Consider the following 57,671-nt stretch of genomic DNA (forward strand, 5'->3'; position numbering starts at 1 on the left):
GCCAACGTGGTCGGGTTCAAGCCCTCGACCAGTTTCACGCCGCCGTCGAGATTGTCGAGCAAACCACTGGTGACCCGCGCCGGATCGACCAGCAAGCTCGCGCCACCCGGCACGGCCCGCAGCGCATCAGCCACTTCAGTGTAATCGCGCAGCGCCACGCCATCCTGTTCCAGCACGGCACGCAGATCAGCGTCAACCTTGCTCAGTGCGACGAACAGCGTGGCTTGTTGTTGATTGATCAAGGCAAACGAAACAAACACCGGGTTGAACGACACGTCGCCGCCACGCAGGTTGAACAACCAGGCGATGTCGTCGAGGGTGGCGATGAAGTGCCAGTCGGCGCCGCGTTCCTGCAGGGTTTCGCGCAGCTTGGCGAGTTTCTCGCCACGGCTCACGGTCGCTTGCGGCGGCAGATGTTGATAGATCGCGGCGTTCGGCAGGCCCGGGCGATCGCTCCAGACTTCCTGCAACAGATCGATGTCGGTCCGCAGACGTGCACCGCGCGCCTCAAGCTTGCTGCTCAGTGTGCGTGCCGAAGCCACCGCCATCACGGCGCCATCGACGGCAACGACGCCACCTTGCGGGGTCTGTTCGGCCAGCCAGTCGAGCGGACTCGGTTGACCCGGTTGTAATTTGACCAGTTCGATGCCGCTGCCCTTGAGTTCCTTGCTGGCCTGTTCCCAGTAACGACTGTCGGCCCAGACACCGGCGAAATCAGCGGTGACAATCAAAGTACCGACCGAACCATGGAACCCCGACAGCCACTGCCGACCTTGCCAGTAACCCGGCAGATATTCCGACAAGTGCGGGTCGGCGGAGGGCACCAGCAAGGCATGGATGCCTTCGCGGCGCATCAGTTCTCGGGTGTGCGCCAGGCGCTGGGGCACCGATCCTTCGGTCGAGGTCTGGGTACTCATCATGTCTCCTGCTAATCACTTCTTCGTTATTGTTCGTAGCCGTGGATTCGGCTCGTTTAAAGCCCGGTCGCCCAGAATGCCGGAGCACTGGCGCAGGCGGTCTTGATCAGTTCAACAGCCTTGTCGACGTCTTCGGCGGTGGTAAAACGCCCGAGACTCAAACGGATGGTGCGGCTGGCCAGATGCGCATCGTGCCCGAGGGCCAGCAGCACATGGGACGGCGCGTTGCTGGCGGAATTGCAGGCCGACGTCGCGGAAAACGCAATCGAGTGACTGAGTGCGGCACTGTTGAATTCGCCTTCGCTGAACGTCAGGCTCAGGGTGTGCGCAATGCGCTGTACAGGGCTGCCATTCAGGCGCACGCCCGGCAGGCTCAGCAGTTGCTCAAGCAAGCGCTCGCGCAGGGCCGCGATGGACTTTTTCTCCTCGTCGAACGTAGCCGCCGCCAAGGCAAACGCTGCGCCCATGCCGGCAATCTGGTGCGTCGCCAAGGTCCCGGAACGCAAGCCACCTTCGTGACCGCCACCGTGAATCTGCGCCTGCAAACGCTGTTGCGCGCGCGGGCCGACGTACAACGCGCCGATCCCTTTGGGGCCGTAGAGTTTGTGTGCCGAGAACGACATCAGATCAACCGGCAACTGCGCCAGATCGATCGCCACCTTGCCGGCGCCTTGAGCGGCATCGACATGGAACAGCGCTTCGCGGCTGCGCACGACCTCGCCAATCGCCTGAATGTCGTTGAGCGTACCGAGTTCGTTGTTAACCAGCATCAGTGACACCAGAAAGGTGTCCTCGCGCATCGCTTCGCTGACCGCCTGCGGCGTGATCAGCCCGTCGGCGTCCGGCACCAGATAGGTCACGGCAATACCCGCGTCCTGCAACTGGCGGGCGGTATCGAGGATGGCTTTGTGTTCGATCTGACTGGTGATGATGTGGCCGCCAGGCACACCGCGCGCCTGTGCCACGCCCTTGAGGGCGAGGTTGTTGGACTCGGTCGCACCGGACGTCCAGACAATCTGCTCGGCACTGGCACCGACCAGCTCGGCGACTTGCCGCCGGGCCAGTTCGACTGTCTGCCGGGCCTGCTGGCCGAAGGCGTGGGAGCTCGAGGCCGGATTACCGAAGTTACCGTGAAACCCCAGACATTCGATCATCACCTGGATGACCCGCTCGTCCACCGGGGTGGTGGCGGCGTAATCGAAATACAACGGACGTGTGTTCATAAAAGACTCGCAGAGCGTGTTCCGGGATCAGGAGGCTCGTGTCTGCAAACGGCTTGGCGCTGCCTTGTGAGCGGCGCGTCGGTTCGAGACCGTCATCAATACCTGATCGGATGCCGTTAAAGAAGAACAACTTCATTTAAAAGTGCGTAGGAACGCTCCTGAAGTCGAGCTTAACAGGCATCGGGCCGGCGATTGAAGCAATGCGTCAGCTAAAGCTTTCGACAAGCAGCGGGTACAGCGAAATCACCAGCAGTGCGGCCATGCCCCAGTTGAATACGCGCAACCAGCGCGGCTCCTTCAAGACATTGCGCAACAACGTGCCGCAAGCGGCCCAGACGCCGACGCTCGGCAGGTTGATGATGGCGAACACCGCAGCAATCACCACGACATTGGTGAAATAGCCCTGCATCGGCGTGTACGTGCTGATGGCACCGATGGCCATGATCCACGCCTTCGGATTGACCCACTGAAACGCCGCCGCGCCGAGGTAACTGATCGGCTTGGCTTCACCTTCAACGCTGTCACCGACAGGTCCCGAGTGGGCGATTTTCCACGCCAGATACAAAAGATAAGCGGCACCGACGTAGCGCAGAACCGTATAGAGCAGCGGATATGTCTGAAACACCGCGCCCAGACCGAAGCCCACCGCCACCACCAGCACAAAGAACCCGCAGGTGATGCCGAGCATGTGCGGGATGGTCCGGTTAAAACCGAAGTTGACACCCGATGCGAGCAACATGGTGTTGTTCGGCCCCGGGGTGATCGAGGTGACAAGGGCAAACAGGGCAAAGCCCAGCAGCAGATCGAGCGAGAGGTTCATGGTGCGGCAATCCATCAGGGTCATTCAGGTGTTGACCCTATCCCACGCAGCCCGGCAAACCCACGGACAGTTAGGCAAAACTTCAAGCGGTACAGTTGGTTTTCAGCTGGAGCGACCGTGCAGCTGTACGGCACGTTCGGCGCTCATCTCACCCTGTTTGTCGAAACCGTAAGTCTGCTGTGGCTGACCGAGCAACTGAGCTTTTTTCGAGTGGTATTCGTCGAAGGACAACCCACTGCGATTCAGCGCCTCCATCGCCAGTTCACGTGATTCTTCGGCGCTGTAAGGGCGCAATTCCGGAGCAACGTGGCTGGCGCATCCGGCCAGCACAGAGACAGCGAGCAGCAGCGAAACAGTCAATAAATGATTCATGGGAGCGTCCTGGCGAGCAATGTGGGAGTCGATGAAGAAAGGCTACGCCCGCCCACGCTCATGCAGAAATCAACGCTCTCAATAGTGGCTATCAGGAATTCAACAGCGACTTCTCATATATCTAAAAATTCTATAAATATCTAATAACGTTCTTTTACGGAATAACAATCAGCCTTTATAAATCCCTTCATGCGCTCATCACTGTTGCTCCAGCAACTGTTGCTCAGCCAACAGCGATTCAACAAACCGCATCGGTACTCACACAGCCAATCGCTAGCGGAACGCTCAACGCCCCGTAAACCGGGTTCTCCAGGAATTGGTACAGCACTTGCTCCAGTGCAGTGACTTACTCACTGCTCGTTGAGCAACTGTTGAAAAAGGAACTGATCATGTCGCGTCCCCTGAAAGTCGTCGCCCTGTCCGGCGGCACCTGGCGTCCATCGCGCACCTTGGTACTGACTCAAGCCTTGCTGGCTGAGCTGGCCGCGCATCTGCCGATCGAGAGCCACTTGATCGAACTCGGCGACATTGCCCGGCCACTCGGCGGCGCGCTTTCGCGCCAGGAACTCAGCGCGGAAGTCGAAGCCGAGTTGCAAGCCATCGAGCAGGCCGACCTGCTGATCGTCGCCGCGCCGGTGTATCGCGGCTCCTACCCGGGGTTGCTCAAGCATCTGTTCGACCTGATCGATCTCAACGCGCTGATCGATACGCCGGTATTGCTCGCCGCCACCGGTGGCAGCGAACGCCATGCGCTGGTGCTCGATCATCAATTGCGGCCGCTGTTCAGCTTCTTCCAGGCCGTTACGTTGCCGATCGGCGTGTACGCCACCGAAGCGGATTTCGCCGACTACCAGATCACCAGCGAAACCCTGAAAGCACGCATCCGTCTGGCGGCCGAACGCGCTGCGCCGCTGTTCGCGACACAAATCAAACCGTTGCTGAAAATCGCCTGAGGAGCTGTTCATGGATGTTTTCTGGTTTCTCCCGACCCACGGCGACGGCCACTATCTGGGCACCACCCAAGGCGCGCGCCCGGTCACGCTCAACTATCTGAAACAAGTCGCGCAGGCGGCCGACAGCCTCGGTTATCACGGCGTGCTGATTCCCACCGGGCGATCTTGCGAGGATTCGTGGGTGATCGCGTCGGCACTGGTGCCGTTGACCGAACGCCTGCGCTATCTGGTGGCGATCCGTCCGGGGATCATTTCACCGACCGTTTCGGCGCGCATGGCGGCGACCCTCGACCGCTTGTCCAATGGCCGCTTGCTGATCAACGTGGTGACCGGCGGCGATCCAGATGAAAACCGTGGCGACGGCAGCTTCCTCAGCCATAGCGAACGCTACGAAGTCACCGATGAATTCCTGAAAATCTGGCGCCGGGTGCTGCAAGGCGAGGCCGTGGATTTCGACGGCAAACACCTGAAGGTGCAGAACGCCAAAGCGCTTTACCCACCCGTGCAGAAACCTTATCCACCGTTGTACTTCGGCGGTTCCTCCGACGCTGCGCATGATCTCGCTGCCGAACAGGTTGACGTCTACCTGACCTGGGGCGAACCACCGGCCGCCGTCGCCGAAAAACTCGCCGATGTACGTGAACGCGCGGCGCGGCATGGGCGCAAAGTGAAGTTCGGTATCCGTCTGCATGTGATCGTCCGCGAAACCGCCGAAGAGGCATGGAAAGCTGCAGACAAGCTGATCGAACACATCAGCGACGAGACCATCGAGGCGGCGCAGAAATCCTTTTCACGCTTCGACTCTGAAGGGCAGCGGCGCATGGCCGCGCTGCACGATGGTCGGCGCGATAACCTGGAAATCGCCCCCAACCTGTGGGCCGGCGTCGGCCTGGTGCGCGGCGGTGCCGGCACGGCATTGGTCGGCGATCCGCAGCAAGTGGCGGCGCGGATCAAGGAATACGCCGATCTGGGGATCGAGAGTTTCATCTTCTCCGGCTATCCGCATCTGGAAGAGGCTTATCGCTTTGCCGAGCTGGTGTTCCCGCTGCTGCCCGAGCCTTACGCGAGTCTGGCCGGGCGCGGCGTGACCAACCTCACCGGACCGTTTGGCGAAATGATCGCCAATGATGTGCTGCCAACAAAAGCCTCGGCATAACCAAATCCCCTGTAGGAGCTGCCGCAGGCTGCGATCTTTTGATCTGGTGTTTAAAAATCAACGTCAAAAGATCGCAGCCTGCGGCAGCTCCTACAGGGGCAGTTTGAATTCAGGAGTGTTGGTGTGACTGCCAAACCGCAAAGTAGCCTTTTATCGCCGTTGCAGACTGCCCGCCAGCTGGCTGCCGAATTTGCTTTGACCGCCGTCGAGCGCGACGAACGTGGCGGCACGCCCAAGGCCGAACGCGATGCCCTGCGCGACAGCGGCCTGCTCGCCCTGAGCATTCCCGGCCGTTACGGCGGCCTCGGCGCGAGCTGGAGCGAAACCCTGCAAGTGGTCCGCGAGTTCGCCAAGGTCGACAGTTCGATCGCCCACGTTTTCGGTTTTCACCACCTGATGCTGGCCACCGTGCGCCTGTTCGCGCGCGCGGAACAATGGCAGCCGTGGTTCGAACAGACCGCACGGCAAAACTGGTTCTGGGGCAACGCGCTAAACCCGCTCGACACCCGCACCGTGGTCAAGAACCTCGGTGGCTGGCGCGAGTTTTCCGGCAAGAAAAGCTTCTGCTCCGGCGCCAGCGACTCGCAAATGCTGATCGCCTCGGCGGTGGACGAAAGCGCCGGCGGCAAGCTGTTGATCGCGGCGATTCCCAGCGGCCGCAGCGGCATCACCCTGCACAACGACTGGAACAACATCGGCCAGCGCCAGACCGACAGCGGTAGCGCGACGTTCGAACGAGTCCGCGTCGAAGAATCGGAACTGCTGCTCGATCCCGGCCCGCTGAGCACGCCGTTCGCCTGCCTGCGGCCGCTGATCGCGCAACTGACCTTCACGCATATGTTTCTCGGGATTGCCGAAGGCGCATTCGCCGAGGCGCGGCAATACACCCTCAACGAAACCCGGCCGTGGCACAAATCCTCGGCGCGCGATGTCCGTGAAGATCCGTACGTGCTCGCGCATTACGGCGAGTTCTGGGTGGCCCTCGAAGGTATTCGTCTGCTGGTCGAACGGGCGGCGGCATTGCTCGACGCTGCCTGGGCCAAAGGCCCGACTCTCAGCGCCGAAGAACGCGGCCATGTCGCCACAGCCATTGCCACGGCGAAAGTCGCCGCCAGCCGTCAGGGCCTGAATATCTGCAGTCGTCTGTTCGAAGTCACCGGTGCGCGCTCGACCCACGCCTCGCTGCGCCTTGATCGGCATTGGCGCAACCTGCGCACGCAAACCCTGCACGACCCGCTGGATTACAAACTTCATGAGCTGGGCGACTGGGCGCTGAATCAGGCGCTGCCGGTGCCGACGTTCTATTCCTGATCTGCCTATATTTGAACTGAAGAAAAGGACGCGCCCATGCAACTGCTGACCCTACCGCCCTCACCCGCACTGGCGACGTCGATCCGCGCCACCGCACAGGTGTTCGAAGACCCGAAGTCCCAAGCGCTGCTCGCACATTTGCAACAGGTCGCACCGAGCGAAGCCAGCGTGCTGATCATCGGCGAGACCGGCACCGGCAAGGAGCTGGTCGCGCGACATATTCACAACCTGAGCAATCGCCGCCATCGGCCGTTTGTCGCGGTGAACTGCGGCGCCTTCTCCGAATCGCTGGTGGAAGCGGAATTGTTCGGCCATGAAAAAGGCGCGTTTACCGGTGCGCTGAGCGCCAAAGCCGGCTGGTTCGAGGAGGCGGATGGCGGCACGCTGTTTCTCGATGAGATCGGTGATCTGCCGATTGCGATTCAGGTGAAGCTGTTGCGGGTCTTGCAGGAGCGCGAAGTGGTGCGGCTCGGTTCGCGCAAAAGCATCCCCATCGATGTGCGAGTGCTGGCGGCGACCAACGTACAACTGGAAAAAGCCATCAATGCCGGGAATTTTCGCGAGGATCTGTATTACCGCCTCAACGTGGTCAATCTGGAACTCAGCCCGCTGCGCGAGCGTCCCGGCGACATCCTGCCGCTGACCCGCCACTTCATCGAGGCTTATAGCCAGCGCCTCGGTTATGGCCGCGTCAGCATCAGCCCTGGCGCCGAGCACAAACTGCGCGCCTACAGCTGGCCGGGGAATATTCGCGAGCTGGAAAACGTCATCCATCACACGCTGTTGATCTGCCGCAATGGCGTGATCGAACGTGATGATCTGCGCTTGTCGAACCTGCGCATCGAACGCCCGGACGATCATCACGCCAGCGCCGACGACTCACCGGAAGCGTTGCTCGAACAGGCTTTCCAAAAGCTCTTCGCGCAACAGGCCGGCGCTCTGCACGAGAAGGTCGAAGACGCTTTGCTGCGCGCCGCTTATCGCTTCTGCCATTACAACCAGGTGCACACCGCTGCGTTGCTTGGCCTGAGCCGCAACGTCACCCGTACGCGGTTGATCAAGATCGGCGAACTGGCGGTGAACAAGCGGCGGATGACCGAGAACCTGCGAGGCGAGCGCCTGATCCAGTTGTCGATCTAGCCCACCAGATTGCAGTGCAAGGCATCGTCGTGACTGCGGGCGATGCTGCTCAGCACCTGGAAGGAATTGAAAGTGACGGTTTTCGCCTGATGCGTGCGGATCAGTTGCCAGAAATCCTGTTCGCCACGCTCAAAACCGGAAAACGCCGCCTCCCCCGCCTCGCGGGTCTGCCATTGCAGAAAACTCAACACCCGGCGTCCATCGTCGCTGACCTGCACGCTGGCGCTGAGGAAACCGTCATAGCGCTGGGCCAGGCGTTCGCTTTGCACCGAAAGCGCGGTGACCAAGTCCGGTTGCTGACGCGGCTCGATTTCGAATTCGATCAATTGGGTAAAGCTGCGGTTGTTCATGAAATGCCCCCACTCATCGTAAGACGAGTCTTGCGACTCGAAGGCCTGCAGGGTAAAACCTCTAGTTAAGTCAAGGTCAAGAGTCTTTTTCCAATGATCACCCGGGAAAACCTGCACAAGCAGCTTACGGTCGGTGAAGTCGCGGCGCGCAGTGGTGTCGCGGTGACAGCGCTGCATTTCTACGAAGCCAAAGGCTTGCTCAAGAGCCAGCGCAATGCCGGCAACCAACGGCGTTATCCGCGCGAAGTGCTGCGCCGGGTGGCGTTGATCAAGGTTGCGCAGCGATTGGGGATTCCACTGGCGGAGATTGGCGAGGCGCTGAAAATCCTCCCGGAGGATCGCGCGCCGACGGCAGCGGACTGGAAGGTTTTGTCCGAGCAATGGCGACGCGAGCTGGATGAACGGATCGAGCAACTGACGCTGTTGCGCGACCGGCTCAATGGCTGTATCGGCTGTGGCTGTCTGTCGATGGAAGCCTGCCCCCTACGCAACCAGGGCGACGTACTCGGCGAACAGGGCCCAGGGCCACACTTCCCCAAAGACTAATGGAAACCCCTGTGGCGAGGGGATTTATCCCCGTTGGGCTGCGAAGCAGACCCTAAGCCAGTCAATGAGGTTTGTCTGAAGGAATGAGGATTGAGGTTTTGGGGCTGCTCCGCAGCCCAACGGGGATAAATCCCCTCGCCACAGGTCAGTGTGTACCCCTGCTGCTCGTCGGGTGAAAATCTGGACTGCGTGGACAGTTCTATAGTGATTCTTCATCTCGCAAAACAACAATCAGGGAGAACGTCATGAGCGTCAAACCCATTCCCGAGGGGTATCACAGCATTACCCCGTATCTCGGCATCCACAAGGCCGCCGAGGCCATCGACTTCTACAAAAAAGCCTTCGGCGCCACCGAAGTCATGCGCCTGGCCATGCCCGACGGCGGTATTGGCCACGCCGAACTGCGCATCGGCGACAGCGCCATCATGCTCGGCTCGCCGTGCGATCAGGGGCCGTTGAGCAACCCGGACAATGCGGTGTCGGTCGGTTTGCATCTGTACGTGACCGATGTCGACAAATCCTTCCAGCGGGCACTGGATGCCGGCGCGACCACGGTGTCCGAGGTCAAGGATCAGTTTTACGGTGATCGCAGCGGGACGTTGAAGGATCCCTATGGACACCTGTGGTTTCTGGCCTCGCGCAAGGAGGATCTGACCGAAGAGCAGATCAGGCAGAGGGCGATGGAGATGTTTCAGCAGGGTTGAGTATTTCGGTGTCTGGATTGGCCTCTTCGCGAGCAGGCTCGCTCCCACAGGGTTTTGTGGTTTGACACAGGTAATGGTCACACCGGAAATTCATGTGGGAGCGAGCCTGCTCGCGAAGGGGCCGGGACTGACAACACACATCACACTTCATGAACCGGCCCATCACGCTTTGCGCCTTGCCCCGAACGCCAGACAATTTCAGGATGCATGCAACAAGAACCCTGAGAAAGGATCAGTCTGATGTTTGCCGGATTCCTCAAAGACCAGCGTCACGTCAACGGCGTTGACATTGCCTACCGCCTCGGCGGCAGCGGGCCGGGCCTGCTGTTGCTGCATGGCCACCCGCAGACCCACGTGATCTGGCACAAGATTGCCGAACAACTGGCCGAGCATTTCACCGTGGTCGCCGCCGACCTGCGCGGCTACGGTGACAGCGGCCGCCCGGCTGCCGATGACCAGCACCGCAACTACTCGAAACGCGAAATGGCCCGCGATGGCGCCGAACTGATGCAGGCGCTGGGTTTCGAGCAATTCTCGATCCTCGCCCACGATCGCGGCGCACGGGTCGCACATCGCCTGGCGCTCGATCACCCCGCCGCCGTGCAGCGCATGATGCTGCTCGACATCGCCCCGACCCTGTCGATGTACGCGCAAACCAACGAAGCTTTCGCCCGCGCCTACTGGCACTGGTTTTTCCTGATTCGTCCGGCGCCGCTGCCGGAAACCCTGATCGAGGCCAATCCCGACGCCTATCTGCGCAGTGTGATGGGCAGCCGCAGCGCCGGCCTCAAACCCTTCACCGACGAAGCCTTCGGCGAGTACTTGCGCTGCCTGCAACAGCCGGGCAGCGCCCGTGGCATCTGCGAAGACTATCGGGCCAGCGCCGGCATCGATCTGGAGCATGATCGCGCCGACATCGCCGCCCAACATCATTTGAATCTGCCGCTGCGCGTGCTGTGGGGCGCCGAAGGTACGGTCGGGCGCTGTTTCGATCCACTGAGGGAATGGCAGCAAGTGGCGACGAACGTCTCCGGCCAGGCCCTGCCCGCCGGCCATTACCTTGCCGAAGAAGTCCCCGAACTGTTGCTCGCCGAAGCGCTGGCGTTCCTGCGCTGACCGCCGTTTCGCACTGACCTGAACCGTTTCCTGCCACGGGCCGTGACTGGCCCGTGCGGGATCGTCATGCCCGAAAACCGTCTCGAGATAATAACAATGACTATTCGAAAACTGCTGGGAACCCTCTATGTGCAGGTGCTCATCGCCATCGCCCTCGGCGTGCTGATCGGCCATTACTGGCCGCAGGTCGGCGTCGATCTCAAGCCGTTGGGCGACGGTTTTATCAAGCTGATCAAGATGATCATCGGCCCGATCATCTTCTGCACGGTGGTCAGCGGGATCACCAGCATGCACGACGTCAAGCAGGTCGGCCGGGTCGGCGGCAAAGCGCTGCTGTATTTCGAAGTGGTGTCGAGCATCGCTTTGGTGATCGGCATTCTCGCCGCGCACCTGCTGCACCCCGGCGCCGGTTTCAACATTGATGTGAAGACCCTCGACTCCTCGGCGATTGCCGGGTTTGTCGGTCAGGCCGAACACGGCGAAGGCGTCACCGGGTTTCTCCTGCACGTGATCCCGACGACGTTTTTCGACGCGTTTTCCAAAGGTGAAATTCTCCCGGTGCTGTTCGTTTCGGTGCTGTTTGGCGTGGCACTGGTGATGGTCGGAGAAAAGGGCCGGCCACTGGTGGGTATCATCAATCAGGCCAGCGAAGTGTTTTTCCGCATCGTCGGCATGATCGCTCGGGTGGCGCCGATTGGCGCGTTCGGCGCGATTGCTTTCACCATCGGCAAATACGGGGTCGGCTCGCTGCTGCCGCTGTTGAAGTTGATCGGCACGTTTTACCTGACGGCATTTATCTTCGTCGCTTGCGTGCTCGGCGGGATCGCGCGGTACGCCGGTTTCAGCATTTTCAAATTGCTCGGCTATATAAAAGCCGAACTGTTGATCGTGCTTGGCACCAGCTCTTCGGAATCAGCACTGCCGCAACTCATCCAGAAACTCGAAAGCCTCGGCGCCTCGAAAGGTGTGGTCGGCATCGTTGTGCCGACTGGCTACACCTTCAATCTCGACGGCACCAACATCTATATGACCCTGGCGGTGCTGTTTCTCGCGCAGGCGACCAACATCGACCTGACGCTGGAACAGCAGCTGACTTTGCTCGCGGTGGCGATGCTCACCTCAAAAGGTGCCGGCGCCGTGGTCGGTGCCGGGTTTGTCGCGCTGGCCGCGAGCCTCGCCGTAGTGCCGACCGTGCCGGTAGCGGCGATGGTGCTGATCCTCGGCGTCGACCGTTTCATGGCGGAATGCCGTTCGCTGACCAACATCATCGGCAATGCTGTCGCCGCCTTGGTGATAGCCGCATGGGAGGGCGAACTGGATCGCGACAAACTCGCCCCGATCGCCCTCAAGACCGGTCGTCATGCCCGCGCGGCAGCGGCCAGGCTCAGCGCCGAGTAATCGCCCCCGACGGCAATGCTATGCTGGCGGCTTCTGCCGCCAGTGTTCGTTTTAGACATGTCCCAGAAGAAAGACACCGTGCCCCTGCCCGAAGACCTGCGTGTGCTGCTCACCGTGATCCGCAAGAACGGCTTTGCTGCCGCAGCGGATGAACTGGGCCTGTCCCCGGCCTACGTCAGCAAACGCATCCAGATTCTCGAAAGCACCCTCGGCACGCGCCTGCTGCACCGTACCAGTCGGCGCGTCTCGCTGACCGAGGATGGCGAACGCGTGCAGCGTTGGGCGTTGCGCATTCTCGATGACTTCCAGCAACTGCACGACGAACTTTCCGACGCCCACGACAGCCCGCGTGGGCGTTTGCACATCTGCAGCAGTTTCGGTTTCGGCCGCAATCATGTGGCGCCAGCGGTGTCGCTGTTGGCCGAACGTTATCCCGAGCTGGAAATCCGCCTCGACCTGTTTGACCGCGTGGTCGACATCATCAATGAAGGTTTCGATCTGGAGATCCGCGTCGGCGATGACATTCCCGGCCAGCACATCGGCCGCCGCCTGGTGAGCAACCGGCGAGTGTTGTGTGCCGCGCCAGCCTATCTGCAACGCCGTGGCACCCCGCGAACCCTGGAAGAACTGCAACAGCACGATTGCCTGGTGATCAAGGAGCGCGACAACGCCTTCGGCATCTGGAGTCTGGATCGCGATGGCGCACAGGAAAGCGTGCGGGTCAGCGGGCCGTTGTCGTCGAACAATGGCGAGATCGTCCTGCAATGGGCGCTGGATGGGCGGGGAATGTTGCTGCGTTCATTGTGGGACGTGAAGCCGTTGCTGGAGCAAGGGCGGCTGGTGCAGGTGCTGGAGGATTACAGCCAGAGCGCGAATGTCTGGGCGGTGTACCCGACACGGCTGGCGCATTCGGGGAAGTTGCGTGCGTGTGTGGAGTTTTTGCAGGAACATTTCAAAAGCCTGTCCGTTTAGCAGATCAAAAGATCGCAGCCTGCGGCAGCTCCTACCTGTATCCCTGCAGGAGCTGCCGCAGGCTGCGATCTTTTCGTCAAGACAGCCAGGGATTGTCCACCAGATGTTGGCGTTCGAAAGCTTTGATCTGCTCGCGCCGTTGCAAGGTGCTGCCGATCGCATCCAGACCGAGCAGCAAGGCAGTTTTACGCAGCGTATCGATCTCGAACTCGATGATCGAACCGTCCGCCAGAGCAATCTGCTGCGCCTCCAGATCAAGGCTGATCCGCGCTGTTTCTGCCTGACCAACCCACTGCCCGAGCCGTTGCACCTGCGCTTCTTCCAGGGTGATCAACAACACGCCGTTGCGCTGGCAGTTGTCGAAAAAGATCCCGGCGAAGCTGCTGCCGATCAGCGCGCGAATGCCCATCTGTTGCAAGCCCCATACGGCGTGTTCACGGCTGGAACCACAACCGAAGTTAGGGCCGACGACGAGAAAACTTGCGCCCTGCCACGCAGGCTGATTGAGCACGAACTCAGGATTGGGCGTGCCGTCGGGCAAAAACCGCAGATCGAAAAACAGGCCGCGATCCAGGCCCTGGCGATCGATGCCTTTGAGAAACTGCTTGGGCATGATCACGTCGGTGTCGACGTTGGCCGCGAGCAACGGCGCGGCCTGGCCGCTGACCTGAGTGAAGGGTTGCAGGCTCATGGGCGTTCTCCAAAATGGCGGATGTCGGTGAGTCGGCCACTGATCGCAGCGGCGGCAACCATCGCCGGACTCATCAGATGGGTGCGCGCGCCGGCGCCCTGCCGACCTTCGAAATTGCGGTTGGTGCTGGACGCGCAGCGGTCGCCGGGGGCCAGCACGTCGTCGTTCATCGCCAGGCACATCGAGCAACCGGACTGCCGCCATTCAAAACCGGCGTCGATAAAGATCTGCGCCAGCCCTTCAGCCTCGGCCTGCGCGCGCACTTCGCTCGAACCCGGGACGATCATCGCTCGCACATGCGCAGCCACCTGCTGGCCGCGCACGACGCTGGCGGCGTCGCGCAAGTCTTCGATTCGCGCATTGGTGCAGGAGCCGATAAACGCATGGCTGATGACGATATCGCTGAGTGCCATGCCCGCTTCGAGGCCCATGTAATTGAGCGCGCGGCGCATGTCCTGACGCAGGATCGGGTCGCTGACCGCTTGCGGGTCGGGCACTCGCGCGCCAATCGGTGCGGCCTGATCCGGGCTGGTGCCCCAGGTCACCATCGGCTCCAGCAGGCTGGCGTCGAGATGAACCTCGCGGTCGAACAGTGCGCCGGGATCGCTGCGCAAATCGCGCCATTTTTGCAATCCGCGCTCCCACAACTCACCGGTGGGCGCACGCGGTTTGCCCTTGAGATAGGCGAACACTTTTTCGTCTGGCGCCATGAACGCGCCGCGCGCACCGGCCTCGACCGCCATGTTGCAAATGGTCATGCGCGCCTCGACGCTCAGCGCATCGATGGTCGAACCGCAGAACTCGATGGCATAACCGGTGGCGCCGGACGCGCCAATCTGGCCGATCAGCGCCATGATCACGTCTTTCGAAGTCAGGCCCGGCGACAGCTCGCCGGCAACGGTCACGCGCATGCTTTTCAGGCGTTTGTAGACCAGCGTCTGCGAGGCCAGCAAGTGCTCGATTTCGGAGGTGCCGATACCAAAACCGAAGGCGCCGAGTGCGCCGTAAGTGGTGGTGTGGCTGTCACCGGCGGCAATGACCATGCCCGGCAGGATGAAGCCCTGTTCCGGGGCAATCACGTGTTCGATGCCCTGGCGTTTGTCGAGGATGTCGAGTAACTCGATGCCGAAGTCGCGGCAGTTTTCCGCCAGATACGACACTTGCCGGGCACCGCCGGCATCCGGCATCGCCGCCACACGCAGCGGTGTGGTCGGGTTGACGTGATCGACTACCGCCAGCGCCGTGCCCGGGCGCCAGACCTCGCGCCCGGCCGCGCGCAGGCCGCTGAACGCCTGCGGGCTGGTGTATTCGTTGATCACCTGACGATCGATATACAACAGGACATGGCCCTGATCGTCGAGGCGGCACACCGTGTGCGAATCGATGTGTTTGTCGTAAAGGGTTCTGGGGCTCATCAAGCACTACTCAGGCAATCACTGGTGATTTCCATCATAGGCAGCGGCCCGCCGCCATCAATTGGCAGAGAGTGATGGCATCCTCCATGAATCGTGTTCGATCCGAAGACCTGTAGGAGCTGACAAGTGAAACGAGGCTGCGATCTTTTGATCCAGGATTGTTAAACACCAGATCAAAAGATCGCAGCGTGCCGCAGCTCCTACATGGGGGAGAGTTGGCGTGAGGGAAGTGCGAAACATTTACTTTCATATCCCTTATCGGGATTCGTCACGCTCATCCGTCTTATAGAGATGCGGGCTGGTCGCGTAGGCAACAGCCACGACCAGACCTTCCAGGGATACATGGACTGCGAAGCCCGTAGTCACGCTCCCTTCCATCGAAATCAAGACGCGCAATCATGTCGAAGAAGTCCCGCTCCAAACTGTGGTTCCTGGTACATAGCTGGCTCGCGTTACCGATCTGGTTTTTTGTCCTGATCGTCTGTGTCACCGGCACTCTGGCAGTGGTCAGCCAGGAAATCGTCTGGCTGGCCAACCCGCAGATGCGCGCCAGCCAGCCTACCGATGACGCGCCCCTGCTCAGCTATGACGAGATTCTCGCCGCGATCAAAAAGGCCGAGCCGCAGACGCTGGTCGAAAGCATCAGCCGGCCGGATGAAGCGCATTTTGCCCTTGATGTCGAAGTGAGCTACCCGGACGGGCGTTCGCTGACCGTCTACGTCAACCCCTACACCGGCACAATCCAGGGCACCGCTCCCGAATTCAATTTCAAGGCCTTCACCCGCGCCTTGCATGGCTGGTGGCTGGTGCCGTTTACCAATGGCTACAGCTGGGGCTGGTATCTGGTGTCGTTCCTCGGCCTGCCGATGCTCGTCTCGCTGGTCACCGGCCTGGTGGTTTACAAGCGCTTCTGGAAAGGCTTTCTGCGTCCGACCCTGCGCATCCGCCACGGCGCACGGATTTTCTGGGGCGACTTCCATCGCCTAAGCGGCATCTGGTCGATCTGGTTTATCGCGGTGATTTCCATCACCGGCACCTGGTTCCTGATTCAGGCACTGCTCTCGGACAACCATATTTCCTGGTCGAGCGAGCCGATCATTCCGGCGCTCGCCCGTGAAAGCGTGCCGATGTCGAGCGATGCCGCGCCACCGGCGAAGATCAGCCTGGCGCGCGCCATCGAAATCACCGAACAGAAGATCCCCGGCCTCGAAGTCAGTTTCGTCAGCATGCCGGGCAACGCCTACAGCCATCTGAGCCTTGGCGGACGTGGCTGGTATCCGCTGATGTTCCAGACCGCGACGCTCAATCCGTATAACGGTGACCTGGCGGCGACTCGCCTGCTGTCCGATCGCAACTCGCTGGAGTTCGTCACCGAATCCATGCGCCCGTTGCACACCGGTGACTTTGGCGGGCTGTGGATCAAGCTGATCTGGTTCTTCTTCGGCCTGCTGCTGAGCATGATGGTGCTCAGCGGTCTGTTGATCTGGACCAAGCGCACCGCGCTGGCCACCGCCAACGCCCTCAAACGCGAAAGCAAGAAAGCCCGCAGCGCCGCCGTGCAGCCCGCGACCACCCGCGAGACTTCGGAGGCCAGCCTGTGAGCCAGACGACGAGCATTGCCCAACCTTCCCGCCTGAGCCGCTTCTGGCACAAATGGCGCTTCCACATCAACGTGCTGCTGCTGCTGATTCCGCTGGGTTTCATGCCGAAATACTTTGCCGACGTCGCGTTGTTCCGTGGCGACAGCGGTCTTGGCGAACGCGAGATCGGTGAAGTCCAGGTCGGCCCGTGGAGCCTGCGCCTGGCCGAGCTGCGCAACGAAGCGCCGCTCAATGGTCCCGCCGGTTTCATGAAGGACTTCAACGCTGCCTTGTGTGATGCCTGTATCGAACAGGTCAAGGCGACTTACCTGCGCATCGGCAAACCCCGAAGCCTGCGCGCCGCCGGGGTGATTTTCTTCGGCACGCCGTACCGCATGGGCACGCAATTGCTGATCCCGGAAAAGACCAAAACCGACGCCGAACTGTGGATCACCATGGAAGGCTGGGACGGCAACATGCATCAGGCCTCGATTCCCCTGAGCCAGGCCTCCCCCGCGACGATCGCCTGGCTGAACAAACAAGGAGCCAAACCATGAGCCACGCCAAACGCCCTTCCCGCCTGCGGCTGAGTACTGCGCTGCTGGTGCTGTGCACAGGTTTCAGCGCCAGCGCCCTGGCGCATAACCCGATGTGCGAATGCAAAGCCGTCGATGCCGAGCAGATCAAATGCACCGGTGGTTTCTCCGACGGCAGCGGTGCCCCGGGAGTGACCCTCGATGTGATCGGCTACGACGAAACGATTCTGCTGCCGGGCAAGCTCGGCAGCGATTCGACCCTGACCTTCAAGAAGCCCGGCGCCGAGTTCTATGTATTGTTCGACGCCGGCCCGGGCCACGTCGTGGAAATCGACCAAGCGGATATCGAGACCCCATGAGTACGCCCACCACACAAATCGTACGCCCGGCGGGTGCCGGCCATGAAACCCTCAATGTGCTGCTGTTGTGCCTGCTGATCCTGGCAATTGCCGGTTCCGTGGTGGCGTGGCGCGGCGTATCGCATGAACCGGAGCCGGTCGCCAGCAACCAGCTCGACGCCCGTCGTGACCTCAGAGCCGCCGAGCAAGGCATCTATGCCGATCTGCGGGTCACCCTCGACGAAATCCACTTGCTGCGCGAAGAGCACAAAGCCCTGCCGACCCCGCAAAACCTCGCGGACGAAGGTTTCGCACCGTTTGCCCAGGACGCCAGTTCGGTCAGCCGTGGCGGGCATGTCTGGCAAATGCTCGCAGGCACTGCCTATTACGGGCACAGCCAGACGCCCGCCGTCGCCGGTTCGTTTCTGATGCGCGTCAGCGCCGACGACAAGGCTGCGCCGGACATCTGGCTCAGCCGCGATGCCGACCTCAAGCCGGCTGCCGATCTGTCGGATGCCGCACTGTCCGCTGCCGGCTGGAAACAAATCGTCGCGCAATACGATGCCGGGGTTACCCGCGAACATCGTCATTGAACCCTCGCCCCATTCGAGAGAAGACCGCTTGCCCATGTCTATTTCATCGCCTCGCCGTCCCTTGCTGCGCCTGTTTCTAGTCGGCCTCTGCGCCTGCCTGCTGAGCCCGCTGGCCAGTGCCGATCCGGCCAAACGCTTGCGCATCGGCATCACCCTGCACCCTTATTACAGCTACGTGGCCAACATCGTCGGCGACAAGGCCGACGTCGTGCCGCTGATTCCTGCCGGCTTCAACCCGCACGCCTACGAGCCTCGGGCCGAGGACATCAAGCGCATCAGCGGGCTGGACGTGATCGTGCTGAATGGTGTCGGCCATGACGATTTCGCCGACCGCATGATCGCCGCCAGCGAAACGCCCAACATCAAGACCATCGAAGCCAACGAGAACGTGCCGCTGCTGGCCGCCACCGGGGTCGCCGCGCGCGGTGCCGGCAAAGTGGTCAACCCGCACACGTTCCTGTCGATCAGCGCCTCGATCGCGCAGGTCAACAACATCGCCCGCGAGCTGGGCAAACTCGACCCGGACAACGCCAAGACCTACACGCAGAACGCCCGCGCCTACGGCAAACGCCTGCGGCAGATGCGGGCCGACGCCTTGGCCAAACTGACCCAGGCGCCGAATGCCGAACTGCGCGTGGCCACGGTTCACGCGGCCTACGACTATCTGCTACGCGAATTCGGCCTGGAAGTGACGGCGGTGGTCGAGCCGGCGCACGGTATCGAGCCAAGCCCGAGCCAGTTGAAAAAGACCATCGATCAACTGCGCGAGCTGGATGTGAAAGTGATCTTCTCGGAGATGGATTTCCCCTCTACCTATGTCGAAACCATCCAGCGTGAGTCGGGCGTGAAACTCTACCCGCTGTCGCACATTTCCTATGGCGAATACACCGCCGACAAATATGAAAAGGAAATGACCGGCAACCTCAATACCGTGGTGCGGGCGATTCAGGAGTCGGGCGCATGACCTCAAAAGAAACGATCTCGGACGAACTCCAATCTCCTGTGGGAGCGGGCTTGCTCGCGAAGGCGTCGGTTCAGGCAACATCTTCGTTGGATGACATTCCGCTATCGCGAGCAGGCTCACTCCTACAGGTTTCGGGGCCGACTTTGGATTTTTCGGAGGTTTGTCTGACCCTGGGCCGCACGACGATTCTCGACAAAGTCACTTTCCAGGTGCGGCCCGGCAGCGTGCATGCGCTGGTCGGCCCGAACGGCGGCGGCAAGAGTTCGCTGATCAAGACGTTGCTCGGGCAGATGCCGCATCAGGGCCAGCTCAGCCTGCAATGGCCCGGCGTCCCCGGCACCATCGGTTATGTGCCGCAGGCGCTGGAGTTCGATCGTGGTTTACCGATGACCGTCGACGATTTCATGGCCGCGATGTGCCAGCGCCGTCCGGCGTTTCTCGGCTTGAGCAAACACTACGCCGGCGCCATCGGCGAAGCGCTGGAGCGCGTCGGCATGCAGGACAAGCGCAAACGCCGCATGGGCGCGCTGTCGGGCGGTGAACGGCAGCGGGTTCTCCTCGCGCAAGGGCTGATTCCGGCGCCGCAACTGCTGGTGCTCGACGAACCGATGTCGGCCCTCGACGAAGCCGGGATTCAAGTCTTTGAACGACTGCTGAATGACTGGCGCGCAGCGGGCATTACCGTGCTGTGGATCGAACACGATCTGGAAGCCGTCGGGCGTCTGGCCAATCACGTCACCGGTCTCAACCGTCGCGTGCTGTTCGATGCCACGCCGCAACAGGCGCTGACCCCGGAACGCCTGCTGACCTTGTTCTCGACCCATCCGCGGAGCGCTGTCTGATGAGTTACGAAGCTTTTCGCCTGATGGTCCAGGGCTGGGCCTCCTCTGGTTATCTGCCGGAAGCGCTGGCCTATGGATTTGTGGTCAACGCGTTGCTCGCCGGCCTGCTGATCGGCCCGGTGCTCGGTGGTCTCGGTACGCTGGTGGTGGTCAAGCGCTTCGCGTTTTTCTCCGAAGCGGTCGGGCACGCGGCGCTGACCGGCGTGGCCATCGGCATTCTGCTCGGCGAACCCTACACCGGCCCATATGGCAGCCTGTTCGGTTATTGCCTGCTGTTCGGCATCCTGCTCAATTACCTGCGCAACCGCACTGGTCTGGCGCCGGACACCTTGATCGGCGTGTTCCTGTCGGTGTCGTTGGCATTGGGTGCAAGCCTGCTGCTGATTCTCGCGGGCAAGATCAACGTGCACATTCTCGAAAACGTACTGTTTGGCTCGGTGCTGACGGTCAACGGCAATGATCTGGCGGTGCTGGCGATCGTCGGTTCGCTAGTCATGGCGTTGGCGCTGCCGCTGTACAACCGCATCATGCTCGCCAGTTTCAACCCGCAACTGGCGGCGGTGCGCGGAGTGGCGGTGAAGACCCTGGATTATCTGTTCGTGATTCTGGTGACGCTGATCACCGTCGCGGCGGTGAAGGTGATTGGTGCAATTCTGGTCGGCGCGCTGCTGGTGATTCCGGCCGCTGCTGCACGTTTGCTCAGTCAATCGCTCAAGGGCTTTTTCTGGTGTTCGGTGCTGATCGCCACCGTCAGCACGTTGTGCGGAATTCTCGCGCCCATCGTGTTCGACCTGCCGATCCCGTCCGGCGCCGCGATCATTCTGGTCGCCGGCATCGCCTTCGCCCTCGCCGCCATCGCGCGCGGGGTTGTCCCGAGTCTGAAAGGGAATCTTGGATAAATGACTTTTTCACTGCGTAAGCTGACCTTGGCCATGGCCCTGTGCGGCGCGATGGGTACACCGTTACTGGCCGCCGAAAACACCAAGCCACTGCGGGTGCTGGCGTCGTTGCCGATCACCTACGGCCTGGGCGAAGTGCTGCTCAAGGGCACCGACGTCAACCTCGAGCGTGCGGCGCCGGCGAATCTGCCCGGCAGTCGCCAGACCGCCTACTTCACCGGTCGCGGCGCGCCGGCGCTGAGCAAACTGGCGACCGGAGCCGACGCGGTGATCGGCGTGCGCTCGCTGTGGGCTGATGATCCGCTGTACCCGATCGCCCGCCGCAGCAACATCCGTATCGTCGAGGTCGATGCCGCACGTCCGGTCGACGGTGCCCTGCCCGGCATTGCCGTGCAACCCGAGCTGAAAGGCGATGGACTGAACAGTCAGCCATGGCAGGCGAGCAACAACATGGGGCGCATGGCGGACGTGATGGCGGCAGATCTGGTGCGGCTGGCACCGAGCGCCAAACCAAAGATCGAGGCCAATCTGGCGGCGTTGAAGCAGCGTCTACTGAAACTCAGCGCCGACAGCGAGGCGCGTCTGGCCAGTGCCGACAATCTGAGTGTGATGAGCCTGAGCGATCACTACGGCTATCTGATCGGCAGCCTCAATCTCGAGCTGATCGGCGAGGATCCCCGCCCCGATGTCGAGTGGACGCCAGAAGACCTGAAAAAACTGACGGCAACGCTCAAGGACAATGATGTCGCCGTTGTGCTGCATCATCGTCAGCCTTCGGAAGCGGTGAAAGCGGCGATTGCCGAGTCGGGTAGTCATCTGGTGGTGCTGAGCACCGATTCGGCGGATCCGGTGGCGGAGCTGGAGGGGAATGTTGATTTGCTACTGAAGGGTTTGAGCGGGGCGTAGTTTCATCCGGAACCGCGTTATCGTTCATCGCGAGCAGGCTCACTCCTACAGTTGGAATGCATTCCCTTGTAGGAGTGAGCCTGCTCGCGATGAGGCCCTGATCATCAACACATATCCAGGGCATGAAAAAACCCGCTGAACCGTTATCGGTCCAGCGGGTTTGTTTTGTCCGGCAGCTTATTGTGCGGCGGCCTGGCCTTCCATCTTCTGACGCAGGCTCAATGGACGCATGTCAGTCCAGGTCTCTTCGATGTAGGCCAGGCATTCCTTTTTCAGACCGCTCTTGCCCACGGTACGCCAGCCTTCCGGCACGGCTTTGTAGTCGGGCCAGATCGAGTATTGCTCTTCGTGGTTGACCACGACCTGAAAGAGGATGTCCTCGCGGTCGAATACTGACGTCATGCTGGTTCTCCATCGTTGTAAGGGTGGGCCGCACAACGGGTGCGGCCGGGTATGTAGAAAGAACGTTCGGCGCGGCGAAAAATTTACAGCGCGGCAGTCGCGGCAATCAGGGCGCGACCGAAAATCTCGGCAACACGGTCGATCTCGGCGGCGGTGATCACCAGCGGCGGCAGGAAACGCACCACGGCGCCGTGTCGACCGCCCAGCTCCAGAATCAGCCCACGCTTGAGGCATTCGCGCTGCACCAGCGGCGCCAGACGGGCAAACGCTGGCGGATGACCCAGCGCATCCAGCGCACCGGCCGGATCGACCAGCTCGACACCGAGCATCAGGCCACGGCCCCGAATATCGCCGAGTTGCGGGAAGTCACGCTGCAGAATACGCAGGTGTTCGCTGAGGCGTTCACCCATGGCGGCAGCGTGTTCGCAGACCTTGTGTTCGACCAGGTAACGCATCACCGCCGAACCGGCAGCCATCGCCATCTGATTGCCACGGAAAGTGCCGGCGTGTGCGCCCGGCTGCCAGGTGTCGAGCCAGTCGCGATAAACCACCACCGCCAGCGGCAGGCTGCCGCCAATGGCTTTGGACAGCACCACCACATCCGGGATGATCCCGGCGTGTTCAAAGGCAAACATTTTGCCGGTGCGGGCGAAACCGCTCTGGATCTCATCGACGATCAGCGCGACCCCCGCCTTCTCGGTGATCCGGCGCAAACCGCGCAGCCACTCGATATCGGCAGGAATCACGCCACCCTCGCCCTGCACCGCTTCAACGATCACCGCCGCAGGCAGTTGCACACCGGCTTCAGGATCGTTGAGCAGGTTTTCCAGGTAGCTCAAGTTGGCCTTGACGCCGGCGGCGCCACCGAGGCCGAACGGGCAGCGATAGTCATACGGGAACGGCATGAACTGCACACCGTTACTGAGCAAGGCACCCAACGGCTTTTTCGGCCCCAGGCTGCCCATCAGGCTTAACGCGCCCTGGCTCATGCCGTGGTAACCGCCGGAAAACGACAGCACGGTGCTGCGGCCGGTGGCGGTGCGCACCAGTTTCAGCGCAGCTTCCACAGCGTCGGTACCGGTCGGGCCGCAGAACTGGATTTTGGCTTGCGCCGCCAGCTCACGAGGCAACAAGCCGAACAGATCCTGGACGAACTGATCCTTGACCGGCGTGGTCAGGTCCAGCGTGTGCAGCGGCAGCTCGTCGGCAAGCACCTGCTGGATCGCTTCGATCACCACCGGGTGGTTATGCCCCAATGCCAGCGTGCCGGCACCGGCCAGGCAGTCGATGAAGGTGCGCCCTTCGACGTCCTCGACATACAGACCCTTGGCCCGCTTGAGTGCCAGCGGAATACGCCGCGGATAACTGCGAGCGTTGGATTCCTGCTGGCTCTGCCGAGCCAGCAGCGGCGATTCATTGAACTGGTACAACGTTTCCGCTGGCGCCGAGCTGACCCGGGCCGACGACTCTTCGATAAGGCTGGTGGCGACTGACATCTCTCGACCCCTCAATTCGCTATGGATTGTGACCAAAACAGCACACCAGACAGGTGCGCGTTCCGGTCGCGGGGCGCACTTGCAGGTTTTCCTGTTCTGGAAACGCTTAAGCGCGGCGAGGATTTAGACCCTTGATCGAGATGTCAGGCAGGAACCGCCAGCGACTTGTGCATGGGCGTGGCTTTTACCCCGTGATGGAGCGACGCCGGTGCCGACTCGCGATAACCCAAGTGCCGATAAAACGCTTCGCCGGTGCGTGTACTTTTCAGGGCCACGCCCGGCCTGCCCCGGATTCGCAGCCAGCCTTCGAGATCCGCCATCAACGCCCGACCGGCGCCGCGGCGAAACCATTCCGGCTGCACATGGCAGAAGGTCACGTCGCCACTGGACGCCGCCATGCCGACGCCGACCGGTTTGTCCGATAGCAACGCGATGTTGAGGTAGAAGTGCGGATCGACCAGCCACGCATTGATGCGCTCTGCCGATTGCTGGCGTACCCAGGTGTTGACGAGTCGCGGGTCGTTACGGTGATCAAGCGCGCAACCGACGCGAATCGAGCGTTCGATGATACGGCTGATGATGCCGGAGTCGGCGGGTGTGGCGGCGTAAATGTAGATGGGGGCATCCATGGCGCTGTTCTCTCAATCCGTTGAGTCAAGGCTGCGCAGACCATAACGTCAGGGCCGGCGGATAGCCAACGCCCAGAAGTTACATTTGATGTGCCCGACCACCAATCCCTGTAGGAGCTGCCGCAGGCTGCGATCTTTTGATGTTGTTTTAAAAAGACGAGATCAAGAGATCGCAGCCTTCGGCAGCTCCTGCATAGGGGGTGAGATCAGACGGGTTGCAGTGGCATGCTCAGTTCGACACGCAAACCATCCGGGCGGCTGTCGAAATGCAGGGCGCATTCGCAGCGCTGGACGATCGCCTGGACAATCGCCAGACCCAGGCCACAACCGGTGCTCTGGCCGTTGCGCCAGAAGCGTTGGGTCAGATGTTGCAGATCATCCGGCGCAATGCCCGGACCATGATCGCGCACGACATAACGGACGCGGTTGCCAAGGGTCTCCAGGCTCAACTCCACCGCGCAATCCTCGGGCGTATGGCGCAGGGCGTTATCGAGCAGATTGCGCAGCGCGGCAATCGACAACACGGCCGGCATTTGCAACGCTGCTGTGGAGAGGTCGTCCGGCAGCTGCAACTTGATCCGCAGACGTTCGCCACCGGTGGCGTCCTGAATCGCCAGCCGTGCGACTTGCTCGGCACTGCATTGCACGCCATCGTCAAACGACAGACTGCCTTCGACACGCGCCAGCAACAGCAGTTGCTCAAGGGTGCGATGCATGCGATCGGCACCTTCCTCGGCCCGCGCCAGCGATTGATCGCGCGCATTGCCTTCGGTCATGCGCGCCACTTGCAGGTGGGTCTTGATCGCGGTCAGCGGGCTGCGCAGTTCATGCGCCGCATCACCGGTCAGCCGACGCTCTCGTTCGATGGTCTTGGCGATGCGCTGGAACAGCTGGTTCTGGGTGTCGAGCAATGGCTTCAGCTCGCTGGGAAACGCCTGCAATTGCAGCGGTTCCAGCGAGTCGGCATTACGCCGCATCAGCGCTTCCCGCAGGCGATTGAGCGGCGCCAGCCCCTGGCCGATGCCCAGCCACAACAGGCACAGGCAACCGAGCAATGCGACACCCACCGGCACCGACGCAGCCAGCAGAATCGACATGTTCAGGGCTTCGCGTTCGATTTGCCGATCGGCCGTGGTAATCCGTACATCACCGCGAGCAAGGGTGAAACTGCGCCACGGCGCGCCGTCGATCATCTGGTCGTGGAAGCCCATTTTCTCGGCTTCCAGCGCTTGCTCGGGATTGTTGTGACTGCGGGCGAGAATTTCCCCGCGCAACGAGCTGACCTGACAAGCCATGCCACCGGGAATGTTCAACTGCTCGGCGCTGAAATGGGTGCCCTCGCCTTTGCTCGGCAATGTCGGCAACTGCTCCAGCAGGCCGGCGACCATGCGCGCGGAAGCGACCAGGCGCTGGTCGAGGGAAAACATCATCTGATTGCGCAGATCGCTGAGCATCCAGGCTGCCGCCAGCGCCCAGATCAACGCGAACGCGGCGCCGAGCGTCAGGCTCAGGCGCAGTCGCAGGCTCATCACTTGCCTTGATCTCCACCATCGGCCGGGCCCAGGCGATAGCCGAGGCCGCGCACGGTTTCAACGATGCCTTTACCGAGTTTGCTGCGCAGGTGATGGATATGCACGTTGAGCGCATTGCTTTCCAGCTCATCGTTGAAGCCATAGACGCTGTCTTTCAACTGCTCGGTGGACAGCACGCGACCGCGGTTATGCAACAACGCCTGCAACAACGACTGTTCGCGGCGCGACAAGTCCACGGCTTGACCACCCAGACGGGTTTCACGGCTGCTCGGGTCGTAGGTCAGCGCACCGTGTTCGATGAGGTTGACGCTGCGGCCCGCCACGCGACGCAGCAGGGTTTGCAACCGCGCGAACAACTCACGCAGGTCGAACGGTTTGAGCAGGTAATCGTCAGCACCGGCCTGCAAGCCATCGACGCGGTCGGTGACCGAATCCCGCGCAGTGAGGATCAGCACGGGAATTTCCAGGCCGCCCTGACGCAATTGCTGCAGCAACTTGAGGCCATCTTCGTCGGGCAAGCCGAGATCGAGCACCATCACGTCAAATTCAGCGACCTTGAGCATCGCCCGCGCCTTCGACGCCGTGTTGACGTGCTCGACGGTCAGACCCTGCGCCGTGAGACCGGCAACGATGCCGCTGGCGATCAACTCATCGTCTTCGCAAACCAGTACGTGCATGGTGAGTCCCGTAGAAAAAAGCGGATTAGGCAGTTCGCCGATTAAGCTGACATTATGCCCCGAACGTCACAGCGACAAGGGCATTGCGGTTAATCATCGGTTAATCGCCAACGGCCATTGTGCACCTCACTTGCACAGGGACAAGGCTTCCTCCATGCGTCATTTTTTTCTTTTGTTTGCCCTCTTGCTCTCGGGCCTGGCCCAGGCAGGAAACAATCCATTCGAGACAAAACCTGAGTTTCTTCCGGTCGACAAGGCGTTCGTCCTCACGTCCGAACGCCTGGAGTCCGGTGAAACCCAGCTGTTCTGGCAAATCACCGATGGCTATTACCTGTATCAGAAACGCCTGAAATTCGATGGCCTGACGGCGCAGCAACAACCAGCGTTGCCCGAAGGCGAATCGCACAGTGATGAATACTTCGGTGAGCAACCGGTTTATCGCCAAGGCCTCGAGGTGAAGATCCCGGCCTCGGCCAGCGGGCAGATCAAGGTCAGCTATCAAGGCTGCGCGGATGCCGGCCTGTGTTATCCGCCGCAAACCCGGGTCATCGACCTGGGCGGAAAAGCGCCGTCGACGACCGCCACCGAAGCACCGGATCAAGCCCTTGCCAGCGGCCTGCAACAGCATGCATTGGGCTGGAGCCTGCTGGTGTTTTTCGGCTTGGGTCTGCTGTTGGCATTTACCCCTTGCACGTTGCCGATGCTGCCGATTCTGGCCGGTATGGTGGTGGGCAGCGGCGCCACGCCTCGACGCGGTTTTGCCTTGGCCAGCAGTTATGTGATCTGCATGGCGCTGGTGTACGCGGCGATGGGCGTGATTGCTGCGCTGCTCGGCGCGAACTTGCAGGCGTGGTTGCAGAACCCTTGGTTGCTCGGCACCTTTGCCGCGATTTTTGTTGTGCTGGCGCTGCCGATGTTTGGCTTCTTCGAGCTGCAATTGCCGGTGGCCCTGCGCGATCGGCTGGAACACGCTTCGCGCAGCCGCAGCGGTGGCAGCCTGATCGGCGCCGGCGTCCTCGGTGCCTTGTCGGGATTGTTGGTCGGCCCGTGCATGACCGCACCGCTGGCCGGCGCCTTGCTGTATATCGCGCAGAGTGGCAACGCCCTGCACGGCGGGTTGATCCTGTTTGCGCTGGGCATCGGCATCGGTGTGCCGCTGTTGCTGCTGGTGACGGTCGGCAATCGCTTCCTGCCCAAACCCGGCGCGTGGATGAACCTGCTCAAAGGCATATTCGGTTTCCTCTTTCTCGCCACCGCGCTGTTGATGCTGCGTCCGGTACTGGATCCGTCGTTGTGGCTGGGCCTGTGCGGTGCGCTGCTGCTGATCGCGGCGTTCTGTGCCTGGAAGCAATCGGAAGGATTTGGCCGGGTGGCGCAACTGTTTGGCGCGACTTCGTTGTTGCTGGGTGTGTGGGGCAGTGTGCTGGTGATCGGCGCGGCGGGCGGCAGCGATGATCCGTATCAGCCATTGCAGGTCTATAGCGCTGGCCGAACTGTCAGCGCGGCACCCAACGGTCACGAGGCATTCACCACGATCAAGGAACCGGCGGCGCTGCAACGCGAACTGGATGCTGCCAAGGCTCAGGGCCAGTGGGTGCTGCTCGATTACTACGCCGACTGGTGCGTGTCATGCAAAGTCATGGAGAAACAGGTGTTCGGCCAGGACAAGGTCATGCAGGGCTTGAGTGATGTGCGCCTGCTGCGCCTCGATGTCACCGCCGACAATGCCGCCAGCCGCGAACTGCTCGGCCGCTACAAAGTGCCGGGACCACCGAGTTTTGTGTGGATCGGCACCGATGGCGAAGAACGCCGCAGCCAGCGCATCACCGGCGAAGTCGATGCCGATACGTTCCTGCAACGCTGGACCGCCACCCGAGACGCCAATTAATGCTGACCTTCACCCTCGGCACCTTTGCCATCGCGCTCAACCACCTGCTGCTGATCAGTGCATTGGCACTGGCAACCTTTGTCGGCTGGCGAGTGGCCAAGCGTGGCGGCGATAACCCCGAGTCGGCGTTGTTCAGCCTGTTTCTGCTGGGCATGCTGGCGGCGCGTATTGCCTTTGTCGGCGTGTACTGGAGCCACTATCGCAACGATCCGTGGCAGATCATCGACCTGCGCGATGGCGGTTTTCTCGCATGGCCTGGAGTGATCGTATTGCTGCTGGCGGCGCTGTATCGCGGCTGGCGCCGGCCCGGTTTGCGTCGACCGCTGGGCTTTGGCGTAGCCAGCGGCGTGGCGTTCTGGTTGCTCGCAACCCTGTCACTGAATATCTATGAACAAGGCACGCGCCTGCCGGAAATCTCCCTGCGTAATGCGGCCGGGGAAACCATCCAGCTCAGCGACTATCAGGGCGGCCCGCTGGTGATCAACTTGTGGGCCACGTGGTGCCCACCGTGCCGACGCGAGATGCCAGTACTGGAAAACGCCCAACAGCAACGACCGGATCTGACCTTTCTGTTCGTCAATCAGGCCGAAAGCATGCAAAGCGTGGCGACGTTTCTCGAAACCCAAGGCCTGAGCCTCAATAACGTGTTGTTCGACCGCAGTGGCCGACTCGGCCAGGCCGTGGGTTCCATGGCATTGCCGACTACGCTGTTCTATAGCCCTGACGGTCGGCTGCTGAGCAGTCACCTCGGTGAGCTATCGAACGCCAGCCTGGCCCGCGCCCTGGAAAACTTCGACACCCCGACTCCGAATTCGACCCCGGCCACTGCACCGGCCACCTCTGCAAGGAAACTGCCATGCCCCGCCTCCGCCACCTGCTGACGCTAACCCTGGGCACTGCCCTGCTGCACTTGCCGTCGGTGCAGGCTGCTGAAGAATTGCCGGCGGCGATCAAGCAGATCGAAGCCAAAGGCGCGAAAATCGTTGGCCAGTTCGATGCTCCCGATGGTTTGCGCGGCTACGCGGCGCAATATCAGAACCGTGGCATGGCGCTGTACCTGACCCCGGATGGCAAACACGTCCTGCTGGGTAATCTGTATGACGCCGACGGCAAGGACCTGAGCAGCGAACCGTTGCAAAAACTGGTCTACGCGCCGATGGCCAAGGAAGTCTGGGCCAAGTTCGAAGCGAGCAACTGGATTCAGGACGGCAACAAGGATGCACCGCGCACGGTGTACCTGTTCAGTGATCCGAACTGCCCTTACTGCAACATGTTCTGGGAACAGGCGCGACCTTGGGTCAAGTCCGGCAAGGTGCAGTTGCGGCACATCATGGTTGGCATCATTCGCGAAGACAGCCCGGGCAAATCGGCGGCGCTGCTGGCGGCGAAAGACCCGGCCAAGGCGCTGGAAGATCATGAGAAGGCTGGCAAGGCCAGTTCACTCAAGGCGCTCAAAGATATTCCGGCAGCCGTGCAGAGCAAGCTGGCGGCGAACATGCAGTTGATGGAAGACCTCGATTTGCAGGCGACGCCGGCGATTTTCTACATGGATGCCAAGGGTGAGTTGCAACAACAGCAAGGTGCTCCTTCGCCGGAGAAACTGGCGCAGATTCTCGGGCCTAAGTAAGCAAGATCAAAAGATCGCAGCCTGCGGCAGCTCCTACATGGGCTGCCGTAGGCTGCAATCTTTTTCAATGGCGCTCAGCCAGGAAGGCGAACAACACCTCGGTGACAAACTCGGGATTCTCCAGATTGGAGATATGCCCCGCCTGCGGCACCAGCACCCACGGGCAACCGATCAGCTCGGCCATTTCCTGCGCTTCCGAGGGTGGTCGCGGTTTGTCCTGATCGCCGCACAGCACCAGCGTGGTCGCGGCATTCAACTCGCTCAGGCGTGGCAACAGATCATCGCGACCAAAGGTGATGCGCCCCATTGGCACGATGCTTTCGCGCAAGCGGTCAGACGAATACGCCGCCAGTTTTGCACGGAAATCCTGATACAGCGCCGACTGCGGATCGATGCCCGGGCGGAAGAAGATTGGCACGACGATGTCGAGCAGTTGCGCGGAGATTTCGCCGCTGTCTTCGATTTGCTTGAACAGCGAGAAGTAATACTGACGGGTCGGCTCCGGCTCGACACCGACGTAGGTGTCCATCAGCACCAGGCCGTTGATCCGCTGCGGAGCCGCCAGCGCCAGACGCACGCCCCACATGCCGCCGACCGACAAGCCAACGAGCGTGACCTGATCGATGTCCAGATGATCGAGCAAGGCCTGCGCCTGGCGGGCGATGTCGTCCAGCGAGGTGGTGTTTTCGGGTAACCGCCCCGACTCGCCGTGACCCCACAGGTCCAGCGCAATCACCCGATAGTGCGGCGACAACGCGGCAATCTGCGGCGCCCACATGGCCTGATCCCACAGATAGCTGCCGGCCAGCAGGACTGCCGGGCCGGTGCCTTGATCAATGTAATGCAGTGCTTGTCCGTCAACCGTGAAGAAGGGCATCGATTCACCTGCGCGGTAAAAAACAGAACCGGCAGACTGAGCTGCCGGTTCTTTATCGTCAATCGGGGAAATGTCTGAAAATGTGCCGGCCCCGATCGCGAGCAGGCTCGCTCCTACAGGGGAACGCATTCCAATGTAGGAGTGAGCCTGCTCGCGATGAGGCCAGTACAGACGCTGGAGATTACAGCCCCTCCAGCTCCGCCATCAGATCATTCAACCGGTCGACCTTCTCCTCGGTGATATCACTCGCCGCCAGCCCATCAATATACTCGGCCAACTCCTCCACCGTGCTGCACTCGAACATCGCCCGCAACGGCACGTCGCGTTGCAGCGACTTCTGCACCCGCGAAGCGATCTGCGTGGCCAGCAACGAATGCCCGCCCAGCTCAAAGAAGTTGTCACGCACACCGACCTGCTCGACCTTCAACACCTCTGCCCAAATGTCGGCCAACGTCTGCTCCAGCTCATTGCGCGGGGCCAGATAATCCTGGCTCTGCAACTGACCGATCTCCAGCGCCGGCAGGGCTTTGCGGTCGAGTTTGCCGTTGGCATTCAGCGGCAACTGATCGAGCCACAACCAGTGCAGCGGCACCATGTATTCCGGCAACTCGGCGCGCAGGCGCTGTTTGATCCGCTCCAGACGTTCGCTTGGGTTGAGTGCCGAATCGGCCGCAACCAGATAGCCGACCAAGTGCTTGCCGTTGACGCCTTCCTGCACACCGACCGCGCCATCGCGCACTTCCGGCTGTTCATGCAGGCGCGCTTCAATCTCGCCCAGTTCGATGCGGTAACCGCGAATCTTCACCTGATGGTCAACGCGGCCAACGTACTCGAGCACACCGTCGCTGCGACGCCGAGCGAGGTCACCGGTGCGGTACAGACGTTCGCCCGGCGCACCGAACGGGTTCGGCACAAACACCGGCGCAGTGCGCAACGGATCGCTGACATAACCGCGACCGACGCCCGTGCCCGCCACGCACAACTCACCCACCGCACCCAGCGGCACCAGTTCCAGCGCGCCATCGACCAGATAGAGCAAGTTGTTGTCGGTCGGTGTACCGATCGGCAAATAGCTGCCGCGCGTCGACGCCATGTCGACACGGAAGAACGCCACGTCATCCGAGCATTCCGCCGGGCCATAAGCGTTGACCAGACCGATGTCCGGATAACGCAGCAACCATTGATGCGCCAGCTCCGGCGGCATGGCTTCACCGGTCGGCAACATCCAGCGCAAGCCATCGAGACTCAGGCGCTCCGAGGCGAGCATGCCCTGAATCAGCGACGGCACGCTCTCCAGCACGGTGATGCCCTGCGCTTGCACGTGCACCAGCAACCCTTGCGGATCGTGGGCGATGGTATTCGGCACGATGTCCACCCGCGCGCCGAACAGCGGCGCGGCGAGGAACTGCCAGACCGAAATATCGAAGCTTTGCGAAGCGGTCTGGGCGATCACGTCGGCGTTGCTCAGATTCAAGTACGGTACCTTGCTCAACTGGTTGTTGAGCATGCCGCGCTGCTCGACCATCACGCCTTTCGGCAGGCCAGTGGAGCCCGAGGTGTAGATCACGTAGGCAAGATTGTCCGGGGCGCTGTAAATGCCCAAGTCCTGCGCCGATGTTGCCGCCGCCTGAATCTCTTCCCAGACCAGCAACTTTGGACGATTGGCGCAGCTAAACTCATCCAGCAACGTCTGCGCCTGTTCAACACACGCTTGAGTGCAGACCAGCACGGGCGTGCGGCTCAGCTCGATGATCCGTTGCAGACGCTGACTTGGCAGGCCCGGATCCAGTGGCAGATAACCCGCGCCAGCTTTGAAGCTGCCGATGATCATGCCGAGCAGATCAAGATTTCGTTCGCCGAGCAAGGCCACCGGTTGATCCATGTGCACCCCGGCCGCGACCAGTGCATGGCCGAGACGGTTGGCGTTATGGTTCAGCTCGGCATAGCTCTGTTGCTGATCCAGGCACGTCGCGGCGATGCGCTGCGGATGCGCCGCCACCTGCGCTTCGAACAGCGCCACATAGCTCTGCTCCAGCGGATAATCGTGGCCACTCTGGTTGCAACCGTGCAGCAGGAAGTCCTGTTCCTCGGCACCCAGCAGCGGCAGATCGGCCATGTCGCCATGGAAGCCATCGACCAGCGCCAGCAGCAGACGCTTGAACTCGCCAAGCATGCGCTCGATGGTCGATTCATCGAAATAGCGCTGGTCATAAGACAAGTGCAGACCAAGGTCATCGCCCGGGTAGCACACCGCCGTCAACGGGAAGTTAGTGTGCGTGCGGCCGGAGTCCGAAGTCGCATTCAGGCTCTGCGCCCGATCCAGCACCGAGACTTCAACCGGGGCGTTTTCGAAGACGAACAGGCTGTCGAACAGCGGCTGGCCTTTCGGCAATTCGCTTTGTTCCTGGATGTTCACCAGCGGCAGGTATTCGTATTCGCGCAGTTGCATGTTGCTGTCGAGCAAACCACTGAGCCACTGACGCACGCTGCTGCGCTCATCGTCAGCCGGCATCTGCACCCGCAGCGCGATGCTGTTGATGAACAGACCAACCGTGCGCTGCATCTCCGGCATTTCCACCGGCCGCCCGGCCACGGTAACGCCGAACAACACATCACGGTCACCGCTCATCCGCCGCAGAACCAAAGCCCACGCCGCTTGGGCGAAGGTATTGATGGTCAGCTGATGCGCTTGCGCCAGTTCACGCAGACGTGCACCGTCCTCGACATTCAGGCGGGTGTAGCGGTCGCCGACGATCATCCCGCCGCTTTCACCGGCGTGTTCACGCAGGAACGGACGATCACTCGGGATCGGCGTGGTGCGTTCAAAGCCTTGCAGATTGTGCTGCCACCACTGCCGCGCTTCGGCGAGACTCTGGCGTTGCAGCCAGCCAATATAGTCGCGATAACGCGGCGGCACGGCGAGTTGCGCTTCACGTCCCTCACCGACGGCGGTGTAGATCTCGAAGAAGTCGTTCATCAGCAACGAGCGGCACCAGGCATCGATAAGGATGTGGTGGTTGCTCATCATGAACCAGTAGCGTGCCGCGCCGACCTTGATCAGGCGCAGGTGGAACGGTGCCTGATTGAGCAGATCGAAACCGGCCTCGCGCTCGTTTTTCAGCAGCGCTTGCAGTTTCGGTTCCTGCTCGGTTTCGGCGATGGCGCTCCAGTCCAGATACTCGATTGGCGTGCGGCCCGGGGTGTGAATCACTTGCAGCATGTCTTCGCCGACGTTCCAGCAGAACGACGCGCGCAACGCCTCGTGGCGGGCGATCACCGCTTGCCAGGCCTGAGCGAAACGCTCGGCGTCGAGTTCGCTGTTGATGCGGTAGCGATCCTGCATGTAGTACAGACCGGTGCCCGGCTCGAGCAAGGTGTGCAGCAACATGCCTTCCTGCATCGGCGTCAGCGGATAGACGTCTTCTATGTGCGCGGCCGGTACCGGCAAGGCATCGAGTTGCGCCTGAGTCAGCTTGGCCAATGGGAAGTCCGACGGCGTCAGCCCACCGGCGTCGTCTTGCAGGCAATGGTCGATCAGGCTTTGCAGCTCGCCGAGGTAGGCGTCGGCCAGATCGTTGATGGTCTGTGCGTCGTAACGCTCGGCGCTGAAGGTCCAGCGCAAGAGCAATTCACCGCCATAAACCTGGCTGTCGACGCTCAATTCATTCGGCAACGGTGCCTGCGGATCGTGGGCGGCACCGACCGGCTCGTCCAGCGGACGGAACAGCGCATCGCTGCCAAAACTCTGATCGAACTGGCCGAGGTAGTTGAAGGTGATCGGCGCCTGCGGCAGCGCGGCCATGCTGCGCTGGCTGAGGTCGTCGGCGAGATAACGCAGCACGCCATAACCGAGGCCTTTGTGCGGCACGGCGCGCAGTTGCTCCTTGATCGCTTTGATCGAAGCGCCCTGCCCGGCGGCCTCTTCGATGTTGTGTGGAGTCAGGCGCAGCGGGTAAGCGCTGGTGAACCAGCCGACGGTGCGCGTCAGGTCGATCTCGTCGAACAGGGTTTCGCGGCCGTGGCCTTCCAGTTGAATGAGCGCCGACGGCTGACCGCTCCAGCGGCACAGCACGCGGGCCAATGCCGTCAACAGCAGATCGTTGACCTGCGTGCGGTAAGCGGCCGGCGCCTGTTGCAGCAACTGTCTGGTGTGTTCGGCATCGAGACGCACGCTGACGGTTTGTGCGTGACGATTCTGCTGGCCGCCCTGCGGGTTTTCGCAAGGCAGATCAGCACTCGGGCCGGCCAGTTGGGTCTGCCACCAGCTCAGTTCTTCACGCAGGGATTCGCTGCCGGCGTAGGCCTGCAAGCGAGCGGCCCAGTCTTTGAAGGCACTGGTTTTTGCCGGCAGTTTCACCGCTTGTTCGGCGTCGAGTTGGCGGTACACGGTTTGCAAATCGTCGAGTAACACGCGCCACGACACGCCATCGACCACTAAGTGATGAATCGCGATAAACAGGCGTTGCTGACCTTGCGGGCCATCGACCAGCACGGCACGCAGCAGCGGGCCTTGCGCAAGATCGAGGCTGCGCTGGGCATCGGCGAACAGTGCTGCGCACTTGTCCATCGACGGCACGCGCACTTGCCACAACACCGCCGCATCGGACACCGGTTGATGGCTGGCCTGCCACTGGCTGTCGGACTCGGTAAAGCGCAGACGCAGGGCGTCATGTTGCTCGATCACCGCCAGCAACGCTTGCTCCAGACGATGCGGTTCCAGCGCCACGGTTGGCTCCAGCAACAGCGCCTGATTCCAGTGCTGACGCTCAGGGATATCGGTGTCGAAGAACCAATGCTGAATCGGCGTCAGACGCGATTCACCAACCACCAGACCTTGCTCGGCCGTCACTTGTTCAGTACGGCTGGCCACGGCGGCGAGGGTCTGCACGGTTTGATGCTGGAACAGGTCGCGCGGGCTGAAATGAATGCCTTGCTGACGTGCACGGCTGACCACTTGAATCGACAGAATCGAGTCGCCGCCGAGTTCGAAGAAGTTGTCGTTGAGGCCGACCTGTTCGACGTTGAGCACTGCGCACCAGATCTGCGCCAGGGTCTGCTCCAGCTCGTTACTTGGCGCGACGTAATCCTGCCGATTGAGCTCAGGATCCGGCGCCGGCAAGGCGCGGCGGTCGAGCTTGCCGTTGGCCGTCAGCGGCATGCTCGCCAGCAGAATCAGGTGGGTCGGCACCATGTAATCCGGAAGTTGCGCCTTGAGCTGCGACTTGAGGGCGTCGCGTAGCTCGGCCTGTTTGGCTTCGCTTTGTTCGGCGGCCTCGGTGACGAGGTAACCGACCAATTGTTTGCCGCTCGGCGTATCCAATGCCAGCACCACGGCTTCGCGGATCGATTCGTGATCGAGCAGGCGCGTTTCGATTTCGCCCAGTTCGATACGGAAACCACGGATTTTCACCTGATGGTCGATCCGGCCCAAGTATTCCACCAAGCCATCGGAGCGCTGGCGCACGAGGTCGCCGGTGCGGTACATGCGCCCGCCATCAGTGGCGAACGGGTCCGCGATAAAACGCTCGGCGGTGATGCCCGGACGATCGTGATAAGCCTGCGCCAGACCGGCGCCTCCGACGAACAATTCACCGGTCGCGCCTTGCGGCACCAGCGCCAGATCGGCGTCGAGAATATAGGCGACACGCGCGCCGATCACGCTGCCGATCGGCACACTGCTGGCGCCTTCTTCGAGCACTTCCGGCGCGAGACTGGCCAGTGGCATGACCACGGTTTCCGTCGGGCCGTAGGCGTTGAAGAACATCGATGGTTTGAACGCTGCACGAATGCGTTGCAGGTGTTCGCCGGTCAGCGCTTCGCCGCCGGTGATGATCATCCGCACCGGCAGGATTTGGTTTTGCGTCGAGAGGAACTGCGCTAACTGGCTGCCGTAGCTCGGAGTGAAACCGAGGACGTTGATTTTATGCGTGCGGATCAAGCCGCAGATTTCTTCCGCGTCCCACTGACCTTGCGCACGCAGCACAACCTGCGCGCCGCTGAGCAGCGGCACCAGCAGACGCTCGGTGGCGGCGTCAAAGTTGATCGAATAGAAATGCAGTTCGCAGTCGTCGGGGCGCATGCCGAAACGCTCGATCACGGCTTGGCAGTGCATGGCGATTTCGCCGTGGGAGACCACCACGCCTTTCGGCTTGCCGGTCGAGCCGGAGGTGTAAATCAGGTACGCCTGATGCTGCGGCAGGCTGATAAACGGCAGCTCGCTGGCCGGATAATCAGCGAGTGCCGCGCTGTCGTCTTCCAGGCACCAGCGCGCCACACTCGACGGCAGATCGCCAAGGGCATTGAACATCGCGCGATCACTGAGCAGCAGGCCGATGCGGCTGTCTTCGATCATGTAATGCAGACGGTCGAGCGGGTATTCCGGGTCCAGCGGCACATACGCACCGCCAGCCTTGAGAATCGCCAGCAGGCCAACGACCATTTCCAGCGAACGCTCCAGCGCCAGACCGACCCGCACTTGCGGCCCGACGCCACGCTCACGCAAGGCCCAGGCCAGGCGATTGGCGCGGGCATCGAGTTCGGCGTAGCACAGCGTCTGCCCGGCGAAGGTCAGCGCCGGCGCGTCTTTGCGCGCCAGTGCCTGCTCGGCGAACAGGTGATGGATGCACTGATCGAGACGATGCTCGCCCGGCTCGATGCCGAGGCTGTCGAGCAGTTGCTGTTGCTCCGGCGAATCGAGCAGCGGCAATTCACTGAGGCGCTGATGCGGATCGGCGATCAGTGCTTCGAGCAAGTTGCGCCAATGTCTGGCCATGCGCGCGATGGTCGGCTCGTCGAACAGATCGGTGCTGTAAGTCAGGCAGCAACCAAGGCGATGGTCGAGATCGGTGACTTCCAGGTTGAGGTCGAATTTGGTCGCCCGCGCATCGTTGGCCAGGTACTCGACAGTCATCCCGGCGAGCATGCGGCTCTGCTGGAATTCCCAGCGCTGCACGTTGCACATCACCTGGAACAGCGGGTTGTACGCAGCACTGCGCGGCGGCTGCAAGGCTTCAACCAGATGATCGAAGGGCAGGTCCTGATGCGACTGGCCTTCGATCACGGTGTGGCGCACCTGCTCGAACAACTCACTGACCGCCATCATCCCATCGAGCTGGCAGCGCAGCACTTGAGTGTTGAGGAACGCACCAATCAGCCCTTCGCTTTCCGGACGAATGCGGTTGGCCACCGGCGCGCCGATGCGCAGATCGGTCTGGCCGCTGTAGCGGTAGAGCAGCGTGGCCAGTGCGGCAGTCATGGTCATGAACAGGGTCAGACCGTTTTGCGCATTGAACGCACGAACCCGTGCGGCGAGGTCATCGCTCAGGTCGAAGCGGAACAATTCGCCCTGATGGCTTTGCACTGGCGGACGCGGCCGATCACCCGGCAATTCCAGCAATGGATGTTCGCGGCCGAGTTGCGCGGTCCAGTAATCGAGTTGGCGCTGACGCTCGCCGGACTCCAGCCAGTTACGTTGCCAGACGCTGTAGTCGAGGTATTGCACCGGCAGTGGTTCCAGCGGCGAATCGCGATCATCGACAAACGCTTCGTACAGCGCACTGAGTTCACGGGCGAAGATGTCCATCGCCCAGCCTTCGGTGACGATGTGGTGCAGGGTCAGGACGAAGTAATGTTCGTGCTCGGCAGTCTTGACCAGGCAAGCGCGCAGCAGCGGACCGGTTTCCAGATCGAACGGCAGATGCGCTTCTTCATCGGCCAGTTGCTGAACCTTTTGTTCACGCAGGTCGGCGGCGAATTTGGAGAAATCCTTCCAGCCCATGCGCACGCCGGTCTCGGCATGCACCTGCTGACGAGCGACGCCATCAACGCTCGGGAACGTGGTGCGCAGGGTTTCGTGACGCAGGATCAGCGCTTGCAACGCCGACTCGAAACGCTCGACATGCAACACGCCACGCAGGCGCGCCATGCCGCCGACGTTATACGCCGGGCTGTCCGGTTCCATCTGCCAGAGGAACCACATGCGCTGTTGCGAGTACGACAGCGGCACCGGTTTGCTGCGATCAACCTTGTCGATCGGTGGCTGCTTGTTGGTGCGGCCGCTGACCTGGATCAGGCGGATCTGTTCGGCGAAATCACCGAGTTCGCTGTGCTCGAACAACGCGCGCAGCGGCAGTTCGACGTCGCAGGCCTGACGGCTGCGCGAGATGATTTGCGTGGCCAGCAGCGAGTGGCCGCCGAGGGCGAAGAAATCGTCGCGCAGACCGACTTGTGCCAGACCCAGCACTTCGCGCCAGATCGCCGCGATCTGCTGTTGCAGTTCAGTGACCGGTTCGACGTGTTCACGAACCTGCCATTGCGGCTCGGGCAAGGTGCGGCGGTCGAGTTTGCCGCTGGGGCTGAGGGGCATTGCGTCGAGGCGCATCAGTTGCGCTGGGACCATGTATTCCGGCAGCTCGGCGGCCAGTGCAGTTTTCAGCCGGGTGATTTGCTCGTCTGCATCAACGCTGGCATCGGTTGCAGTGAAGTAGCCGATCAGTTGCGCGCCGGCAGCGGTTTCGCGCACCAGCACCACGGCTTGAGCGACGCCGTTCTGTGCGAGCAAACGCGCTTCGATTTCTTCCGGCTCGACGCGGAAACCACGCAGTTTGACCTGCTGATCGAGACGACCGAGGTACTCGATCACGCCATCGGCTATCCAGCGCGCACGGTCGCCAGTGCGGTACAAACGCGCGCCCTGCTCGCCCAACGGATCGACAACAAAGCGTTCAGCGGTCAGCGACGGACGACCGAGGTAACCGCGAGCCAGACCGATGCCGCTGATGCACAACTCTCCCGGCACACCGGCCGGCACCGGATTGAGATCGGCATCGAGCACGCGGCAAATCACGTTGCCCAGCGGCCGGCCGATCGGCGAGCGCTCGCCATCGGCAGCGGTGCAATGCCAGTGGGTGACGTTGATCGCGGTTTCGGTCGGGCCGTAACGGTTGTGCAATTGCACTGCCGGCAATTGCGCCAGCACGCGGTTGCGCAGTTCGGCGGGCAGCGCTTCACCACCGGAGAACACCCGGCGCAGGCTGGTGCATTCGGCGCTCAGCGGTTCGTCGATGAACAGCGCGAGCAGCGGCGGGACAAAGTGCAGCGTAGTCACACCATGCTCTTGAACAAGCTGGGCGATTCGATGCGGATCGCGGTGTTCACCGGGACCTGCAATCAGCAGACGTGCGCCAGTGATCAACGGCCAGAAGCATTCCCACACCGATACGTCGAAACTGATCGGCGCCTTTTGCATCAGCACATCCGTTTCATTCAGCGCGTAAGTGTTCTGCATCCATTGCAGACGTTCGGCCAGTGCCGCGTGGGTGTTGCCGACACCTTTCGGTTGGCCGGTGGAACCCGAGGTGTAGATCACGTAGGCGAGGTTGTCGCCGTGCAGGTGCAAGCCCGGCGCCTGGCTCGGCCAGTTTTCCAGGTGCAGCGCGTCCATGGCGATGACGCTGACGCCGTCGCTGGCCGGCAAACGGTCAAGCAATTCGGTCTGGGTCAGCAGCAGTTCGACGCCGCTGTCGCTGAGCATGTAGGCGAGACGCTCGGCCGGGTAATCCGGGTCCAGCGGCACGTAGGCGCCGCCAGCCTTGATGATCGCCAGCAGACCGATCAACAGTTGCGGCGAACGCTCGGCGGCGATAGCCACGCAGACATCCGGACCGACACCTTTGTCGCGCAAATAGTGCGCGAGGCGGTTGGCCTGGTTGTGCAGTTCGGCGAAGTCGAGGCTGCCGCCCTCCCACACCAGCGCGGTGCGTTCCGGGGTTTGGCGGGCCTGTTCGTTGAGCAGCTCCGGCAGCCATTGTTGCGCCGGGGTGCACGGCGCGACGCTCCAGTTTTTTTGCTGATCGTGCTCGTTGATGGTGAGCAGTTGCAGGTCGCCGATGGCTTGCTGCGGGCGCTCGCAGACATCGCGCAACAGGTTGCTGAAATGCTCGCAAAGCCGCTCGATAGTTGCCGCGTCGAACAGTTCGCTGGCGTAGTCGAACGACAGCGTCAGGCGACCGTTACGGTCTTCTTCGCTGTGCAGTTGCAGGTCGAACTTGGCTTCGCGGCTGTGCCACGGCAGCTCTTCGGCAAGCAGACCCGGCAGGCGTTTCAGCGCACTGAGGTCGCGTTGCTGATGGTTGAACATGACTTGAAACAGACCTTGTTCACGGGCCTGCGGGAAGGCTTCGAGGAGTTGCTCGAACGGTAGATCCTGATTCGCCTGCGCACCCAGTGTGGCCTCGCGAGTCTGGCCCAGCAGCTCGACGAACGACAGGCGCGAATCGATCTTTGCGCGCAGCACCTGGGTGTTGATGAAGAAGCCAATCAAGCCTTGGGTTTCCAGGCGCGGACGGTTGGCATTCGGCACGCCGATGCGGATGTCGCGCTGACCGCTGTAGCGATGCAGCAAGCTCTGGAATGCCGAGAGCAGCAGCATGAACGGCGTCGACTGATGCGCCTGCGCGGTGTTGCGGATCGCATCGCTGAGACTCACGCCCAGACGTACGGTGTGGCGTGCTGCACTGTGAGTTTGCTTGGCGGATCGTGGGTAATCGGTGGCCAGTTCCAGCGCTGGATGCTCGTCACCCAACTGGTTTTTCCAGTAGGCCAGTTGCCGCTCGCCCTCACCTTGCGCCAGCCATTGGCGCTGCCAGCTGCCGTAGTCGGCGTACTGGGTTGGCAGTGGCGCGAGGCTGGCCGTCGCGCCCTGCGAAGCGGCGGCGTACAGGCGCGAGAATTCGTCGATCAAGATATTCAGCGACCAGCCATCGGCGATGATGTGGTGCAGCGTCACCAGCAACTGGTGATCTTCGTCGTCGAGACGCACCAGCGTCACCCACAGCAGCGGGCCTTTTTCCAGGTCGAACTGGCTGCGCGCTTCGTCTTCGCGGATCTGCTGCGCGCGGGCTTCACGCTCATGCGCCGGCAGGTCGCTGATGTCGATCAGTTGCAGGTTGAATTCGGCGGCGGCATCGACTTGTTGCAGGGCCACGCCGTCGCGTTCGAAGAAGCGTGTGCGCAGGGATTCGTGGCGCTCGATCAGTTGCTGGAAGCTCGCGCGCAAGGCGTCTTCGTCGAGTTCGCCGCGCAGGCGCAGGGCACCGGGAATGTTGTAGGCGCTGCTTTGCGGGTCGAGTTGCCAAGTGATCCACAAACGGTTTTGCGCCAGCGATTGCGGCATCGGCTCGCTGCGCGACAGTGCGGCGATTGCACCTTGGGCACTGCCGCCGTCTTGCTGCTGTTGCGCCACGGCTGCGGCGAATGCCGACAGCGTCGGCGCTTCGAACAGCAGGCGCAGGTTCAGCTCAAGAGCGAGTTCTTCACGCACGCGGGCGATCACTTGCGTGGCGGCGATCGAGTTGCCGCCAAGCAGGAAGAAGTGATCGTCGGCGTTGACCTGTTTGACGTTGAGTTGCTCGGCCCAGATCTTGCCGATCAGGGCTTCGAGTTCAGAGACGCTGGTGGTCGCTTCTTGGGTTTCAGAGGCGGTTGACGGGAACACCGCGTAGCTGTCGAGGCTGCCATCGGCCAAACGATTGCGGCAGGCCGAACGTTGCAACTTGCCGCTGGAGGTTTTCGGCAACGCGCCCGGATTGAGCAACACCACCACGCTCGGCGCTTCCTGATACGCCTCGGCCACGGCTTGGCGAATGGCTTTGATCAGCGCTTGCGGCGGCAGGATTTTCTGCACGCTGCGGCTGATTTCCGCAGCGATGCCGATGCCTTCCGCGCCATTCTGATTGACCGCGAATGCAGCGACGCGGCCCTTGCGCACGACCTCCACTTCGTTCTCGACAGTCTTCTCGATGTCCTGCGGATACAGGTTATGGCCGCGCACGATGAGCATGTCTTTCAAGCGGCCGGTGACGAACAACTCGCCGTCGCGGATAAAACCGAGGTCGCCGGTGCGTAGCCAGGTGCGGCCGGCGTGCTCGACGAAGGTCTTGGCGCTGGCCTCAGGGTTGCGCCAGTAACCGAGGGCGATGCTCGGGCCGGCCGCCCAGACTTCGCCGATGGCGTTGTCGGCGAGTTCTACCCGCGTATTCGGCTCGACGATCAGCACCGCATGTTCCGGTTGGCTGATCCCGCAGCTCATGATCGGGCTGCCCTCGCCCGGCTCGGCACGGTTTTGTGCCAGGGCCTGATCGTCCACACGCAGTGCCGGAATGCCAGTGCCGCGCGGCGTGCCGGCGACGAACAGCGTGGCCTCGGCCAGACCGTACGAGGCCATGAAACTGTCATCGCTAAAACCGCTCACCGCGAACTTGTCGGCGAAGCGTTCCAGGGTGTCGAGGCGGATCGGTTCGGAACCGGAATAGGCCACGCGCCAACGGCTCAGATCAAGGCGTTCAAGCGCCGATTCGCTGACCCGTTCGCTGCACAGGCGATAGGCAAAATCCGGCCCGCCGCTGATGGTGCCGCCGTATTGGCTGATTGCTTCGAGCCAGCGCAATGGACGGCCAAGGAAATACGCCGGCGACATCAGGATGCACGGCACGCCGCTGAAGATCGGCTGCAGCAAGCCACCGATCAAGCCCATGTCGTGGTACAGCGGCAGCCAACTGACGATGACGTCGTCCGGATTCACGTCAATGCCGAAACCATGGCGGATCAACAGTTCGTTGGCGACCAGATTGCCGTGGCTGACCTGCACGCCTTTGGGCAAAGCGGTAGAGCCGGAGGTGTATTGCAGGAAGGCGATGTGGTCTTGCGGCAGATTCGGCTCGACCCAGGTTTCGGCCTGTGCACTGTCGAGGGTATCGACGCACAGCAGCGGCGGCGCGCCTTCGATCTGCTGCAAGGCGTCGCGCAGCTCGGCACTGGTCAGCAACAGAAGCGGCTCGGCATCGGCAATGATCGACAGCAAACGTTCCTGATGATGGCGACGCGCGGATTCCGGCGGATAGGCCGGCACCGCAATCACCCCGGCGTACAGGCAACCAAAGAACGCCGCGACGTAGTCCGGACCGCTGGGAAACAGCAACACCGCGCGATCACCGAATTGCGCTTCAGCCTGCAACGCGGCAGCAATGGTGCGCGCGCGCTGATCGAGTTCGCGATAGCTGAGTACCACAGCTTGCTCTGCGTTTTCGGCGAGAAAACGCAAGGCCAGTTGATCCGGCGTCAGGGCCGCGCGGCGCTGGAGGGCTTGGACCAGGGTGCTGGGGAGTTCGAACGCGTCGGTCATGAGGTTTCCTGCCTGAATTCGGCTTGCTAATGGAATCGGGTTGCTGCGTCACGCCCCTCAAGGGCATGCAGGGCGCGGTCTGTGCCGACCGCGCAAGGCATGGGAATGCTGTCTGGCCGGGGCTCTGTACCCGGAACCATTCACCAATGAGAACGGATGACGTCTTGAAATAATTAGTCGGCAGGCTGGATAGCCAATGGGGCCGGGGTGCGGCCGCGTGTCGCAGTTCGCAGAACGCACCGTTGTGGATCATTAATTCTTTTTCTCAATTGACAATCATTATCATTCAACATAATTTGTCGCTCGATGTGTAGGACGGCCCCGTCCCCCAGGCGTCCCACTAACCTATTTGGCAGCAAGGTGATTTCCATGACGGAACAAGTATCCACAAGCAGGTGCGATTCACCGCTACTTCAGGCATTCGTCGAAAATCGACTGATTCTGGTCAAGATTGCAGCGCGCATTACCGGCTGCCGCTCGCGTGCCGAGGATGTGGTGCAGGATGCGTTTTTCCGACTGCAATCGGCACCACCGATCACGTCGTCGATCAAGGCCCAGCTGAGTTATCTGTTTCAGATCGTGCGCAACCTCGCCATCGATCACTACCGCAAACAGGCGCTCGAGCAGAAGTACGCCGGCCCTGAAGAGGAAGGGCTGAACGTGGTCATTCAGGGTGCTTCGCCGGAAACCTCACACATCAATTTCTCCACCCTGGAACACATCGCCGACGCGCTGACCGAGCTGCCGAGCCGGACCCGTTATGCGTTCGAGATGTATCGCCTGCACGGCGTGCCGCAGAAAGACATCGCCAAGGAACTGGGCGTTTCGCCGACCCTGGTCAACTTCATGATTCGCGATGCGCTGGTGCACTGCCGCAAGGTCTCGAGCAGTCGCCGCGATGTGGTGATTGCCGGTCGCCGGTAAGACCGCGTCGTCAGATAGAAAAAGATCGCAGCCTGCGGCAGCTCCTACATGAGAACCCTGCCGCAGGCTGCGATCTTTGGCTTTTTTGAATGACCTCAGGCCAGCTTGCACCGATCAAAAAACCGCTCACGCCCCAGAATCATCAACGCCGCGCGCTTGTGCGGGAAGTCGAATTCCTTCTCGCAGTGGAAGCACTGATTCTGCATATGGCCAATCATCTTCGCGTTATCGGCACGCGGCTCGGCGACCACCCGCTGGGTGCGCGGATCATCGAGAAACAGGTAATGCACCAGCGCCGATAACCAGCTCGCCACTTTGTGCGGGCCGCGGTGATCTTCCTCGCCGACCAGCATGTGAATGCCACGGTCGAAGTTATCGGCATCGTAGAACGGCGCGATGCGATCTTCCTTGGCCCAATAAGCCTCGAAATAGGCAAACGGCTGATCATCGAAGCAGCCGATCAACGTTAGCGTGTGCGGATCGGTGTCGAGTTTGCTCAGGTACTCACGATGCTTTTCGATACTGCCCTCCTCCTGCCAGAAACTGGCGACACGAGGGCTGTTCTGCCAGCGATTGAATCGCGGCAGATCTTCTTCGATCTCCACGGTTCGCAGGGAAATCCACGCACCCAGGCGCGCATCGAAACGCCGATAGACTTCACCACGCGGCTTCACCGGTCGCAGCGGATGGCGCTTGCCTTGGCTGATGACCATTTGCTGCGGGTAGCTGCCGGTCAGCGAAGTGCCGAGCCACGGTTGCGGCAGTTGCCAGAACAGCGTGCGTTCGCAGCGATATTCGCCGGCCACTTCAGTGCTTACCAGCAAACCGCTGAGCAACGCTTCGGTCGGCGGCTGATCCAGTTGCCAGGTCAATTGCTGGCAGTCAGGATCGCGGGCGAACAGCCAATAACAGGCGGCCCACAGCGCTTGCCCGGGCGGCAAGGCAAAACGCTCATCGATCTGAATCGGCCCTTTGGCCTCACGATCAAGGCGCAGGCGAATCAGCGGCTGCCCGTCCAGGCTCAGGCTCAGACGGCTTTCGGTGGCATCAGCGATCAGTTGACTGCCCGAAGGCAACGCAAGGGCAGTCAGTTCATTCAGATTGGACATGGGTCGGGCTCACGATAATCGTCGACAGTTCAACGATGGGACGTGATCCGCGCAGGGAAATTTAGCCTTTGCCGGGAAATCACTGCCTCAGTGGTGAGGCACTGGCACCACGGCAATCTTGTACGGATCGAAAATCTTCAGCATTTCACCGTTGTCGCGCAAACCCTGCAGCAGTCTGGAAAATGCCTCGCCGGTGATCGGCGCGGTTGGCCGCAGGATCGCGTAATGGTGATAGACCTGATCGATACGCTGCGAGACCAGCAGCTCCTCACGGACTTTTTCATTGCGCAGCAGATAATCGAACAGATAGGAACGCGTCACCAGCGCAATATCGGCGCGCCCGCGCAGGACCATCAGCAAGTTGCTGTCGTGAGAATAGGTCAACGTCGCGTTGAAGTTTTGAGCGAGGAACTTGGGGTCTGCGTTGAAGTTGGCGAATTCGTAGTGATAGCCGCTGAACAACGCCAGACGCTTGTCGGTCAGGCTGGCGAAGTAATTTTGCTGGCGGCCGTCTTCACGTTGCGCGACGAAAATCTCGGCGTCTTCCAGGCCCATATCGACATCGGTGTGAGGAATATCCTTCCAGCCCCATTCCGGATTCTCGAAGATCGCCATGTCGATCCGGCCCTGCTTGAAATCACCAAAGCGCCGTGGAATCGACGTCGGCACGAGGACGAACTGGTAGTCGCTTTGCTGCGCGTTCAGGGCCTCGACCAATTGCGGCAGCAGGCCGGTGTCGGCACCGTTTTCCGGGCGAACGGTGTAAGGCGGAAAATGCGCCGCGCCGACCCGAACCAGTTGCGCTGCCTGAGCGGGCAATACCCATATTGCAGCCAGCGCTGCGAGCATCAACCCCGCAGCCGTCCGAATTGGCGAAGACTTCAAAACACCCCACTCCCCGAAAAAATACCGATCATTGCATTCAAGCTAGGCGGTTTCGCCCAGTTAGCCAGTTTCCCGGTTCGATAGAAAGTCGCTCAACGCTCTTCGAGGACCAGAATCAACGCCTCTTCAGCCAGCTGTTCGAGGCTCAAACCACCGCCAGCACGGAACCATGTGGTGGTCCAGGACAGTGCGCCCGTGAGGAAACGTCGGGTAATAAATACGTCGCCGCGAATAAAACCTTGCGCCTTGGCTTCGCCGAGCACTTGCAGCCACAACTCTTCATAAACATCGCGCAACGCCAGCACCTTGGCCTGGCCGTCTTCGGACAACGAGCGCCATTCGTAAACCAGCACCGCCATCGCTTCGCCACTGCCGCCCATGATCGACTGCAATTCACAGCGGATCAGCGCCAGCACCCGCTCGCGCACATTGCCGGCTTCGGCGAGTGCCGCGCGCATCAATGCAGTGTTGTAACGGATGGTTTCTTCCATCACCGCACGGAGAATTTCATCCTTGCTTTTGAAGTGATGAAAAATGCTCCCCGACTGAATGCCGACTGCACCGGCCAGATCACGCACCGTGGTGCGTTCGTAACCTTTGTTACGGAACAGGTGAGCCGCCACTTGCAGCAATTTGCCGCGGGCGCTGTCCGGGTCGGTCAACTGACCTTCGTCGACCAATTCGCGCATGACCCTCAGGGCTTTTTGCTCGTCCACCCGTTCTCTCCTACAGTCGATCAGTCTGTTGCCCCCTGAAACCGCAGGGTTGCGCGCAATTTAAGCCGCCAGCGACGACCAAGCAAGCGCTTGGGCAGAAGATAATCTTAGCCATTTACAAACCAAGCGCTTGCTTGGTAGCCTCAAGGCACTTCTGTCGCAGGTTCCTGAGTCGGAGATAAAAATGCCAAACACCGTCCGCATCGGATGCGCCAGTGCATTCTGGGGTGACACGTCTACCGCCGCCGCGCAGCTTGTGGCCGGAGGGCGCCTGGATTATCTGGTGTTCGATTACCTGGCCGAGATCACCCTGTCGATCATGGCCGGCGCACGCATGAAAGATCCGCAGGCGGGTTTCGCCGGTGACTTCATCGAAGTCCTGACGCCGCTGTTGCCACAACTTGCAGAACAGAACATCCGCGTCATCAGCAACGCCGGCGGGGTCAATCCGCTCGCCTGCGCCGCCGCATTGCAAGCAGCCTGCGACAAGGCCGGAGTAACACTGAAGATCGCCGTTTTACTGGGTGATGATCTGCAACCGCAATTCAAACAGCTCAGTGGCATCCGCGAGATGTTCAGCGGCGCCCCGCTGCCGCCGCTGTGCGTGTCGACCAACGCCTACCTCGGCGCACCGGGCATCGTCGAAGCCCTGCGCCTGGGCGCCGACATTGTCATCACCGGGCGAGTGGTCGACAGCGCCGTGGTCAGCGCCGCACTGGTGCACGAATTCGGCTGGTCATGGCACGACTACGACAAACTTGCGCAAGCCGCGCTGGCCGGGCACATCATCGAATGTGGCGCGCAATGCACCGGCGGCAATTTCACCGATTGGCGCGACGTGCCGGATTACGAACACATCGGCTTTCCTATCGTTGAAGTCAGCACCGACAGCCAATTCACCGTCAGCAAACCCGAGGGCTCCGGCGGACTGGTCACACCGCTGACGGTCGGCGAACAGATGCTCTATGAAATTGGTGACCCACAGGCGTATCTGTTACCCGATGTGGTCTGCGATTTCACTGAAGTCAGGCTTCAGCAGCAAGGCAAGAACATCGTCCATGTGCATGGCGCCAAAGGCTTGCCGCCGAGTGACAAATACAAGGTCAGCGCGACCTCGCCGGATGGTTTCCGCTGCACCGCCAGTTGCCTGATTGCCGGCATCGATGCGGTGGAAAAGGCTCAGCGCGTCAGTCAGGCGATCATCGATAAAACCGCAGAGATGTTCAGCCAGCGCGGCTGGGCGCCCTATAGCGAAACCAGTATCGAACTGCTCGGCAGCGAAGCCACCTACGGCCCCCACGGTCAGCGCCGCGACAGTCGCGAAGTAGTGATCAAACTCGCCGTACGGCATCCGCACAAACAGGCGTTGGTACTGTTCTCGCGGGAAATCGCCCAGGCCGCGACCGGCATGGCGCCGGGTCTGACCGGCATCGTCGGTGGACGGCCAACGGTGTACCCGCTGATCCGGCTGTTCTCGTTCCTGATCGAGAAAAGCGCCTGCACCCTGCAAATCGAGATGGCCGGTGAGCGCCATCCTTGCGCCCTGCCCGCGCAGGTGGCGCTCGACAGCGAAGACTTGCCGATTGCTCATCAACCGCCGAAACCACAGGGCCGCGCCGATGCCAGCGTGGCGCTGGTAAAACTGGCCGTGGCGCGCTCTGGTGACAAGGGCAATCACAGCAACATCGGCGTGATGCCGCGCCAGCCTGAATATCTGCCGTGGATTGCCGAAGCGTTGACTCCGGCCGTGATCGTCGACTGGATGAGCCATGTGCTCGATCCGATCCACGGCCGCGTCGAACGCTGGTATCTGCCCGGCACCCACAGCCTCAATTTTCTCCTGGAAAACGCTCTCGGCGGTGGCGGCGTGGCCAGTCTGCGCATCGACCCGCAAGGCAAAGCCTTCGCCCAGCAATTATTGGAAATCCAGATCCCGGTGCCGCAGAGCATCGCCGAACAGCTCGACTAGAGGATGGTTTGCATGGCTTACGCGTCGATTTTCAACGCCGATCTGTTCAGCGGCCAGACCATCATTGTCACCGGTGGTGGCAGCGGCATCGGCCGCTGCACCGCACATGAACTGGCAGCACTCGGCGCCAATGTGCTGCTGGTCGGGCGCAAGCCGGAAAAGCTCGAAAAGGTCGCCGCCGAAATCGCCGAGGACGGTGGCCGTGCGCACTGGCAGGCCTGCGATATCCGCGATGAAGAAGCGGTGAAACAACTGGTCAGGGAGCTGATCGCCGAGCACGGGCCGATTCATGGACTGGTCAACAATGCGGGCGGCCAATACCCGTCGCCGCTGGCCTCGATCAATCAGAAAGGTTTCGAAACCGTGCTGCGTACCAATCTGGTCGGCGGCTTTCTGATGGCGCGGGAAGTGTTCAACCAGTCGATGAGCAAACACGGCGGCAACATCGTCAACATGCTCGCCGACATGTGGGGCGGCATGCCCGGCATGGGTCATTCGGGCGCGGCGCGTGCGGGCATGGATAACTTCACCAAGACCGCCGCGTTCGAATGGGGTTATGCCGGCGTGCGGGTCAACGCTGTGGCGCCGGGCTGGATCGCCTCAAGCGGCATGGACACTTATGAAGGTGCGTTCAAAGCGGTGATTCCGACCCTGCGCGAGCATGTGCCACTCAAGCGCATCGGCACCGAATCGGAAGTCAGCGCGGCGATCGTGTTTCTGCTCAGCCCGGCGGCGGCGTTCATCAGCGGCAGCACCTTGAAAATCGATGGTGCGGCCAGCCTTGGCAGTCGCGCGTGGCCGCTGCACAAGGCGACTCACAGCGAGTCGTTCAATGGTTTTCACCGGGCGTACCTTCCGGATGTCCTCAAGGACAAGGAGTAAGCCATGCCGCAGATCCAGTCCCAACTCGACCCGCACAGTGAGGCCTTCGCCGGTAATCGGGCGGCGATGCTTGCGGCCATCGAGCAAGTGCAGCAGCTCGAACAAAACCTGCTGAACAAAGCGGCCGAAGCGAAGGAGAAGTTCGACAAACGCGGGCAATTGCTCCCGCGCGAACGCTTGAACCTGCTGCTCGATCCCGGCGCACCGTTTCTGGAACTGGCCAGCCTCGCCGGTTACAAGCTGCATGACGACAAGGACGGCAGCGCGGCCGGTGGCGGACTGATCGCCGGCATCGGTTATGTCTCCGGTATCCGTGCAATGGTCGTGGCGAATAACAGTGCGATCAAGGGCGGCACGATCTCGCCGAGTGGTCTGAAAAAATCCCTGCGCCTGCAACAGATCGCCCAGGAAAACAAACTGCCGGTGATCACCCTCGCCGAAAGCGGCGGCGCCAACCTCAATTACGCCGCCGAGATTTTCGTCGAAGGCGCGCGCAGTTTTGCCAATCAGGCGCGCATGTCGGCACTGGGTTTGCCGCAGATCACCGTGGTCCATGGCTCGGCCACGGCCGGCGGCGCCTATCAGCCAGGCCTGTCGGATTACGTGGTGGTGGTGCGCGGCAAGGCCAAGCTGTTTCTCGCCGGACCGCCGCTGCTCAAAGCGGCGACCGGCGAAGTCGCCACCGATGAAGAACTCGGTGGCGCCGAGATGCACGCGCAGGTCGCCGGCACGGCTGAATACCTGGCGGAAAACGATGCCGATGGCGTGCGCCAGGTGCGTGAAATCCTCCGCATGCTGCCGTGGAACGAGCAACTGCCATGGCTGCCGGAGCCGCAATACAAAGAGCCGCTCTACCCGATCGAAGAACTGCTCGGCTTGATCCCTGACGATCCGAAAAAGCCTTACGACGTGCGCGAAATCATCGCGCGTATTGCCGATGAATCGTGCTTTCTCGAATTCAAGGGCGAGTTCGATCAGCAAACCATCTGCGGCCAATTGAAGATCCAGGGTCGGGCCTGCGGTTTCATCGGCAACAACGGACCGATCACCCCGAACGGCGCGAGCAAGGCAGCGCAGTTCATTCAACTGTGCGATCAAAGCCAGACGCCGCTGCTGTTTTTCCACAACACCACTGGCTTCATGGTCGGCACCGAATCCGAGCAACAAGGCGTGATCAAACACGGTTCGAAATTGATTCAGGCGGTGGCGAATGCGCGGGTGCCTAAACTGACCATCGTCGTCGGCGGTTCCTACGGTGCCGGCAACTATGCGATGTGCGGACGCGGACTCGATCCGCGCTTTATCTTTGCCTGGCCAAACAGCCGCACGGCGGTGATGGGCGGCGCGCAGGCCGGCAAGGTTTTGCGCATCGTTACCGAGGCCAAACAACTCAAGGACGGCCTGGTGCCGGACCCGAAAATGCTCGACATGCTCGAACAGGTCACCGCGCAGAAACTCGACAGCCAGTCCACCGCGCTCTACGGCAGCGCCAATCTGTGGGATGACGGGCTGATCGATCCACGCGACACGCGCACCCTGCTCGGCTATTTGCTGGACATCTGCCACGAAGCCGACATTCGCACGCTGCAACCCAACAGCTTCGGCGTCAGCCGGTTCTGACCGCCACGGATCCTACGGAGAACAATAAAAAATGATCTTCACCCCGGAACACGAAGCCTTGCGCCGTACCGTCCGCCAGTTCGTCGAGCACGAGATCAATCCGCACGTCGACGAATGGGAAAAGGCCGGCCGCTTTCCGATCCACGAGATTTTCCGCAAGGCCGGCGATCTCGGTTTGCTGGGCATTTCCAAACCGGAAAAATTCGGCGGCATGGGCCTCGATTACAGCTATTCGATTGTCGCCGCCGAAGAGTTCGGCACCATTCATTGCGGCGGCATTCCGATGTCGATCGGCGTACAGACCGACATGTGCACCCCCGCCCTCGCCCGCTTTGGCTCCGATGAATTGCGCGACGAATTCCTGCGCCCGGCCATCACCGGCGAGCAGGTCGGCTGCATCGGCGTTTCCGAAGTCGGTGCCGGCTCCGACGTCGCCGGGCTGAAAACCACTGCGCGCAAGGACGGTGACGACTACGTGATCAACGGCAGCAAGATGTGGATCACCAACTCGCCGAGCGCCGACTTCATCTGCCTGCTGGCGAACACTTCGGACGACAAACCGCACATCAACAAGTCGCTGATCATGGTGCCGATGAACACAGCGGGGATCAGCCTCAGCTCGCACCTGGACAAACTCGGCATGCGCAGCTCGGAAACTGCCCAGGTGTTTTTCGACGACGTGCGCGTGCCGCAGCGCAATCGCATCGGCCACGAAGGCGCCGGGTTCATGATGCAGATGTTGCAGTTTCAGGAGGAACGCCTGTTCGGCGCGGCGAACATGATCAAGGGCCTGGAATATTGCGTCGACAGCACCATCGAGTACTGCAAGGAGCGCAAGACCTTCGGCAATGCGCTGATCGACAACCAGGTTATCCACTTCCGCCTCGCCGAATTACAGACCGAAATCGAATGCCTGCGCGCGCTGGTCTATCAGGCGACCGAGCAGTATGTGAAGGGTCAGGACGTCACGCGCCTGGCGTCGATGGCCAAGCTCAAGGCCGGGCGCCTCGGCCGCGAAGTCAGCGACAGCTGCCTGCAATATTGGGGCGGCATGGGTTTCATGTGGGACAACCCGGTGGCCCGCGCCTATCGCGATGTGCGTCTGGTGTCGATTGGCGGCGGTGCCGACGAAATCATGCTGGGGATCATCTGCAAACTGATGGGCATTCTGCCGGGGAAAAAGAAATGAGCAACCTGCCCGATTGCCAGACGCTACTGCTGGAAACGCATGGCGGCGTGTTGCACATCACCCTCAACCGCCCGGACAGCCGCAATGCGATGAGCCTGCAAATGGTCGCCGAATTGCGCGCGGTGTTCGCGGCAGTACGTGATGATCGCGCGGTTCGCGCCTTGGTCCTCAGCGGCGCCGGCGGGCATTTCTGCGCGGGTGGTGACATCAAGGACATGGCCAATGCGCGCGCGCAGGGCGCCGACGCCTACCGAGAGTTGAATCGCGCGTTCGGCGCCTTGCTCGAAGAAGCGCAGCACGCGCCGCAAGTATTGATCACGCTGTTGCAGGGCGCCGTGCTCGGTGGCGGCTTCGGTCTGGCGTGTGTCAGCGACATCGCCATCGCCGATCATCAGGCGCAATTCGGTTTGCCGGAAACCAGTCTTGGCCTGTTGCCGGCGCAGATCGCGCCGTTTGTCGTGCAGCGCATCGGCCTGACCGAGACCCGCCGGCTGGCGCTCACCGCTGCGCGTTTCGATGGTCACCAGGCGCGGCGTCTGGGCCTGGTGCATTTTGTCGAGCAGGATGCGCAGGCATTGGCCGAGCGCCTCGATGAGGTGCTGCAACATGTGCTGTGTTGTGCGCCGGAGGCGAATGCGATGACCAAGAAGTTGTTGTTGGCGAGTGCCGGGCAGCCGTCGAGTGAATTGCTCGATGAAGCGGCTCGATGGTTCAGCGAAGCGGTAACGGGGGACGAAGGAATCGAGGGCACGATGGCTTTTGTGCAAAAACGCAAACCGCGGTGGGCCACCTGAAAAACTTCGCGAGCAAGCCCGCTCCTACAGTTGGAATGCGTTTCCCCTGTAGGAGTGAGCCTGCTCGCGATGAGGCCTCCACATCCACCGCCAAAACCTCAGGAAACCCACCATGCCCACCCTGCAAAAAATCCTGATCGCCAACCGCGGTGAAATCGCCTGCCGCATCCAGCGCACCGCTCAGGCTCTCGGCTACCGAACCGTCGCCGTCTACAGCGACGCCGACGCCGATGCCCTGCACGTAAAAATGGCTGATCAAGCCGTGCACATCGGCCCGGCGCCCGTGCAAGAGTCCTACCTGAACATCCCGGCAATCCTCGATGCCGCCCGCCGCAGCGGTGCCGACGCGATCCATCCCGGTTACGGCTTTCTCTCGGAAAACGCCGGGTTCGCCCGCGCCTGCCAACAGTCCGGCCTGACGTTCATCGGCCCCAGCGCTGCAGCCATCGAACTGATGGGCAGCAAACGCCTGTCGAAAATAGCCATGCTCGACGCAGGCGTGCCGTGCATCGCCGGCTATCAAGGCGCCGAACAGGACGACGCAACCCTGCTGCGCGAAGCCGCACGCATCGGTTATCCGCTGATGATCAAGGCCAGCGCCGGCGGTGGTGGACGCGGCATGCGCCTGGTGCACGACGCATCCGAGTTGCCCGCGCAACTTCGCACTGCGCGCTCCGAAGCCCTGAACGGTTTTGGCAGCGACGAATTGATTCTCGAACAAGCATTGATCGAACCGCGCCACGTTGAAGTGCAACTGTTCGGCGATCAACACGGCAATCTGATTTACCTCGGCGAACGCGATTGCTCGATCCAGCGCCGCCACCAGAAAGTCATTGAAGAAGCGCCCTGCCCGGTGATGACTGCCGAACTGCGCCAGGCGATGGGCGAAGCGGCGTTGCAGGCCGGGCGCGCAGTGAACTACGTGGGCGCCGGCACCGTGGAGTTTCTGCTCGATGCGCGTGGACAGTTCTACTTTCTGGAGATGAATACCCGCCTGCAGGTCGAACACCCGGTGACTGAACTGATCACCGGGCTGGATCTGGTCGCCTGGCAACTGCTGGTGGCCGAAGGGCAGCCGTTGCCACTGACGCAAGATCAAGTGCAGCTCAGTGGCCATGCGATGGAGGTACGCCTTTACGCTGAAGATCCGGCGGCAGGTTTCCTCCCGCAAACCGGCCGCATACAAGCCTGGGAACCCGCGCAGCAGCATGGTGTGCGCATCGACCATGGCTTGCTTGAAGGTCAGGCTGTCAGCCCGTTCTACGACCCGATGCTGGGCAAACTGATTGCCCATGGCGCGACCCGCGAGGAGGCGCGGCGCAAACTCCTGCGCGCGGTGCAGGACACGGTGTTGCTGGGTGTACAAAGCAATCAGCGTCTGTTGGTCAGCTTGTTGCAGCATCCGCAGTTCGTCAGTGGCGAATTCAGTACAGCGTTCATCGCGCAACACTTCAGCGAGCATCCCTGCTTGCAGGCGCACGTGCCAAGTGCCGAGGCGCTGACCGTGGCGGCCATATTGTTCTACCAGACCGGCGCCCAGATGCATCGGCCCGCATTGAACGGATGGCGCAATAACGCCAGTGTTGCGCTGCATTATCGCCTGGGACTGGAGGAACAGAATTGGCCCTTGCAACTGCTCGCGCGCGCCGATGGCAACGTTCAGGTGCAGGTGGCAGAACAATGTTTCGAAGTGCGGATCATCGACTGCAGCCCTCACGCGGTGACACTCGAAATCGACGGCCTGCGCCAGCGTCACGCCTACCGTATCGAAGGCGAGCAGCTGTGGCTGTTCACCCATCCTGGCAACTTGCGGCTGGAGGACCGAACTCACGCCATCATCAGCAGTCAGACCAGCGTCAGTTCCGGCACCTTGAAAGCACCAATGGACGGTGCCATCGTCGACGTGCTGGTCAGCGAAGGCAGCCCGGTCAGCAAAGGTCAGTTGCTGGTGGTACTGGAGGCAATGAAAATGGAGCACCCGCTCAAGGCCGGCATCGATGGCGTGCTCAAGCGGGTGCAGGTCAAGGTTGGCGATCAGGTAAAAAATCGTCAGGTTCTGTTGCAGGTCGAGTAGTCACCCACACACAAGCGCTGGGTTTGACTACGCTCTGAATAATCAGGACGCGGAAATCAGGAACCCTGCGATGCCACATTGGCTGGTCATAGATCTGGAAGCCACCACCGACGAGGGTGGCTGGCCGGTCACGGAAATGGAAATAATCGAGATCGGCGCGACGCTGGTCGATCGTGCCGGGCGCGAGCAGGATCACTTTCAACGCTTCGTCAAACCGACGCGGCGCCCATTGCTGACACCGTTTTGTCGTGAACTCACGCACATCACCCAGGCCAATATCGATTCGGCGCAGCCGTTGAGTGAGGTCTGGCCGGCGTTCGAGCGTTGGCTCGCCCAGCATCAGAGCCGCCTCGAAGGCTGGGCCAGTTGGGGCGATTATGATCGCAAGCAGTTGTTGCAGGAATGGCAACGCCTGCACATCGACAGCGGTTTGAGCAAAGTGGCGCACATGAATCTCAAGCAGCGCTTCGCCAAGGCCCGACGCCTGGAGCGACCGTTGGGGCTGAACGGCGCGTTGCAACTCGCCGGGATGCAGTTCAGCGGTCAGCAACACCGGGCGCTGGAGGATGCGCGCAATACGGCGCGGTTACTGCCACTGGTTCTGCCACTTTAGGCGCGTGACGGCGCCAAAAGCCTTGTGCATACTGGCCGCCCCCTTTTTAGCCCTTTTCGAGGAATCGCCCATGTTTAAAGTCAACGAGTACTTCGACGGCACCGTCAAGTCGATCGCCTTTGGCACTGCTGAAGGCCCTGCGACCATCGGCGTCATGGCCCCGGGCGAATACGAATTCGGCACCAGCCAACGTGAAATCATGCACGTGGTGTCGGGCGCACTGACAGTCAAACTGCCGGACAGCAGCGACTGGGAAACCTTCGCCGCCGGCAGCCAGTTCAACGTTCCGGCCAACAGCAAGTTCCAGCTGAAAGTCGCGGTCGACACCGCTTACCTGTGCGAATACCGCGGCTAAACCCGCGGGTTCCACAGCGCAAAAAAATGCCCGTGGCGTAAAGACACGGGCATTTTTTATGGCAGCGACGTTTACTCGAGCACTTCCACCGACATGCCCACTTCAAGTCGGCCATTACTGTCATTCACCAGGTTCTGACCGAACATCGCACCATCTGCCTGAGCACGGTACTTCTGCAGCGTCGCCAGCGGCTCGCGGTCAGCACTGCGCTCGCCGGTTTGCGGATCAATGGTGGTGAGAATGCAGCGCGAGCAGGATTTGACGATGCGGAACTCGACATCGCCAATGCGAATACGCTTCCAGCCATCTTCGGCGTAAGCCTCGCTGCCTTCGATCACCAGATTCGGTCGGAAACGCAGCATTTCCAAAGGTCGCCCGACCTTTTGCGCAAGGTCCTGCAGCGACGCCTCGCCGATCAGCAGCAGCGGAAAGCCGTCGGCGAACGCAACCTGATCATCGTCCTTGCCGAAACCTGACTGCGTGGAGCGCGC

At 61.4% G+C, this 57,671-nt stretch carries 47 protein-coding genes and 2 pseudogenes (2 of these 49 cut by a window edge); 31 read left to right on the forward strand and 18 right to left on the reverse strand.

Features of this window, described 5'->3' with window-relative positions:
- The 4 genes from QOL84_RS24305 to QOL84_RS24320 all read right to left on the reverse strand — a co-directional run.
- Window positions 1-917 carry the 5' portion of an aminopeptidase P family protein gene (locus tag QOL84_RS24305; RefSeq protein WP_283438846.1) on the reverse strand. Its footprint begins 892 nt before the window's first position, so only the first 917 of its 1,809 coding nucleotides appear in the window; it begins with the start codon at window positions 915-917; its stop codon lies beyond the left edge, outside the window.
- Window positions 918-973: 56 nt separating this feature from the next.
- Window positions 974-2,140 carry an aminotransferase class V-fold PLP-dependent enzyme gene (locus QOL84_RS24310; protein ID WP_283438847.1) on the reverse strand — a complete coding sequence of 389 codons (1,167 nt, stop codon included), beginning with the start codon at window positions 2,138-2,140 and terminating at the stop codon, window positions 974-976.
- Between the two features lie 205 nt (window positions 2,141-2,345).
- The gene (locus QOL84_RS24315; protein WP_283438848.1) at window positions 2,346-2,960 is read right to left on the reverse strand and encodes a LysE family translocator; all 615 of its coding nucleotides are present in this window, start codon (window positions 2,958-2,960) and stop codon (window positions 2,346-2,348) included.
- A 102-nt stretch (window positions 2,961-3,062) separates the two neighbouring features.
- The gene (locus tag QOL84_RS24320; protein WP_064391321.1) at window positions 3,063-3,332 is read right to left on the reverse strand and encodes a hypothetical protein; all 270 of its coding nucleotides are present in this window, start codon (window positions 3,330-3,332) and stop codon (window positions 3,063-3,065) included.
- Between the two features lie 389 nt (window positions 3,333-3,721).
- On the opposite strand from QOL84_RS24320, the gene msuE reads away from it, so the two are divergent.
- The 4 genes from msuE to QOL84_RS24340 all read left to right on the forward strand — a co-directional run bounded on the left by msuE (window position 3,722) and on the right by QOL84_RS24340 (window position 7,892).
- Window positions 3,722-4,285 (forward strand): FMN reductase, encoded by a 564-nt coding sequence (gene msuE / locus QOL84_RS24325; protein ID WP_129394835.1) that lies wholly within the window; start codon window positions 3,722-3,724, stop codon window positions 4,283-4,285.
- 10 nt (window positions 4,286-4,295) lie between these two features.
- Window positions 4,296-5,441 (forward strand): FMNH2-dependent alkanesulfonate monooxygenase, encoded by a 1,146-nt coding sequence (ssuD, locus tag QOL84_RS24330; protein ID WP_283438849.1) that lies wholly within the window; start codon window positions 4,296-4,298, stop codon window positions 5,439-5,441.
- Window positions 5,442-5,564: 123 nt separating this feature from the next.
- Complete coding sequence (locus tag QOL84_RS24335) at window positions 5,565-6,752, forward strand: acyl-CoA dehydrogenase family protein (RefSeq protein WP_283438850.1); 1,188 nt, start codon at window positions 5,565-5,567, stop codon at window positions 6,750-6,752.
- A gap of 36 nt (window positions 6,753-6,788) precedes the next feature.
- Complete coding sequence (locus QOL84_RS24340; protein ID WP_283438851.1) at window positions 6,789-7,892, forward strand: sigma-54 interaction domain-containing protein; 1,104 nt, start codon at window positions 6,789-6,791, stop codon at window positions 7,890-7,892.
- Here the strand turns inward: QOL84_RS24340 and QOL84_RS24345 are convergent.
- Window positions 7,889-8,242 (reverse strand): antibiotic biosynthesis monooxygenase, encoded by a 354-nt coding sequence (locus tag QOL84_RS24345; protein ID WP_283438852.1) that lies wholly within the window; start codon window positions 8,240-8,242, stop codon window positions 7,889-7,891. The genes QOL84_RS24340 and QOL84_RS24345 overlap by 4 nt on opposite strands.
- Window positions 8,243-8,335: 93 nt before the next feature.
- On the opposite strand from QOL84_RS24345, the gene soxR reads away from it, so the two are divergent.
- The 5 genes from soxR to ttdR all read left to right on the forward strand — a co-directional run bounded on the left by soxR (window position 8,336) and on the right by ttdR (window position 12,978).
- Window positions 8,336-8,788, forward strand: a complete 453-nt coding sequence (gene soxR / locus QOL84_RS24350; RefSeq protein WP_283438853.1) for a redox-sensitive transcriptional activator SoxR — start codon at window positions 8,336-8,338, stop codon at window positions 8,786-8,788.
- A 245-nt stretch (window positions 8,789-9,033) separates the two neighbouring features.
- On the forward strand, window positions 9,034-9,492 hold the full coding sequence (locus QOL84_RS24355) for a VOC family protein (RefSeq protein WP_129394841.1): 459 nt from the start codon (window positions 9,034-9,036) through the stop codon (window positions 9,490-9,492).
- A gap of 240 nt (window positions 9,493-9,732) precedes the next feature.
- A complete protein-coding gene (locus tag QOL84_RS24360; protein ID WP_283438854.1) occupies window positions 9,733-10,608 on the forward strand; it encodes an alpha/beta fold hydrolase in 876 nt (291 codons plus the stop codon).
- Window positions 10,609-10,704: 96 nt separating this feature from the next.
- Complete coding sequence (locus tag QOL84_RS24365) at window positions 10,705-12,006, forward strand: dicarboxylate/amino acid:cation symporter (protein ID WP_129394843.1); 1,302 nt, start codon at window positions 10,705-10,707, stop codon at window positions 12,004-12,006.
- A 57-nt stretch (window positions 12,007-12,063) separates the two neighbouring features.
- Entirely contained in the window at window positions 12,064-12,978 is a 915-nt protein-coding gene (gene ttdR / locus QOL84_RS24370) for an L-tartrate utilization transcriptional activator TtdR (RefSeq protein ID WP_283438855.1), read from the forward strand.
- A 76-nt stretch (window positions 12,979-13,054) separates the two neighbouring features.
- Here the strand turns inward: ttdR and leuD are convergent, their stop codons facing one another.
- Both leuD and leuC read right to left on the reverse strand, forming a co-directional pair.
- Window positions 13,055-13,669 (reverse strand): 3-isopropylmalate dehydratase small subunit, encoded by a 615-nt coding sequence (gene leuD, locus QOL84_RS24375; RefSeq protein WP_283438856.1) that lies wholly within the window; start codon window positions 13,667-13,669, stop codon window positions 13,055-13,057.
- On the reverse strand, window positions 13,666-15,084 hold the full coding sequence (leuC, locus tag QOL84_RS24380) for a 3-isopropylmalate dehydratase large subunit (protein WP_283438857.1): 1,419 nt from the start codon (window positions 15,082-15,084) through the stop codon (window positions 13,666-13,668). The genes leuD and leuC overlap by 4 nt, the downstream gene beginning before the upstream one ends.
- A 398-nt stretch (window positions 15,085-15,482) precedes the next feature.
- On the opposite strand from leuC, the gene QOL84_RS24385 reads away from it, so the two are divergent.
- Genes QOL84_RS24385 through QOL84_RS24420 form a run of 8 tightly spaced genes read left to right on the forward strand, consistent with a single transcriptional unit; the run spans window position 15,483 to window position 21,742 of the window.
- Window positions 15,483-16,685 carry a PepSY-associated TM helix domain-containing protein gene (locus QOL84_RS24385; RefSeq protein WP_283438858.1) on the forward strand — a complete coding sequence of 401 codons (1,203 nt, stop codon included), beginning with the start codon at window positions 15,483-15,485 and terminating at the stop codon, window positions 16,683-16,685.
- On the forward strand, window positions 16,682-17,221 hold the full coding sequence (locus tag QOL84_RS24390; RefSeq protein WP_129394847.1) for a thiamine pyrophosphate-binding protein: 540 nt from the start codon (window positions 16,682-16,684) through the stop codon (window positions 17,219-17,221). Before QOL84_RS24385 ends, QOL84_RS24390 begins: the two co-directional genes overlap by 4 nt.
- A complete protein-coding gene (locus tag QOL84_RS24395; protein ID WP_283438859.1) occupies window positions 17,218-17,559 on the forward strand; it encodes a hypothetical protein in 342 nt (113 codons plus the stop codon). The genes QOL84_RS24390 and QOL84_RS24395 overlap by 4 nt, the downstream gene beginning before the upstream one ends.
- On the forward strand, window positions 17,556-18,131 hold the full coding sequence (locus tag QOL84_RS24400) for a DUF6162 family protein (protein ID WP_283438860.1): 576 nt from the start codon (window positions 17,556-17,558) through the stop codon (window positions 18,129-18,131). Before QOL84_RS24395 ends, QOL84_RS24400 begins: the two co-directional genes overlap by 4 nt.
- 34 nt (window positions 18,132-18,165) lie before the next feature.
- Window positions 18,166-19,095 carry a metal ABC transporter substrate-binding protein gene (locus QOL84_RS24405; protein WP_283438861.1) on the forward strand — a complete coding sequence of 310 codons (930 nt, stop codon included), beginning with the start codon at window positions 18,166-18,168 and terminating at the stop codon, window positions 19,093-19,095.
- The gene (locus QOL84_RS24410) at window positions 19,092-19,937 is read left to right on the forward strand and encodes a metal ABC transporter ATP-binding protein (RefSeq protein WP_283438862.1); all 846 of its coding nucleotides are present in this window, start codon (window positions 19,092-19,094) and stop codon (window positions 19,935-19,937) included. Before QOL84_RS24405 ends, QOL84_RS24410 begins: the two co-directional genes overlap by 4 nt.
- Window positions 19,937-20,836 (forward strand): metal ABC transporter permease, encoded by a 900-nt coding sequence (locus tag QOL84_RS24415; protein WP_007917717.1) that lies wholly within the window; start codon window positions 19,937-19,939, stop codon window positions 20,834-20,836. Before QOL84_RS24410 ends, QOL84_RS24415 begins: the two co-directional genes overlap by 1 nt.
- Window positions 20,837-21,742 (forward strand): metal ABC transporter substrate-binding protein, encoded by a 906-nt coding sequence (locus tag QOL84_RS24420; RefSeq protein ID WP_283438863.1) that lies wholly within the window; start codon window positions 20,837-20,839, stop codon window positions 21,740-21,742.
- Between the two features lie 177 nt (window positions 21,743-21,919).
- Here the strand turns inward: QOL84_RS24420 and QOL84_RS24425 are convergent, their stop codons facing one another.
- The 5 genes from QOL84_RS24425 to QOL84_RS24445 form a co-directional block, all read right to left on the reverse strand.
- Window positions 21,920-22,144, reverse strand: coding sequence for an MbtH family protein (locus QOL84_RS24425; protein ID WP_064391340.1), 225 nt, complete (start codon window positions 22,142-22,144; stop codon window positions 21,920-21,922).
- 83 nt (window positions 22,145-22,227) lie between these two features.
- On the reverse strand, window positions 22,228-23,640 hold the full coding sequence (locus tag QOL84_RS24430; RefSeq protein ID WP_283438864.1) for an aspartate aminotransferase family protein: 1,413 nt from the start codon (window positions 23,638-23,640) through the stop codon (window positions 22,228-22,230).
- A gap of 143 nt (window positions 23,641-23,783) precedes the next feature.
- On the reverse strand, window positions 23,784-24,269 hold the full coding sequence (locus QOL84_RS24435; RefSeq protein WP_283438865.1) for a GNAT family N-acetyltransferase: 486 nt from the start codon (window positions 24,267-24,269) through the stop codon (window positions 23,784-23,786).
- Window positions 24,270-24,475: 206 nt separating this feature from the next.
- Window positions 24,476-25,798, reverse strand: coding sequence for an ATP-binding protein (locus QOL84_RS24440; RefSeq protein WP_283438866.1), 1,323 nt, complete (start codon window positions 25,796-25,798; stop codon window positions 24,476-24,478).
- The gene (locus QOL84_RS24445; RefSeq protein ID WP_129394857.1) at window positions 25,798-26,478 is read right to left on the reverse strand and encodes a response regulator; all 681 of its coding nucleotides are present in this window, start codon (window positions 26,476-26,478) and stop codon (window positions 25,798-25,800) included. Before QOL84_RS24445 ends, QOL84_RS24440 begins: the two co-directional genes overlap by 1 nt.
- Window positions 26,479-26,632: 154 nt before the next feature.
- On the opposite strand from QOL84_RS24445, the gene dsbD reads away from it, so the two are divergent.
- From dsbD to dsbG, 3 genes are read left to right on the forward strand one after another with little or no spacing between them, the layout of a single operon-like run.
- On the forward strand, window positions 26,633-28,366 hold the full coding sequence (gene dsbD, locus QOL84_RS24450) for a protein-disulfide reductase DsbD (protein ID WP_283438867.1): 1,734 nt from the start codon (window positions 26,633-26,635) through the stop codon (window positions 28,364-28,366).
- Window positions 28,366-29,247, forward strand: coding sequence for a TlpA disulfide reductase family protein (locus QOL84_RS24455; RefSeq protein ID WP_283438868.1), 882 nt, complete (start codon window positions 28,366-28,368; stop codon window positions 29,245-29,247). Before dsbD ends, QOL84_RS24455 begins: the two co-directional genes overlap by 1 nt.
- Window positions 29,223-29,993, forward strand: coding sequence for a thiol:disulfide interchange protein DsbG (gene dsbG / locus QOL84_RS24460; protein ID WP_283438869.1), 771 nt, complete (start codon window positions 29,223-29,225; stop codon window positions 29,991-29,993). Before QOL84_RS24455 ends, dsbG begins: the two co-directional genes overlap by 25 nt.
- A gap of 64 nt (window positions 29,994-30,057) precedes the next feature.
- On the opposite strand, the gene QOL84_RS24465 is transcribed toward dsbG, so the two are convergent.
- Both QOL84_RS24465 and QOL84_RS24470 read right to left on the reverse strand, forming a co-directional pair.
- A complete protein-coding gene (locus QOL84_RS24465; protein ID WP_283438870.1) occupies window positions 30,058-30,870 on the reverse strand; it encodes an alpha/beta fold hydrolase in 813 nt (270 codons plus the stop codon).
- A 181-nt stretch (window positions 30,871-31,051) separates the two neighbouring features.
- Window positions 31,052-44,050, reverse strand: a complete 12,999-nt coding sequence (locus QOL84_RS24470; RefSeq protein ID WP_283438871.1) for a non-ribosomal peptide synthetase — start codon at window positions 44,048-44,050, stop codon at window positions 31,052-31,054.
- 369 nt (window positions 44,051-44,419) lie between these two features.
- On the opposite strand from QOL84_RS24470, the gene QOL84_RS24475 reads away from it, so the two are divergent.
- Entirely contained in the window at window positions 44,420-44,974 is a 555-nt protein-coding gene (locus QOL84_RS24475) for an RNA polymerase factor sigma-70 (RefSeq protein ID WP_283438872.1), read from the forward strand.
- 95 nt (window positions 44,975-45,069) lie between these two features.
- Here QOL84_RS24475 and QOL84_RS24480 read toward each other — a convergent pair whose 3' ends face one another.
- The 3 genes from QOL84_RS24480 to QOL84_RS24490 form a co-directional block, all read right to left on the reverse strand.
- Complete coding sequence (locus tag QOL84_RS24480) at window positions 45,070-46,083, reverse strand: GNAT family N-acetyltransferase (RefSeq protein WP_283438873.1); 1,014 nt, start codon at window positions 46,081-46,083, stop codon at window positions 45,070-45,072.
- Between the two features lie 87 nt (window positions 46,084-46,170).
- Window positions 46,171-46,968 carry a substrate-binding periplasmic protein gene (locus tag QOL84_RS24485; RefSeq protein ID WP_283438874.1) on the reverse strand — a complete coding sequence of 266 codons (798 nt, stop codon included), beginning with the start codon at window positions 46,966-46,968 and terminating at the stop codon, window positions 46,171-46,173.
- Between the two features lie 92 nt (window positions 46,969-47,060).
- Window positions 47,061-47,684 (reverse strand): TetR/AcrR family transcriptional regulator, encoded by a 624-nt coding sequence (locus QOL84_RS24490; protein ID WP_129394865.1) that lies wholly within the window; start codon window positions 47,682-47,684, stop codon window positions 47,061-47,063.
- Between the two features lie 184 nt (window positions 47,685-47,868).
- On the opposite strand from QOL84_RS24490, the gene QOL84_RS24495 reads away from it, so the two are divergent.
- The 10 genes and pseudogenes from QOL84_RS24495 to ppnP all read left to right on the forward strand — a co-directional run bounded on the left by QOL84_RS24495 (window position 47,869) and on the right by ppnP (window position 57,180).
- Window positions 47,869-49,653: an acyclic terpene utilization AtuA family protein gene (locus QOL84_RS24495; RefSeq protein WP_283438875.1), complete on the forward strand. Its 1,785-nt coding sequence runs from the start codon at window positions 47,869-47,871 to the stop codon at window positions 49,651-49,653.
- A gap of 12 nt (window positions 49,654-49,665) precedes the next feature.
- Entirely contained in the window at window positions 49,666-50,535 is an 870-nt protein-coding gene (locus QOL84_RS24500; RefSeq protein ID WP_283438876.1) for an SDR family oxidoreductase, read from the forward strand.
- A 3-nt stretch (window positions 50,536-50,538) separates the two neighbouring features.
- Complete coding sequence (atuC, locus tag QOL84_RS24505) at window positions 50,539-52,155, forward strand: geranyl-CoA carboxylase subunit beta (RefSeq protein WP_283438877.1); 1,617 nt, start codon at window positions 50,539-50,541, stop codon at window positions 52,153-52,155.
- Between the two features lie 31 nt (window positions 52,156-52,186).
- Window positions 52,187-53,344, forward strand: coding sequence for a citronellyl-CoA dehydrogenase (atuD, locus tag QOL84_RS24510; protein WP_129394869.1), 1,158 nt, complete (start codon window positions 52,187-52,189; stop codon window positions 53,342-53,344).
- Window positions 53,341-54,138, forward strand: a complete 798-nt coding sequence (locus tag QOL84_RS24515; RefSeq protein WP_283438878.1) for an enoyl-CoA hydratase/isomerase family protein — start codon at window positions 53,341-53,343, stop codon at window positions 54,136-54,138. The genes atuD and QOL84_RS24515 overlap by 4 nt, the downstream gene beginning before the upstream one ends.
- 112 nt (window positions 54,139-54,250) lie before the next feature.
- A pseudogene (locus tag QOL84_RS24520) lies at window positions 54,251-55,718 on the forward strand (acetyl-CoA carboxylase biotin carboxylase subunit); the annotation flags it as partial.
- Window positions 55,691-55,903, forward strand: a pseudogene (locus QOL84_RS29655) (3-methylcrotonyl-CoA carboxylase); the annotation flags it as partial. The pseudogenes QOL84_RS24520 and QOL84_RS29655, both read left to right, overlap by 28 nt.
- Before the next feature lie 105 nt (window positions 55,904-56,008).
- Entirely contained in the window at window positions 56,009-56,212 is a 204-nt protein-coding gene (locus tag QOL84_RS29660) for a biotin/lipoyl-containing protein (RefSeq protein ID WP_488168967.1), read from the forward strand.
- A 70-nt stretch (window positions 56,213-56,282) separates the two neighbouring features.
- The gene (locus tag QOL84_RS24525) at window positions 56,283-56,825 is read left to right on the forward strand and encodes a 3'-5' exonuclease (RefSeq protein WP_129394872.1); all 543 of its coding nucleotides are present in this window, start codon (window positions 56,283-56,285) and stop codon (window positions 56,823-56,825) included.
- A gap of 70 nt (window positions 56,826-56,895) precedes the next feature.
- Complete coding sequence (ppnP, locus tag QOL84_RS24530; protein WP_007940055.1) at window positions 56,896-57,180, forward strand: pyrimidine/purine nucleoside phosphorylase; 285 nt, start codon at window positions 56,896-56,898, stop codon at window positions 57,178-57,180.
- A gap of 71 nt (window positions 57,181-57,251) precedes the next feature.
- Here ppnP and QOL84_RS24535 read toward each other — a convergent pair whose 3' ends face one another.
- Window positions 57,252-57,671, reverse strand: partial view of an MOSC domain-containing protein gene (locus QOL84_RS24535; protein WP_283438880.1) — the 3' portion only. Its footprint extends 387 nt past the window's final position; the window shows 420 of its 807 coding nt (coding positions 388-807); the start codon falls outside the window, past its right edge; its stop codon occupies window positions 57,252-57,254.

It is taken from the genome of Pseudomonas helmanticensis (assembly GCF_900182985.1).
Taxonomy (GTDB): Bacteria; Pseudomonadota; Gammaproteobacteria; order Pseudomonadales; family Pseudomonadaceae; genus Aquipseudomonas; species Aquipseudomonas helmanticensis.

Bases quoted from the DNA above. Each gene is read 5' to 3' on its own strand.
- msuE (WP_129394835.1), top strand. From the start codon at position 3,722: ATGTCGCGTCCCCTGAAAGTCGTCGCCCTGTCCGGCGGCACCTGGCGT.
- ssuD (WP_283438849.1), top strand. From the start codon at position 4,296: ATGGATGTTTTCTGGTTTCTCCCGACCCACGGCGACGGCCACTATCTG.
- QOL84_RS24395 (WP_283438859.1), top strand. From the start codon at position 17,218: ATGAGCCACGCCAAACGCCCTTCCCGCCTGCGGCTGAGTACTGCGCTG.
- QOL84_RS24315 (WP_283438848.1), bottom strand. From the start codon at position 2,960: ATGAACCTCTCGCTCGATCTGCTGCTGGGCTTTGCCCTGTTTGCCCTT.
- QOL84_RS24425 (WP_064391340.1), bottom strand. From the start codon at position 22,144: ATGACGTCAGTATTCGACCGCGAGGACATCCTCTTTCAGGTCGTGGTC.
- QOL84_RS24410 (WP_283438862.1), top strand. From the start codon at position 19,092: ATGACCTCAAAAGAAACGATCTCGGACGAACTCCAATCTCCTGTGGGA.
- QOL84_RS24385 (WP_283438858.1), top strand. From the start codon at position 15,483: ATGTCGAAGAAGTCCCGCTCCAAACTGTGGTTCCTGGTACATAGCTGG.
- atuD (WP_129394869.1), top strand. From the start codon at position 52,187: ATGATCTTCACCCCGGAACACGAAGCCTTGCGCCGTACCGTCCGCCAG.
- QOL84_RS24345 (WP_283438852.1), bottom strand. From the start codon at position 8,242: ATGAACAACCGCAGCTTTACCCAATTGATCGAATTCGAAATCGAGCCG.
- QOL84_RS24435 (WP_283438865.1), bottom strand. From the start codon at position 24,269: ATGGATGCCCCCATCTACATTTACGCCGCCACACCCGCCGACTCCGGC.
- QOL84_RS24525 (WP_129394872.1), top strand. From the start codon at position 56,283: ATGCCACATTGGCTGGTCATAGATCTGGAAGCCACCACCGACGAGGGT.
- leuC (WP_283438857.1), bottom strand. From the start codon at position 15,084: ATGAGCCCCAGAACCCTTTACGACAAACACATCGATTCGCACACGGTG.
- QOL84_RS24415 (WP_007917717.1), top strand. From the start codon at position 19,937: ATGAGTTACGAAGCTTTTCGCCTGATGGTCCAGGGCTGGGCCTCCTCT.
- dsbG (WP_283438869.1), top strand. From the start codon at position 29,223: ATGCCCCGCCTCCGCCACCTGCTGACGCTAACCCTGGGCACTGCCCTG.
- QOL84_RS24430 (WP_283438864.1), bottom strand. From the start codon at position 23,640: ATGTCAGTCGCCACCAGCCTTATCGAAGAGTCGTCGGCCCGGGTCAGC.
- QOL84_RS24480 (WP_283438873.1), bottom strand. From the start codon at position 46,083: ATGTCCAATCTGAATGAACTGACTGCCCTTGCGTTGCCTTCGGGCAGT.
- QOL84_RS24475 (WP_283438872.1), top strand. From the start codon at position 44,420: ATGACGGAACAAGTATCCACAAGCAGGTGCGATTCACCGCTACTTCAG.
- QOL84_RS24310 (WP_283438847.1), bottom strand. From the start codon at position 2,140: ATGAACACACGTCCGTTGTATTTCGATTACGCCGCCACCACCCCGGTG.
- QOL84_RS24445 (WP_129394857.1), bottom strand. From the start codon at position 26,478: ATGCACGTACTGGTTTGCGAAGACGATGAGTTGATCGCCAGCGGCATC.
- QOL84_RS24455 (WP_283438868.1), top strand. From the start codon at position 28,366: ATGCTGACCTTCACCCTCGGCACCTTTGCCATCGCGCTCAACCACCTG.
- QOL84_RS24360 (WP_283438854.1), top strand. From the start codon at position 9,733: ATGTTTGCCGGATTCCTCAAAGACCAGCGTCACGTCAACGGCGTTGAC.
- QOL84_RS24465 (WP_283438870.1), bottom strand. From the start codon at position 30,870: ATGCCCTTCTTCACGGTTGACGGACAAGCACTGCATTACATTGATCAA.
- QOL84_RS24320 (WP_064391321.1), bottom strand. From the start codon at position 3,332: ATGAATCATTTATTGACTGTTTCGCTGCTGCTCGCTGTCTCTGTGCTG.
- soxR (WP_283438853.1), top strand. From the start codon at position 8,336: ATGATCACCCGGGAAAACCTGCACAAGCAGCTTACGGTCGGTGAAGTC.
- QOL84_RS24515 (WP_283438878.1), top strand. From the start codon at position 53,341: ATGAGCAACCTGCCCGATTGCCAGACGCTACTGCTGGAAACGCATGGC.
- QOL84_RS24470 (WP_283438871.1), bottom strand. From the start codon at position 44,050: ATGACCGACGCGTTCGAACTCCCCAGCACCCTGGTCCAAGCCCTCCAG.
- QOL84_RS24405 (WP_283438861.1), top strand. From the start codon at position 18,166: ATGTCTATTTCATCGCCTCGCCGTCCCTTGCTGCGCCTGTTTCTAGTC.
- leuD (WP_283438856.1), bottom strand. From the start codon at position 13,669: ATGAGCCTGCAACCCTTCACTCAGGTCAGCGGCCAGGCCGCGCCGTTG.
- dsbD (WP_283438867.1), top strand. From the start codon at position 26,633: ATGCGTCATTTTTTTCTTTTGTTTGCCCTCTTGCTCTCGGGCCTGGCC.
- atuC (WP_283438877.1), top strand. From the start codon at position 50,539: ATGCCGCAGATCCAGTCCCAACTCGACCCGCACAGTGAGGCCTTCGCC.
- QOL84_RS24355 (WP_129394841.1), top strand. From the start codon at position 9,034: ATGAGCGTCAAACCCATTCCCGAGGGGTATCACAGCATTACCCCGTAT.
- QOL84_RS24365 (WP_129394843.1), top strand. From the start codon at position 10,705: ATGACTATTCGAAAACTGCTGGGAACCCTCTATGTGCAGGTGCTCATC.
- QOL84_RS24340 (WP_283438851.1), top strand. From the start codon at position 6,789: ATGCAACTGCTGACCCTACCGCCCTCACCCGCACTGGCGACGTCGATC.
- QOL84_RS24440 (WP_283438866.1), bottom strand. From the start codon at position 25,798: ATGAGCCTGCGACTGCGCCTGAGCCTGACGCTCGGCGCCGCGTTCGCG.
- QOL84_RS24400 (WP_283438860.1), top strand. From the start codon at position 17,556: ATGAGTACGCCCACCACACAAATCGTACGCCCGGCGGGTGCCGGCCAT.
- ttdR (WP_283438855.1), top strand. From the start codon at position 12,064: ATGTCCCAGAAGAAAGACACCGTGCCCCTGCCCGAAGACCTGCGTGTG.
- QOL84_RS24500 (WP_283438876.1), top strand. From the start codon at position 49,666: ATGGCTTACGCGTCGATTTTCAACGCCGATCTGTTCAGCGGCCAGACC.
- ppnP (WP_007940055.1), top strand. From the start codon at position 56,896: ATGTTTAAAGTCAACGAGTACTTCGACGGCACCGTCAAGTCGATCGCC.
- QOL84_RS24495 (WP_283438875.1), top strand. From the start codon at position 47,869: ATGCCAAACACCGTCCGCATCGGATGCGCCAGTGCATTCTGGGGTGAC.
- QOL84_RS24420 (WP_283438863.1), top strand. From the start codon at position 20,837: ATGACTTTTTCACTGCGTAAGCTGACCTTGGCCATGGCCCTGTGCGGC.